This is a genomic window from Ruegeria arenilitoris, from assembly GCF_013030265.1.
Taxonomy (GTDB): domain Bacteria; phylum Pseudomonadota; class Alphaproteobacteria; order Rhodobacterales; family Rhodobacteraceae; genus Ruegeria; species Ruegeria arenilitoris_E.
In genome coordinates this window covers 230,687-288,357 of the sequence record NZ_WPZQ01000005.1, presented here as the reverse complement: position 1 = coordinate 288,357, position 57,671 = coordinate 230,687, and the positions used below count along the sequence as shown (strand labels likewise).

At 56.4% G+C, this 57,671-nt stretch carries 40 protein-coding genes and 1 riboswitch (2 of these 41 running past the window's edge); of the genes, 16 read left to right on the top strand and 24 right to left on the bottom strand.

Features of this window, described 5'->3' with window-relative positions; translation table 11 throughout:
* The 3 genes in view from GOX61_RS10920 to GOX61_RS10910 are tightly spaced (at most 16 nt apart) and all read right to left on the bottom strand, a layout consistent with a single transcriptional unit that may run on beyond the window.
* Positions 1-1,267: the 5' portion of a TRAP transporter large permease gene (locus GOX61_RS10920; protein WP_155145709.1), read on the bottom strand. 59 nt of this gene lie to the left of the window's left edge; 1,267 of the gene's 1,326 nt are visible here — the first part of the coding sequence; its start codon is at positions 1,265-1,267; its stop codon lies beyond the left edge, outside the window.
* Entirely contained in the window at positions 1,267-1,785 is a 519-nt protein-coding gene (locus GOX61_RS10915) for a TRAP transporter small permease subunit (protein WP_170333641.1), read from the bottom strand. The genes GOX61_RS10920 and GOX61_RS10915 overlap by 1 nt, the downstream gene beginning before the upstream one ends.
* Before the next feature lie 16 nt (positions 1,786-1,801).
* The gene (locus tag GOX61_RS10910; protein ID WP_367646959.1) at positions 1,802-2,587 is read right to left on the bottom strand and encodes an N-formylglutamate amidohydrolase; all 786 of its coding nucleotides are present in this window, start codon (positions 2,585-2,587) and stop codon (positions 1,802-1,804) included.
* Between the two features lie 100 nt (positions 2,588-2,687).
* Here GOX61_RS10910 and GOX61_RS10905 point away from each other — a divergent pair, with 100 nt between their 5' ends.
* The 3 genes from GOX61_RS10905 to GOX61_RS10895 all read left to right on the top strand — a co-directional run bounded on the left by GOX61_RS10905 (position 2,688) and on the right by GOX61_RS10895 (position 7,019).
* Positions 2,688-3,563, top strand: coding sequence for a MurR/RpiR family transcriptional regulator (locus GOX61_RS10905; protein ID WP_170333637.1), 876 nt, complete (start codon positions 2,688-2,690; stop codon positions 3,561-3,563).
* A 478-nt stretch (positions 3,564-4,041) separates the two neighbouring features.
* Complete coding sequence (locus GOX61_RS10900; RefSeq protein ID WP_170333831.1) at positions 4,042-5,712, top strand: type I secretion system permease/ATPase; 1,671 nt, start codon at positions 4,042-4,044, stop codon at positions 5,710-5,712.
* Positions 5,712-7,019 carry an HlyD family type I secretion periplasmic adaptor subunit gene (locus GOX61_RS10895; RefSeq protein ID WP_170333634.1) on the top strand — a complete coding sequence of 436 codons (1,308 nt, stop codon included), beginning with the start codon at positions 5,712-5,714 and terminating at the stop codon, positions 7,017-7,019. Before GOX61_RS10900 ends, GOX61_RS10895 begins: the two co-directional genes overlap by 1 nt.
* 48 nt (positions 7,020-7,067) lie before the next feature.
* On the opposite strand, the gene GOX61_RS10890 is transcribed toward GOX61_RS10895, so the two are convergent.
* Positions 7,068-9,119 (bottom strand): dockerin type I domain-containing protein, encoded by a 2,052-nt coding sequence (locus GOX61_RS10890; RefSeq protein ID WP_170333633.1) that lies wholly within the window; start codon positions 9,117-9,119, stop codon positions 7,068-7,070.
* 226 nt (positions 9,120-9,345) lie between these two features.
* On the opposite strand from GOX61_RS10890, the gene GOX61_RS10885 reads away from it, so the two are divergent.
* From GOX61_RS10885 to GOX61_RS10865, 5 genes are read left to right on the top strand one after another with little or no spacing between them, the layout of a single operon-like run.
* Positions 9,346-13,203 carry an Ig-like domain-containing protein gene (locus GOX61_RS10885; RefSeq protein WP_254436828.1) on the top strand — a complete coding sequence of 1,286 codons (3,858 nt, stop codon included), beginning with the start codon at positions 9,346-9,348 and terminating at the stop codon, positions 13,201-13,203.
* Positions 13,204-13,228: 25 nt separating this feature from the next.
* Complete coding sequence (locus tag GOX61_RS10880) at positions 13,229-14,077, top strand: SapC family protein (protein ID WP_367646958.1); 849 nt, start codon at positions 13,229-13,231, stop codon at positions 14,075-14,077.
* Positions 14,064-15,407 (top strand): TolC family protein, encoded by a 1,344-nt coding sequence (locus GOX61_RS10875; protein WP_170333626.1) that lies wholly within the window; start codon positions 14,064-14,066, stop codon positions 15,405-15,407. Before GOX61_RS10880 ends, GOX61_RS10875 begins: the two co-directional genes overlap by 14 nt.
* Complete coding sequence (locus GOX61_RS10870) at positions 15,404-17,551, top strand: type I secretion system permease/ATPase (protein WP_170333624.1); 2,148 nt, start codon at positions 15,404-15,406, stop codon at positions 17,549-17,551. The genes GOX61_RS10875 and GOX61_RS10870 overlap by 4 nt, the downstream gene beginning before the upstream one ends.
* The gene (locus GOX61_RS10865; RefSeq protein WP_170333622.1) at positions 17,535-18,845 is read left to right on the top strand and encodes an HlyD family type I secretion periplasmic adaptor subunit; all 1,311 of its coding nucleotides are present in this window, start codon (positions 17,535-17,537) and stop codon (positions 18,843-18,845) included. Before GOX61_RS10870 ends, GOX61_RS10865 begins: the two co-directional genes overlap by 17 nt.
* 204 nt (positions 18,846-19,049) lie before the next feature.
* Here the strand turns inward: GOX61_RS10865 and GOX61_RS10860 are convergent, their stop codons facing one another.
* The gene (locus tag GOX61_RS10860) at positions 19,050-21,143 is read right to left on the bottom strand and encodes a tetratricopeptide repeat-containing sulfotransferase family protein (RefSeq protein WP_170333620.1); all 2,094 of its coding nucleotides are present in this window, start codon (positions 21,141-21,143) and stop codon (positions 19,050-19,052) included.
* Positions 21,144-21,415: 272 nt separating this feature from the next.
* Between GOX61_RS10860 and GOX61_RS10855 the strand changes: the two genes are divergently transcribed.
* The 3 genes from GOX61_RS10855 (at position 21,416) to GOX61_RS10845 (ending at position 29,413) form a co-directional block, all read left to right on the top strand.
* The gene (locus GOX61_RS10855; RefSeq protein ID WP_170333618.1) at positions 21,416-26,788 is read left to right on the top strand and encodes a hypothetical protein; all 5,373 of its coding nucleotides are present in this window, start codon (positions 21,416-21,418) and stop codon (positions 26,786-26,788) included.
* A 141-nt stretch (positions 26,789-26,929) separates the two neighbouring features.
* A riboswitch (TPP riboswitch) is annotated at positions 26,930-27,049 on the top strand.
* Positions 27,050-27,158: 109 nt separating this feature from the next.
* Complete coding sequence (gene thiC / locus GOX61_RS10850; protein WP_170333617.1) at positions 27,159-28,949, top strand: phosphomethylpyrimidine synthase ThiC; 1,791 nt, start codon at positions 27,159-27,161, stop codon at positions 28,947-28,949.
* A 113-nt stretch (positions 28,950-29,062) separates the two neighbouring features.
* On the top strand, positions 29,063-29,413 hold the full coding sequence (locus tag GOX61_RS10845) for a nucleotidyltransferase family protein (RefSeq protein ID WP_170333615.1): 351 nt from the start codon (positions 29,063-29,065) through the stop codon (positions 29,411-29,413).
* A gap of 86 nt (positions 29,414-29,499) precedes the next feature.
* Here the strand turns inward: GOX61_RS10845 and GOX61_RS10840 are convergent, their stop codons facing one another.
* From GOX61_RS10840 to GOX61_RS10790, 11 genes are all read right to left on the bottom strand, one after another.
* Positions 29,500-30,543, bottom strand: a complete 1,044-nt coding sequence (locus GOX61_RS10840; protein WP_170333613.1) for a hypothetical protein — start codon at positions 30,541-30,543, stop codon at positions 29,500-29,502.
* 354 nt (positions 30,544-30,897) lie between these two features.
* Positions 30,898-32,616: an ArnT family glycosyltransferase gene (locus tag GOX61_RS10835; protein ID WP_170333611.1), complete on the bottom strand. Its 1,719-nt coding sequence runs from the start codon at positions 32,614-32,616 to the stop codon at positions 30,898-30,900.
* Entirely contained in the window at positions 32,613-34,190 is a 1,578-nt protein-coding gene (locus GOX61_RS10830) for a B12-binding domain-containing radical SAM protein (RefSeq protein WP_302478284.1), read from the bottom strand. Before GOX61_RS10830 ends, GOX61_RS10835 begins: the two co-directional genes overlap by 4 nt.
* On the bottom strand, positions 34,172-36,337 hold the full coding sequence (locus GOX61_RS10825; protein WP_170333607.1) for a glycosyltransferase: 2,166 nt from the start codon (positions 36,335-36,337) through the stop codon (positions 34,172-34,174). The genes GOX61_RS10830 and GOX61_RS10825 overlap by 19 nt, the downstream gene beginning before the upstream one ends.
* Complete coding sequence (locus GOX61_RS10820) at positions 36,334-37,284, bottom strand: lysylphosphatidylglycerol synthase transmembrane domain-containing protein (RefSeq protein ID WP_170333605.1); 951 nt, start codon at positions 37,282-37,284, stop codon at positions 36,334-36,336. The genes GOX61_RS10825 and GOX61_RS10820 overlap by 4 nt, the downstream gene beginning before the upstream one ends.
* A complete protein-coding gene (locus tag GOX61_RS10815; protein WP_170333603.1) occupies positions 37,281-38,528 on the bottom strand; it encodes a glycosyltransferase family 2 protein in 1,248 nt (415 codons plus the stop codon). The genes GOX61_RS10820 and GOX61_RS10815 overlap by 4 nt, the downstream gene beginning before the upstream one ends.
* 362 nt (positions 38,529-38,890) lie before the next feature.
* Positions 38,891-40,402, bottom strand: a complete 1,512-nt coding sequence (locus tag GOX61_RS10810; RefSeq protein ID WP_170333601.1) for an AMP-binding protein — start codon at positions 40,400-40,402, stop codon at positions 38,891-38,893.
* Positions 40,399-41,820 carry an acylating sulfoacetaldehyde dehydrogenase gene (gene sauS, locus GOX61_RS10805; RefSeq protein ID WP_170333600.1) on the bottom strand — a complete coding sequence of 474 codons (1,422 nt, stop codon included), beginning with the start codon at positions 41,818-41,820 and terminating at the stop codon, positions 40,399-40,401. The genes GOX61_RS10810 and sauS overlap by 4 nt, the downstream gene beginning before the upstream one ends.
* A 55-nt stretch (positions 41,821-41,875) precedes the next feature.
* Positions 41,876-42,835, bottom strand: a complete 960-nt coding sequence (locus GOX61_RS10800; RefSeq protein WP_155148595.1) for a tripartite tricarboxylate transporter substrate binding protein — start codon at positions 42,833-42,835, stop codon at positions 41,876-41,878.
* 42 nt (positions 42,836-42,877) lie between these two features.
* Complete coding sequence (locus tag GOX61_RS10795; RefSeq protein ID WP_170333598.1) at positions 42,878-43,333, bottom strand: tripartite tricarboxylate transporter TctB family protein; 456 nt, start codon at positions 43,331-43,333, stop codon at positions 42,878-42,880.
* Complete coding sequence (locus GOX61_RS10790) at positions 43,330-44,841, bottom strand: tripartite tricarboxylate transporter permease (protein WP_155148591.1); 1,512 nt, start codon at positions 44,839-44,841, stop codon at positions 43,330-43,332. Before GOX61_RS10790 ends, GOX61_RS10795 begins: the two co-directional genes overlap by 4 nt.
* Before the next feature lie 115 nt (positions 44,842-44,956).
* Here GOX61_RS10790 and GOX61_RS10785 point away from each other — a divergent pair, with 115 nt between their 5' ends.
* Both GOX61_RS10785 and GOX61_RS10780 read left to right on the top strand, forming a co-directional pair.
* On the top strand, positions 44,957-46,000 hold the full coding sequence (locus GOX61_RS10785) for a LacI family DNA-binding transcriptional regulator (RefSeq protein ID WP_170333596.1): 1,044 nt from the start codon (positions 44,957-44,959) through the stop codon (positions 45,998-46,000).
* Positions 46,001-46,381: 381 nt separating this feature from the next.
* On the top strand, positions 46,382-47,380 hold the full coding sequence (locus GOX61_RS10780) for a LacI family DNA-binding transcriptional regulator (RefSeq protein ID WP_155148587.1): 999 nt from the start codon (positions 46,382-46,384) through the stop codon (positions 47,378-47,380).
* Here GOX61_RS10780 and GOX61_RS10775 read toward each other — a convergent pair whose 3' ends face one another.
* On the bottom strand, positions 47,381-48,514 hold the full coding sequence (locus tag GOX61_RS10775; protein ID WP_170333594.1) for a Gfo/Idh/MocA family protein: 1,134 nt from the start codon (positions 48,512-48,514) through the stop codon (positions 47,381-47,383).
* 41 nt (positions 48,515-48,555) lie between these two features.
* A complete protein-coding gene (locus GOX61_RS10770) occupies positions 48,556-49,659 on the bottom strand; it encodes a Gfo/Idh/MocA family protein (protein WP_170333591.1) in 1,104 nt (367 codons plus the stop codon).
* Positions 49,660-49,771: 112 nt separating this feature from the next.
* Between GOX61_RS10770 and iolC the strand changes: the two genes are divergently transcribed.
* From iolC to GOX61_RS10755, 3 genes are read left to right on the top strand one after another with little or no spacing between them, the layout of a single operon-like run.
* On the top strand, positions 49,772-50,758 hold the full coding sequence (gene iolC / locus GOX61_RS10765) for a 5-dehydro-2-deoxygluconokinase (RefSeq protein WP_170333589.1): 987 nt from the start codon (positions 49,772-49,774) through the stop codon (positions 50,756-50,758).
* 9 nt (positions 50,759-50,767) lie between these two features.
* Positions 50,768-51,604: a 5-deoxy-glucuronate isomerase gene (locus GOX61_RS10760; protein ID WP_170333587.1), complete on the top strand. Its 837-nt coding sequence runs from the start codon at positions 50,768-50,770 to the stop codon at positions 51,602-51,604.
* On the top strand, positions 51,601-52,440 hold the full coding sequence (locus tag GOX61_RS10755) for a class II fructose-bisphosphate aldolase (protein WP_170333585.1): 840 nt from the start codon (positions 51,601-51,603) through the stop codon (positions 52,438-52,440). The genes GOX61_RS10760 and GOX61_RS10755 overlap by 4 nt, the downstream gene beginning before the upstream one ends.
* Before the next feature lie 13 nt (positions 52,441-52,453).
* On the opposite strand, the gene GOX61_RS10750 is transcribed toward GOX61_RS10755, so the two are convergent.
* The 6 genes in view from GOX61_RS10750 to iolD are tightly spaced (at most 50 nt apart) and all read right to left on the bottom strand, a layout consistent with a single transcriptional unit that may run on beyond the window.
* Positions 52,454-53,233: a TIM barrel protein gene (locus tag GOX61_RS10750; RefSeq protein ID WP_170333583.1), complete on the bottom strand. Its 780-nt coding sequence runs from the start codon at positions 53,231-53,233 to the stop codon at positions 52,454-52,456.
* Between the two features lie 32 nt (positions 53,234-53,265).
* Complete coding sequence (locus GOX61_RS10745; protein ID WP_170333581.1) at positions 53,266-54,024, bottom strand: SDR family NAD(P)-dependent oxidoreductase; 759 nt, start codon at positions 54,022-54,024, stop codon at positions 53,266-53,268.
* Positions 54,021-54,827, bottom strand: a complete 807-nt coding sequence (iolB, locus tag GOX61_RS10740) for a 5-deoxy-glucuronate isomerase (RefSeq protein WP_170333579.1) — start codon at positions 54,825-54,827, stop codon at positions 54,021-54,023. Before iolB ends, GOX61_RS10745 begins: the two co-directional genes overlap by 4 nt.
* Positions 54,828-54,877: 50 nt before the next feature.
* A complete protein-coding gene (locus tag GOX61_RS10735) occupies positions 54,878-56,059 on the bottom strand; it encodes a phytanoyl-CoA dioxygenase family protein (RefSeq protein WP_170333576.1) in 1,182 nt (393 codons plus the stop codon).
* A 49-nt stretch (positions 56,060-56,108) separates the two neighbouring features.
* Positions 56,109-57,008, bottom strand: a complete 900-nt coding sequence (gene iolE, locus GOX61_RS10730; RefSeq protein WP_170333574.1) for a myo-inosose-2 dehydratase — start codon at positions 57,006-57,008, stop codon at positions 56,109-56,111.
* Positions 57,005-57,671 carry the end of a 3D-(3,5/4)-trihydroxycyclohexane-1,2-dione acylhydrolase (decyclizing) gene (iolD, locus tag GOX61_RS10725; protein ID WP_170333572.1) on the bottom strand. 1,166 nt of this gene lie beyond the right edge of the window, so 667 of the gene's 1,833 nt are visible here — the last part of the coding sequence; the start codon falls outside the window, past its right edge — the gene reads right to left on this strand; its stop codon occupies positions 57,005-57,007. The genes iolE and iolD overlap by 4 nt, the downstream gene beginning before the upstream one ends.

Here is a 57,671-nt window from a genome sequence, read left to right as displayed (position 1 = left end):
TGGCCAATGCAAGTGTCATCACCAGAACGAATGGCAGGATCGATCCGTAGATGTCGCGCAGTGAAATCTCGGGCGGAGCCATGGCCCGCATCAGGAACAGGTTATAGCCGAACGGCGGTGTCATATAGGCGATCTGCGTGGTGATCGTATAAAGCACGCCGTACCAGATCAGGTCGAAACCTAACTCGCCCACAAGCGGGACGTATAGCGGGGCAACGATCACCAGCATCGCGGTATCGTCCAGAAAGGTGCCCATCAGGATAAAGCTGAGCTGCATCAGGATCAGGATCATCCACGGGTTCAGGCCCAGACGTTCCGTGAACAGATTTTCGATCGCACGCACCGCACCCAGACCATCGAACACCGCGCCAAACGCCAATGCGGCAAGAATAATCCACATGAACATGCAGGTGATGCCAAGGGTTGAGCGAACAGAGGTTTCAAAGACCTCACGGGTCATTCGCCCTTTCAAAACGGCTGCCGCAAAAGCGGTCAGCGCACCAATGGCCGAGCTTTCAACAAGCGAGGTCCAGCCGTTGACAAAGGGAACCATCATCGCAGCAAAGATCCCGATCGGCAGCAGACCCGCGCGCAAGAGGCGCAGTTTTTCCGCCATCGGCACATCACGCTCTTCCTTCGGCAGCGCAGGGCCCAATTCCGGATTAATCTTGCAGCGGATCACGATGTACAGAATGAACATCGCCGCCATCATCAGACCCGGCAGAATACCCGCCAGCCAAAGCTGACCAACCGGTTGCCTTGCAATCATTGCATAAAGCACAAGCACCACAGATGGCGGCACCAGAATGCCCAGGGATGACCCGGCCTGAATGACCCCGGTCACCATCTTCTTGTTATAGCCGCGTTTGAGCAATTCCGGCAGAGCGATGGTGGCACCGATGGCCATACCGGCAACGCTCAATCCGTTCATGGCCGATATCAGAACCATCAGCCCGATTGTACCGATGGCCAGACCACCGTTCAGCCCGCCCATCCAGACGTGGAACATCTTATAGAGATCGTCGGCGATTTTGGACTCTGCCAATACATAGCCCATGAAGATGAACATCGGCAGCGTCAGCAGCGGATACCATTTCATCAGCTTCATGGCGGCGGCAAAGCCGATATCGTACCCCCCGCGGTCGCCCCAAAGCAAAAGCGCGGCGACGACAGCAACAAACCCGATGGCACCAAATACACGCTGCCCGGTCAGCAGCATCAGCATCATGGTCGAGAACATCAGGATGGCGATCAATTCGTATGACATCAGATCACCTCACGCGGGATGTCGTCGCCCTTAAGGCGGAGAATATCTTTGAAAAGCTCGGATATGGCCTGCAGCAGCATCAGGAACAGGCCGAAGACCATGATCACCTTGATCGGCCAGAGATAGGGTCGCCAGGCGGTCGGGCTGCGCTCGCCATATTGCAACGAATAGCTCAGCGAGTCGTACCCGCCATAAATCATCACGCCGAGATAGACGATCAGGAAAAACACGGTAATCGCATCGGTCCAGGCCCGTCTGCGATGCGACCATTCACTATAGAGAAGGTCCATCCGTACATTCGATCCCATCTGAACCGAATAAGGCCCGCCAAGGATGTAGTAGGCAACCATCGCGAACTGCGCCATTTCCAAGGTCCAGAGCGATGGAAGAAAGAAAGTTTTTGAGACCGAAGACCAGAGCAGAATGCCCATCATCACAAAGATGCCGTACATGACCACACGGCCAATCCAGCGGTTCATACGGTCAATGACCGCCACATATCCCCGCATGAACTTCATGCCTGCTTTCCTGCTCTCATATCTTTGCCTCAACCTGAGAAAGCTCATCGACCACTGATCGCAGGATCGGCGCCAGCTGACCGGCGATGCGATTTATGCCTGTGGGTGTGTCGATCAGATCGTTGCGCACTTCGATCATCACATTTGGAATGCCACGTGAGATCGCATGCTCACGCAACGTGTGAGTGACACCATCGGTGGCGGAATAAGGTTCGTTCAATGCCACGCGCAGTCCACAGTCTTTGGCATGACGAAGCATGATCTGAGCCGCACGATCATCCGCATCGTGCAGAATGCCCAGTTCGACGGCCCGAACCTCACCCTTATATACCGGTGTAAAGCTGTGGATGGTAATCAGCACAGGCGGTGCGGGCCTTGCGTCCAATGTCGATGCCAGCAGCTGCCGAAACGGCTCATAAACTTCCCGTATCCGCCGGGTCCGTTGATCATCGGACAGATTTTGGTTGCCGGGAACCGGGAACACTTCGCTTAGCTGAGGCATCGCATCCGCACGTTCTGGCGGGCGGTTGCAGTCATAGACCAATCGGCTGACACGCGAGTGAACCAATGGCGCGTCCAGCGCCCCCATCAGTTCCACAGACAACTCAAACGCACCGATATCCCAGGCCGCGTGCGAACGCGCAGCAGCCTCATCCAGCCCCAGCCCGTTCAAAGACGCCGGGATAAAACGACTGGCATGCTCGCAGACCAGAACGGCAGACGCACCGCCCCGCGCATTCAGTGCGCGTGCCGCTGGTGCCTCGGTCGGCTGTAGCAATGATGACTCGGTATCAATTGGCATAGGTAACATTTGCTACAGCGGAAACTAACCTGTCAAGAAAATTACTGTAGACAAAATTACAAACACAAATATTCTGTAGAGAATTGAAAAAGAGGGGCCGATGGCAACCGTCGCCAAACTTGTCAAACAGCGAATACAGGATGAGCTTGATGGCCTGACCCGGTCAGAGCGCCAGCTTGCCTCGATCCTGCTGCAGGACTATCCCATGGCCGGGTTGCAATCGATCACCAAGCTCGCGGCAGCGGCTCAGGTTTCGACCCCGACTGTGATCCGCATGGCGCGCAAGTTGGGTTTTGACGGGTTCCCGGACTTGCAGGAAGCGCTCCGCGAAGAGGTCGCAGCGCAGATCAAGAAACCGATCTCCAAGCGCGACGCCTGGGTTGTGGATGACGAGGCCGAGCATCCTATCACCCGGTTTGCACAGGCCGTCTGGACCAACATGCGCCACACGCTGGAACGCCTCGACAAAGAGATGTTCGACGCGGTTGCTCAGCTATTGGCAGACACGGATCGGCATCTTTATGTGGTTGGCGGGCGCATCACCCGATCTAACGCCGATTACCTGTTCAACCATATGCAGATCATTCGCCCCAACGTGACCATGTTGGGCAATTCCGCCAATGTCTGGCCTCAATATCTGCTGGATATGGACGAAGCATCGGTCTTGGTGATCTTCGACATCCGCCGGTATGAGGCACATCTGGAAAAGCTGGCTCAGGTTGCGTCGAGCCGAGGAGTTACGGTGGTTCTGTTCACCGACCAATGGGGTTCTCCCATCGGCAGGACCGCTAACTACACGTTTCATGCATTGGTCGAGGCGCCATCCAGTTGGGATTCGACCATCGCCCTGCAACTGATCTCGGAAACTCTGATTGCCGAAGTGCAAGAAGCGCGCTGGGATGAAAGCAAGGAACGAATCGAAGAGCTGGAACGCTATTTCTCTTCGACCCGGATTTTTCGCAGCCACGAAACGTGACGGCTAAAATCATTACATTTCAATCGCATTGAAGTGCTTGATCTCATTTGACCTGCCACAGGCTCAAGACTAACTACTAATATAAGTTAGTATTATCAGAGGCTTGGATTTGCTACGGCAGTGGCACAACTACACCGCCTGTTCTGACAATCCTTTGCCGCCAGTAGATCAAAACAGGAAAATTATTGCCTACCAAATCCATCATATTTTCAGCATTCTCGCAAAACGTGAGAGAAAACCAGCCGGGCGAGCAAACTATCGCCAGCTTTCACCCTTACGTTGCCAGCGCCTCTACAGCTAGTTGTTCGCTACTGATACGCACAATGGGCATATTGATATCTGTTGGCCAAAACCTGTACCGCTTTGGCCTGTCAAAGATGCCTCGAATGAAAGACAAGGGCCACGCATCGTGAGTTTCAAAAACCAAGCATCTGCACCGCCGCGCCACGAGCTTCGTAAAGTGCGCAATCAGGGGACGATGTTCCTAGCCCTGGCCTTTTTGTTCAGCATCTTCGTAAACCTGCTGATGCTGACGGGTCCACTGTTCATGCTGCAGGTCTATGACCGGGTGTTGGGTTCACGTGCGGTTGAGACACTGACCGCGCTCTTCCTTCTGGTGGCTTTGCTCTATGGGCTGATGGCGATGCTTGATTTCGCCCGGGGCCGCATTGTGGCCCGGTTCGGGGCTAGGTTTCAATCCACACTGGATCAACGCGTTTTCGATGCCACTCTGCGCCGCGCCCTGCTTCCGCAGGCGCGTTCAGCCCCGGCAACGGCGCTGCGCAATTTGGAATCGATTCAGAACCTCTGCTCATCGCCTATTTTGCTGGCAGTCATGGACATTCCATGGACCCCGGTTTTTCTGGCGGCCATATTCCTGTTTCATCCCCTGCTGGGGTGGCTCGCCGTAGGTGGTGGTGCATTGTTGATCGTGATTGCAATACTCAATCAGGCACTGACCCATCGCAAAGTGGCCGCAGCGCAATCTGCCTCGGCGCGCGCAAACTCATTCTCGGAACACGCACGTCAGGCAGCCGAAGTCGTGCGCTCGCAGGGCATGCAGGAAGACGTCACAAAGCGCTGGTTGCAGCAACGCTCTGACGCGCTGTCGCAAACGATCGCTGCCAGTGACTGGACCGGCAGCTTTACCTCACTGACAAAATCCCTGCGCCTGTTCCTGCAATCCGCGATGCTGGCCTTGGGGGCGTGGCTGGTGCTGCAAAACGAAATGACGGCTGGCGCAATGATCGCAGGGTCCATCCTGTTGGGCCGCGCGTTGGCGCCCGTGGAACAGGCCGTAGGGCAATGGGGCACGATCGAGAGAGCACGATCAGCGTGGTCCTCATTGAATCAGTTCCTCGATAGTACGCCACCCGAAGCGCCTCGAACCAAACTGCCGGTTCCCGAAGCGCGGCTGACGGCAAAGGGTCTGACGGTGATCCCCCCCGGTGCAACTGGACCGACCTTGCGCAACGCTTCGCTGCAGCTCGAACCCGGGAAGGCCCTTGGCGTTATCGGCAAAAGCGGCTCAGGCAAAACCACCCTTGCCAAGGCCTTGCTGGGCCTTTGGCCGCCTGCGGTCGGCGAGATCAGACTGGGTGGTGCCACACTGGATCAATACGATCCGAATGATCTGGGTCGCCACGTGGGTTACCTGCCGCAACAGGTCACGTTGTTCAATGGAACGGTGGCGGAAAACATCGCCCGAATGTCACAACAGCCAGATCCTGACGCGGTCGTCGCCGCTGCCAGAAAGGCAAACGCGCATGAACTGATCCTGAGCCTGGAAAAGGGATACGATACGTTCCTGGAAGGAAATGACAGTCAGCTTTCCGGTGGTCAAAAACAAAGGATCGCATTGGCAAGAGCGTTATATGGCGACCCGGTTCTGCTGATCTTGGACGAACCGAACTCGGCCCTTGATGCCGATGGGACCGAGGCATTGAACGCAGCGATCCGCGGCCTGAAAGCAGAAGGCAAAGCAGCAATTGTCATGACACACCGACCACAGGCGATCTCGGAATGTGATGATCTGGTTGTCATCGAAAAGGGGCAAGTCGTCAAATCCGGCAGCCGAGACGAGGTACTGGGTTCGATGGTGCAGAACGCCAATGTCATCAAGCGGCAACTCAACAAGGTGGGTGAATAATGGCGGGTAACCAAACACGGCCAGCCTGGCGCATTACCGGTCCGGCCATTGTCGGCTTTGTCGCACTGGCCATCCTTGTCGGCGGCATCGGTGTATGGAGTGTTCGGACCCGTCTGGCCGGCGCAATTGTCTCTCAGGGCGTGATCGAGGTTCAAAGCAACCGGCAGGTGATCGAGCACCCTGACGGGGGTGTTGTTGGGGAAATCTTCGTCCGCGACGGTGATGAGGTTGCTTCCGGTGCCATGTTGCTGAGGTTGGATGATACCTTTCTGGCATCTGAAAAGTTCATCGTTGAATCTCAACTGTTCGAGCTGCTGGCCCGCAAAACCCGACTGGAAGCTGAGCGTGATGGTGTGGACAAGGCCATGCTGGACGCAAAATTGCAGGAATTGAAAGATCAGGAACCAATCGATCCGGGGCTTTTGGCAGGTCAGGCCCGCCTGTTTGCGGCACGTCTGGAAACTCTTGCCCAGAAGACCGACCAGCTTGGTAAGCAAAGAATTCAGATCGAAAGTGAAATCGATGGAACCGAAGCCCAGTTGGTTTCGTTGCGCCGACAAGTTGAACTAATCGGCGAAGAGCTGGAAGATCAGCAGAGCCTGCTGACGCGCGGCCTGACCCAGGCCAGTCGCGTCTCGGCCCTGCAACGAGAAGAAGCCAGCCTGACTGGCCAGATCGGCAATCTGGAAGCAGCAGTCGCGCGGCTCAAAGGGCAGATTGCAGCAACCGAAATTCAGATTGTCGAACTTTCTGCCACCCGGCGGGAAGAGGCAATTACCCAATTGCGGGATGTTCAGTCACAGGTCGTGGAATTGTCGGAACAAAGGTTGTCGCTGACCGAGCGTCTGTCACGCCTCGACATTCGTTCGCCTGTGTCGGGGACAGTCTACGGCAGTCAGGTCTTTGCTGTGCAGTCGGTGATCCAACCCGCTGAACCGATGATGTATGTTGTGCCACAGGACACGCCATTGCTGGTAGCCGCCCGGGTGGATGCCATCCATGTGGATCAATTGCATCTGGGTCAGCCTGTTGCCTTACGATTTCCAGCCTTTAATCAAAAGGACACACCAGAAATCGAAGGTCATGTGATCAACGTATCCGCTGATACCTTCACCGATGAAAACTCGGGGCTGACCTTCTATCGCGCCGAGGTTGTTCCGGATGAGGGGCAGGTCGAACGCCTGAATGGGCAAAACCTGCTGCCGGGCATGCCGGTCGAGACACTGATCAAGACAGATGAACGGACACCGCTGTCATATCTTGTCAAACCGCTGGCGGATTACTTCAATCGGGCCTTCCGCGAATAACCGGGTAGAAAGCGCGCCGCCCAAGATCGGGTTTCAGGCAGCGCGCATTCAAACGGCTTCGAGATTACCCAGCAGGATCGAGGTCATCTCGGTTGTCACCACCCCGTCGACCGCTGTGACTGACACACCTGTTTCGTAGTCGACATTGGTTCGGGTCATACCGGACAGATCGGCATCAGCATCCAGAAAGACCCACTTCGCTTCATGCGGAGTGGGTTGACCAACGGCAACTTGAAGAATGGCCAGCGCATCAAGTGCGTTGATCGTCCCATCCTGATTAATATCCGCCGCAATCAAGTTCTCTGGGGCGGCGGGCCCCCATGTCGGATCCAGTCCAACGGACATGCGTAGTACCTGCAGCGCATCAAGCGCAGTAATCTCAGCGCTGGCCGTGGAGTAACTTTTGACGACGTCAAACTCGCCCTGAAATGTTCCGTCAGGCAGACCCAAGTCAAACCGCCCTGCGGAATCTGCAGTGGCTACGACGGTCCCTCCACCCTGTGGTGTAAACCGGATTTCCGCATCAGCGAGCGCCGGGTTGGCTGTTTCCGTACTGATTTTGACGTCCCCCACAACACCGGGCGAACCGGGCGGGGTCAGGCCACCGAAATCCCCAAAATAAACCGGTACGTGGTCAGGTCCGTCAAAACCGCTCCCAAACACATCCGCACTTGTCAGTGGTCCACCTGCTGCTGAAATGACCTCGATCGTTTCGTCACGGTATTCGATCCGGGCACCCTGCGCCGTTGAGTTGAAACTTAGCTGGGCCGGGCTGCGCAAAAGTAGATAGTCGAACAAATCCAACCTGTCGGTGCCGGCTTCGAAATCGATAATCGTGGTCAGTTCGCTGCCAGAACGCATAACAAAAATGTCCGCTCCGCTTCCACCACTCATCGTCGTGGCACCCGTGCCCGCGATGAGAATGTCATCTCCATCTCCGGCGGACAGAGTTGAGCTGAGGATACCACCGGTCAACATATCATCCTGTGCCGAGCCTGAAACCACACCAGACCCCTCACGAACAACACCCAGATCCCCAACCGAAACCGTCAGCTGAGTCAGACCTGCATCCTCTTGCGAAGCCGCAAATATCTGCAGTTCGTCCCCCACATGGGCAACAGACAGCGTCTGAACATTCTGCAACCCGCTGGCCAGCGTATCTGCGAAACTGTCCAGATGGATGAGCTGGCCTTCGGGCGTCATGGTGAACAGAGTGATCCCGTCATCCCCCCCACCTGCCACAACAAACACTCTGCCATCGACCTCAATAACTGACAGGTCCTGAACCGATTCAAATCGGGTATGGAGCGTGTCCAGTACGTGATCTGTAGGCGTCAGTTTTCCGTCCGCACCCATATGCATGACACTGATTGAGTTGCTGCCCGCGCCAGCCACGACAACCCAGGAATTTCCGTAAGCCTGCACCACTTCAACTGCAGTTGGGGCGTTGATTCCAAGCGTCGCAATCGCATCCCCGTTGTCGATGGTGTTCAGCACGCCCGAATTCGGATTGATCCCATAAGTGTTGATCGAATTGCTGGCCGCATCCGCCGCGACGATGAACTGCCCCGTACCCACCTGCAGTGTCTGAAGCGAATCGGCCACCCCCGAGATTGCTCCGGTCAGGCTCAGCGATCCGTCTGCGTTTACACTATACGTGTTGATCTGGTCGGTATCTTCATGCGCAATGGTCAGCAGGCTCGTCGCACCCAAAGACACCTGAACCACTGCAGAGATATCGCCTCCACCGATCAGCGTTCCGGTTTCCTGCAGCGCGCCGATGGTTCCGTCGGCGTTGAGTGCGTATCCAACAAGGCCCGTAGCCGTATCAACATCCAATATCAGTTGATCATTTCCCGCCAGCGACACGGGCACACCACTGCGTCCGACCTGCATGCTGATAGAACCAGTAAAGTACTGTTCATCGATTACTTGCGGAGCACCACCCTCCACAATCCGCCAGGCCACGACTCCGCCGCCAGGACCGGTCGTGCTGTACAGATACGTGACACCGTTAAACGTTTTTAAAGCCGTATCGCCGATACCTGAATCGAGCGCCGGCTTCCCCGTTGCCACCACTCTTTCGAACTGAAGCGTCATTGCAAATCACCCCCATGCCACCGCTGGCATTGAAATCAGGATGATCAAGCGCCCGGACCGAAACCAGAGCAGGAATGTGGTGAAAACGAGAAGTTCGGCTCCAGTTTAACTCAATTTTTCTGGTCCGACCGCATGGATAACCGGGTGACAAGAACAATGAACAGAATTCGGCAAATGCCGAACTGTCGCCGGATTGCTTGCGGCCATCAAAGGTGAGGGCACGATGATGAAAGAACCCGTTTCGAATAAACAAGCGAACTCGGAAAATCTGCCTGAAGACGGGCGCAAAAGGCATGTGAGGCAATGGCTGGATCGCAAGATGCGGCAATGGGCTGGTCGCGGAATCGCGGGAGGGTTGGGTTCAAGTTTGATGGCATTGCCCGCGCTGGGTCAGGCCAGCATCGAAGACCTGTATGCATTTCAATTTGCCGAAACCATCCCCGGTGTACGGTCCGCCAAATTGCTGAAGAATGGCGATGTTCTGTTGAAGATGGCTGATGGCCGTTCGCTGATAGTGGCCGCTGAGAACGTACAAGTTCTCGACGGCGGCGCGATCATGATTGCTGAGGGAGTCGTGGCCGAGATCGCTCAATTCAGCCTCGCGGCCGAAGCAGGCGGAGCAGCGACCGGCGGCCTAGGTGGCGCAGGCGCCGTACTTGGCGGAGTTGGCCTCGCAGGAGCTGCGGCCGCCGGAGGCGGCGGTGGTGATGACGCCCCTTCCACAGGTGCGGCACCGACACCCCCTGCTCCAGCTCCCACCGCGCCACCACCTGCGCCTCCGGCACCTAAAATACCTAGCCTGAACCTTTCAGAGTTGCAGACGACTGGACTCAGCAGCGACAACCTGAAACTGGCCCTCCCCCAAGGCACGGAAACGGTGGAGGTTACGATTGGTTCAGTAACAAAGACGGTCACGCCGGAGCCTGACGGAAGCTGGATGATTTCCCTGACCCCAGCCGAAGCCGCCGGTCTGTCGCAGGGCCTGACAACCATCACTGTCAGAAATCTGGATAGCGATGGAGAGGAACTCTCCGCTGAAACCTTGGAATTCGTGGTTGATACCCAACCGCCAACACTGGCGATCACCGGATTCTCGGATGGCGCTGTGATGAACGCTCTGGAACAGGGCACCGACCTGACGATCTCGGGCACAACTGACGCCGAAAACGGTCAGTCGGTAATGGTCACGCTCAACGGAGAAACCTACACCGCAACGGTTTCAGACGGACAATGGAGTGTGACGGTCCCCGCCAGCGATCTGGCAGCCCTGCCGGACGGGGTCACCGTCACAGCCACGGCAGTTGTTTCCGATGCAGCAGGCAATCCGGCAGTTCAGGCAAGCAGCAGTTTCGACACAGATTTTGGCGCCCCCAACATCTCGCTCGACACCGTTGCAGGTGGTTCAATTGACCTCGCCGATGTGGCGAATGACCTAGTTCTGACTGGTTCGACAAGTGCCGAAGACGGGCAAACAGTGACGGCGACATTCGAAGGGCAGACCTATACCGGAACCGCATCGGGCGGAAGCTGGAGCGTTACCGTCCCGCGCGCTGATCTGGCGGGGCTTTCGACTGGCACTCCGGCGGCGATCAGCGTTGCGGTCAGCGATGCGGCCGGGAACCCTGCAGTTCCGACATCGGTATCTGTTCCCGTTGATTTGACAGGACCTTCGATTGCGATTTCGCCTTTATCGGTCGGCGCAGTCCTTAATCTGTCGGAATCCGGGTCGGATCTTGTCATCAACGGGGCCACGGGCAATGTCCCTGACGGTCAGCAAGTTACCGTCTCGCTCAATGGGCAGAGCTATACCGGCACGGTGTCTGGAGGGACCTGGTCTGTAACCGTTCCAACCGCTGATCTCGGCGCGTTGGCTGACGGCAGTTCTTTCACCGTCACAGCGGATGTCACGGACACAGACGGGATTGCCGCGCCGCAAGCTAGTGTCGGCGTATCCACAGATACATCACCACCAACATTGAGCATCGACACCTATTCCGGTGGCGCAGTCCTGAATGCCGCGGAGCAGGGCACCAATCTCACGATCTCTGGCTCCACTTCGGCCGAGGATGGGCAAACCGTAAGCGTTTCAGTGAATGGCCAGACCTACACAGGAACCGCTGCCGGTGGCGCGTGGAACGTGAACATACCTGCAGCCGATCTTGGTACCTTGTCGGATGGGTCGACAATTGCAGTCACGGCGGATGTTTCCGACGCCGCCGGCAACCCGGCGACACAGGCAACCGGCAGTTTTGACACCGATTTCACCGCACCTGCGGTGGCCATCACCAACCTGTCGGACGGGGCTGTTATGAATGCGGCCGAACAGGGAACAAATCTGACGATCACAGGCACCTCTGACGCCGCAGATGGAACCATCATCACCGTTGAAATCATACGTGAAGACGGGACTGTCGATATCACTGGCACCGCAACGGTGAAAAGCGGCACCTGGACCTACACCGCTACCGCCCTTGGCGGGCTACAGGACAACGAAACCTATGACGTGACCGCTACGGTCAGCGATGCAGCTGGCAACAGCAATAGCGCCTCAACCAGTTTTGAAACCGATTTTACGGCCCCAACCATCTCGGTGAACCCGTTATCGGTGGGATCAGTTCTTGATGTTGTGGAAAAGGACACCGATTTGGATATTTCCGGCACGACGACCGCCGAAGATGGCCAGACCGTTACAGTAAGCCTTGGGGGGCAAAACTACACCGCAACTGCCTCTGGCGGCAATTGGCAGGTGACGGTCCCGGCTTCCGATCTGGATGCATTGGCGGATGGCGGAAACTTCACTGTCACGGCATCTGTAGAAGATGTTGCGGGAAATCCGATTTCCGACGCAACAACGACACTTGCTACCGATTTCCGGCCGATCCTCGGAATGAACGCGGTTGGTCCAAACAACGCGGTTTCGCTTGCCGATGCAAAATCTTCAGGCATGACCGTCTCGGGCACCTCAAGCGGGCTTAGTGCGGGACAGACCGTGGATGTCACGCTCAACAGTGTATCCGTGGGTACCGCAACCGTCGCAGCCGACGGTACCTGGAACCTGACAGTACCGTCATCTGCTTTCACTGCGATTGACGCCGGTGACAGCCTTGATTTTTCAGCTGCTGCGAACGTTTCAGGTGGAACCGATCCGCTGCCCGTCAATGATCAGGCTGTGGCACATGTCCCCGCCGCCTATGTGATTACCGAAGCGGGACGCAGCGGCAACACTGTTACGTTTGAAATTCACGCGGATCCCGACGTCGACATCTCAAGCGGTTTCGCAATCACAGCCGAGCTGGGTTTTGATCCATCAGTCGTCACTTACGATACCGGATCAGAGGTAGAAAACGGCGACTTCAATCTGTTCCTCGCAAACCCGAATGGTGGGTCTGCCATCAGTTTTGCAGGTGCCGCAACAAGCTACAACGACCTGTCTCAACCCGTTGTAACGTTTACCATGACGGTACAAGATCCGACAAAGCCGATTGAACTGACCATCACGACACCAGATGGCGGACCAACAAAGTGGCAGATCGGAACCGACGGCGCCGACAACTTGACCTCATCAAACATCGACGACGTGATCCGCGGCGGAGATGGCGATGACACGATCGACCTGACCGGCGCGGGCAGGGACATTGTTGTCTTCGAGGCCGATCCCGCGGCCAATGGCACAGACACGATTACCGGGTTCACAATTGGTCCTGCTACAGATGTGACGGATGCGCTGATGTTCAGCGGTCTGGATGTCTCAACGCTGCGGGGCGATGGAACTGATGTGGAGACCTTAGCAGTCGGTGGAGCAATTGGCACCGATACCGGTTTCATCGGGTTGACCACCACGCTGGCGGACCTTGATGCGTATACACTCACCACTGCCATTGAGAGCCTTTCAGGTGCACTGGCAGGCGACGAAATCTATGTCCTCGCAACAGATGGGACCAACAGCGTTCTGGTCAGGGCAGACTATTCGGCCCCCGACACCGCCAGCGTACAAACAATTGCCCAATTCGACGGCTTGGCGGATCTGACCGGATTGAGTTCCGACAACATCCTTCACACCGACCCGACCGGCGCTACGGCCTGAACCGCGGGAAATACAGTGAACCGCGATGCCCGATGTCCGGGCATCGCACAATCAACCTCCCGGGGGGCGCATGACTCAGAATGGTCTTTTTCCTGTAAGCCGCGACCGACACCAGGCTCGCTATTGGCAACGTTTCACCTCGTACGGTTTCGCGCGTGAGCTCTCAGAATGTCCTGTCATTCACACAGAGCTTTGTCAGATCGCCGCGGCGTTCCCGATCATGTTTCGCAAGACCAGATCCGGCATCCGACCCTTTGCGGTATTCTCGCTGACTGCCGGACCGGTGCCATTCGTTTCCACGCAAGGACGCTGGCTGGCAAGCTATGTCCCGTCGATATTGCGCTGCTATCCTTTCAGCGCAGAGCCATTGACCGACACCCCACCAAATACCAACCAGCCGTTCCGCCTGCTGGTGGACGAGGCGTCAGGACTGGTGACCGATGATATTCGGGACGAACCATTCTTTACGACTGATGGAACCCTGACACCTGACCTCTGCGCGGTCTGCGCCTTTTTCCAAAGCCACACAACCGCCAACGCCGCGACACGTCGAATGTGCGACATCATTGATAAAATGGACCTCTTTAAGCCGTTGCTACATCACGATGGGATCGATCTTGAGCCGGAGTGGCTTGGGATCGACTTTGCGCGGATGGAAGCACTTTCGCAGCCGCACAAACTGCTTCTCATGAACAACAACGCCCTGGGACTGATCCACGCACATCAGGTCTCCCTCTCGCATTGTGCATGGGTGTTCAAAGCACAGCAAAAACAACTGCATCGATCACCAGATGCCGAAAGTCCGGAACTGAACGGGTTCCTGTGCGCCATGGCAAGCGCCCAGCAGTTGGAGGGCATCCATGCAGATTACTAAAAAACTCTGGAAGGTTCTGACCATTCTGATCCCTGCCACTCTGATATCGGCCTGTGAGCCGATTCCGGATCTGGTCCCGGTCGAGATGTCCTTCTCCGCAGGCTCAGCAGGGGCTGGGGCAACCCAACCTTCGGCTGCTCTTACCCAAAGTACATTTGGCAAACGCGTGCGGGACGCGGTTCAGACCAGTCCAACACTGGCGCAGAGCAATACAAGGCTTGAGGCGGCAAAGGCCGGGCGTGACGCTGCAAAAGGGGCATTCCTGCCAGAAGTTTCTCTGGGTCTCAACGCACGCTCACAACGCGTGGACTCGGATATTGCCGATACAACGCCTTATCTGCGCGTGTCACAGCTTGTTTATGATGGGGGTGCGGCCGCAGGCAACCTGACTGCAGCGCGGGCACGTGTTCTGGAAAGCCGGGGCGATCAACTACAGACCGCTTCCGCCACTGCACTGGCGGCGATCGAGACATACGTTCTGGTACTAAACCGACGAGAAATCGTAGAAATCTCGCGCCGCAATGTCGAAGTGCATGAAACAATCGAACAACAGATTGCCGATCGGACAGCCAGTGGCGCAGGATCAAACGCAGATGTTTTAACCGCACGCTCACGTGTCGCGGATGCCCGCACCCGCTTTGCTGATGCCAGAGCCCGCTCGGATCGCGCAAACGCACGGTTTCTCGAAGTTTTTGGCGCTCCGCCAGGCAGTCTCACAGCGCCCGTCCCCGCTCCGAATCTGTCCCGCAGCGATCTGCAGATCGTGCTCGACAGTCCTCAGATCAGGCGGGCCGACGCCACGCTGGCGGCCGCGAAAGCTGAGAGAGCAGCTGCACTGGCCCGTCGCCAACCAGATATCCGTGTTTCAGCCTTTGCTGATCAGGACGTTAATCGGGATGCCAATTTTGGCGTGGACCTCTCGGTCAACTACGAACTGGATAGCACGGGCAAACGCCGTGCCGCTATCGCTGCAGCTGAGGCGCAGGTTAAAGAGGCTGAGTTCGCACGCGAGACTCTGATCCGTGAAATCACAAGAGAACTCGACTTCATTCGCTCTGACCAACAAGCCGGAGCGCAGCGCCTGCGCGAGGCCCGGATTGCTGTTCGAGCCAACGCCGACAGTGTCGCCGCTACGCAAGAACAATTTACGATCGGCCGCAGCAGTCTGATCGAAATACTGGATGCTCAGCGCGACTATGTGAATGCACAGGAACGTTTGATTTTAGCCGAACAGAATTTTTTTCTCACCAACTACGCCGCACTTGGTCTGACCGGTGACATCGTGGATCTGCTGGGGATCAAGCTTACAAATTGGGATGGCTTGCAATGACCGAAAACGGTACCCCGTCCGGCCTCGACACCCTCTCCTCGCTGGAAGCGTGTGTGTTGCACGTTGCCACCACGCTGCAACGCCCATTGACGAAGGCTGCTCTGTACGCTGCGCATTCCAACCCGTCGGGTGCACTGACCCACCGGGACGTGATTACCGTTGCGCAGCAGGCCGGAATGCAGGCGGGTTTTGGGACCCGCAAACTCAAGGAATTCGATGGTAGCCTGGCTCCTGCAATCCTGCTGATGGAAGGAAACAAAGCAGTTGTCTATCGCGGGCGTGCAGAAAACAACGATCTTCTGATCTACGATCCAACCCTTGGCGAAGGCGTTGGCGCAGTCTCAGAGAGCAGCTTTGGTGAAATTTACACAGGCTATGCCATCCTGTTTCGCCGGGAACATCGCGAAGAGATTGCCGAGGGAAAGGTCAAACCAACGGGGCATTGGTTCTGGTCAGCCCTTGCGGCAAATCGCTGGTCTTACACTCAGGTTGCGTTGGCAGCAGCTTTAACGAACATACTGGGCTTGTCGACTTCGGTCTTTATCATGATCGTATACGACCGGGTCTTGCCAAACGAGGCAACGGAGTCGCTGATTGCCCTGACAATGGGTGTTTGCCTGGCGCTGCTATTCGACTTTATTCTGAAGATATTGCGGGCAGGATTTATTGATCGCGCCGGGCAAAACGCGGACAAATTCATGGGCCGCCGCATATTCGACCAGTTACTGAACATCAAAATGAAATCACGCACCGGATCAACCGGAGCAATGACAAGTACCGTGCGCGAGTTCGAAACGCTGAGAGAATTCTTCACCTCGGCGACACTGGTTGCGGTTGTTGATCTGCCATTCATCGGATTGTTTGTCTTCACCATCTACATGATCGGCGGATCGCTTGCACTGATACCCGCCTTGGCGGTGCCAATCGTGCTGTTGACGGGGTTGGCGGTTCAACCGCTACTCTCTCGCCTTGCAGAACAAAGCTTCTCGGACGGTCAGTCCAAACAGTCTGTCTTGGTCGAAGCCGTGACAGGTCTGGAAACCATCAAGACGACGGCCGCAGGACGACAGATGCGCTCGCGTTGGGAGGAGGCCGTCGCCCGCCAGTCAGAGCATGGAATGCGCAGCCGTGCGGTTACGCAGCTGGCTCTCAATCTGACAGGTTTTACACAACAGGCGGCACAAGTGCTGATCGTATTCTACGGCGTTTTCCTGATCTCGGATGGCCAGGCCAGCATGGGGGCCCTGGTCGCGTCGGTTATGCTCACCGGACGCGCATTGGCACCACTCGGCCAGCTGGCGCAGACGTTGACCCGCGTCAATCAGGCCCGGAGCGCGTTTCGAAATCTGAATGCGTTGATGCAAGCTGAAAGCGAACGCCCAGAGGGACGCAGTTGGATTAGTCGCCCCCGATTTGACGGGCGCGTCACATTCAACAATGTCCACTTTGCCTATCCCAATCAGGATGAGGATGCGCTGAAAGGTGTGAGTTTCTCCATCAATCCTGGCGAAAAGGTTGCGATCCTTGGTCAGATCGGATCGGGAAAAAGCACTGTCGCACGCTTGCTGCTGGGTCTTTACCAGCCCCGTGTCGGATCGGTGATGCTGGACGGGTTGGACCTCCGTCAGATTGATCCGGGAGATCTACGCCGTAACGTCGGATCTGTATTACAGGATATCTGGCTGTTCTCGGGCACTGTTCGCGAAAACATCACCAGCGGCGCCATTCGACCACGGGACGAGGATCTGATCTGTGCCGGGCGGATTTCCGGAGTAGAAGATTTCATTGCCAGACACCCGAATGGATACGACCTCAGGTTGGCCGAACGTGGCGAAGGCCTGTCGGGCGGTCAGCGTCAGGCCATCGCACTGGCACGGGCGCTGATCGGGCGACCGCCTGTTTTGCTGTTTGATGAACCCACCAGCGCAATGGACGTCAAAAACGAAGCCGAAATCATCCGAAGACTAAAAGAGGCAACACAGGATTCAACTATGGTGGTGGTCACGCATCGCACCAGCCTGTTGGAACTGGTTGATCGGGTCATAGTGATCGAAGACGGCAAGGTCGGAGCAGACGGGCCAAAGAGCCTGTTGACTCAGCATGCCCCCAAAAAGCGGAGGCATCTGAATGTCGCGGCATCCTGATCTCGACACCCTCGCGCGGGAGATGCGCGGGCGCTCTTCTTTACGTGGATCGCTGCTATTGTTGGTTATCTTGTCATGCCTCATCGCAGCCGGGCTGTGGGCCTATCACACCGAACTGGATGATGTGGTCAGGGCAGACGGGCGCGTTGTTCCCTCGGCTGACATACAACTGATCGAGGCAACAGAACCGGGCGTGCTGCAACAGGTGCACGTCCGCGAAGGGCAGATGGTCGACAAGGGCACGCTGTTGATGGAGTTCGATACCACCCAGATCGACGGTGAGTTGGGGCGGGAACAGCAGCGCGCTTTTGGCCTGATGGCTCGAGCACAACGGCTTTCGGCCGAGATAAACGGGACCGAGCTGCAATTTGACAACATCCTGATCAACGAGGCCCCAGAGGTGGTTCGTTCGGAAACTGCATTATTTCAGGGTCGACAAGCCGAATTGCTGGCTGAGATAGCCATTCTGGAACGACAGCGTCAGCAACGGCAGCGCGAGTACGAAGAGGGGTTGGTGGATCAGGTTACAGCAGATGAGACCCTAAAGGTTCTTGCCGAGGAGCGCGCGATGATGGCCCCGCTTGTGCAACGCCGTATGGAACCGGCCACAACTTTACTGGCGTTACGCCGAAGCGAGGCGGAATGGCAGGGACGCAAAATCAGGGCCAAGGCCGTGGTCAGCCGACTGGAAACTGGCCTGGTTGAAGTTGATGACAAGATTGCAGCAGCGCGCAGCAGGTTTCGCAGCGCGGCTTTAACCGATCTGGCTCTGGTCACCGCTGAATTGGCGGCTTTGAAACCCACCCTGCCCGCGCTTCGCAATCGTGCTTCCCGGGCTCAGGTTCGTGCTCCGGTCAAAGGTGTTGTCAATCGAATACACCGCACGACACTTGGCGGCTTGGCGCGCGGCGGCGAAGAGCTGATCGAGATCGTACCACTGGACGACACCTTGCTGGTCGAAGCCTATGTCAGACCTAGCGACATCGCGTTTTTGCACGCAGGACAACGGGTCAAGGTCAAGATCACGGCCTATGATTATGCGAGATATGGTGGCCTGAATGGAGAAATCGTCCGCATCGGCGCAGATACGATCACCCGATCCGAACGGAATGATGAAGAGGTTTTTGTCGTCGAAATACGGACCAGAAACGCAATTCTGGATGCAGGAGGTGTAGCAGTCGAAATCATTCCGGGAATGATCGCCGAGGTCGACATCCTGTCGGGGCGCAAATCCGTGATGGATTACCTGATTCAACCCGTATTGAAGATCAAGGACCAGGCCCTGCGTGAATAAAAACCAGCGCGGATTGGGGTTCTGACCGAGCAGTTGTACTTCGCTAGTAGCGGGTTCAAAACACAGGTGCGGGTCGGATGATTAGTCCTTGTGCACCTAAGGTAGCCCGGGCTGGTGCTGTTAGTTCTTTTGACCCCATGACAAAAGATCACCACGGTCAAACTATTTGCTTCTGAACCGCCGGAGATGGTTTGAGCATGCGGGTCAAGATACAATCCGACGGTCACCTATCGTATCGATCAGGGGCTGCAAATGGCGTTCATACCGACGCCACTTGGCCTTGGACGAAGAGTAGAGCGGCTGGCGCACCTGTTGCACACTGGCGGTTCTTACACGTCGCTTGCCCGAGTAGAACTCAAGGCAGGCATCGGTCCACTCCAGCCCGCAATAGTCGATGATCCCGCGTGCCACGCTGTCGATATCGTCCACCAGCTCCTCATAGCGGATGCTGTGAAAAGCGCCTTTGGGCAATGTCGCGTGCCAGTGGTTCATAAGACGCACGTAGTTGTTGTAATACCGTCCAAGCTCTTCCTGATCGTAGCTGTGCAACTGGCTGCGCTCGAAAAGGCGGGTATAGCAGGACAGACATATGTCCAACGGATCGCGATCGATATGGATGATCTTTGCGTTGGGCATGATCCCATGGATCAGACCGATCAACTGAAAATTCGCAGGCATTTTATCAACGACGTGACCAGCACCCGGCGCATGAAGAGACAAAGCATCCACATAGTCTTCAGCGCGGCGGATCAGGGTCTCATCAGTGACTGAGCGTACAGATCGCGGCACGTTCGATGCCCCATCATCCAGACGCCCAAAAAGGTTCTGCAGGTCGTTCAGTTCCCCGGCGCCGACCACCTCGGGATGTGCATCCAGAATTGACTCGGTCAACGTTGTGCCCGAACGCGGCATGCCAACCACAAAGATCGGCTTTTCACTTGAAATGGAGTTGCCGCGCAAACGTTCAATCATGGACTGGTCAAACGTGGCGATCAGGTCATCCGTCAGTTCATCGGTTTCTGATGGGTCGTAGGCAACAAGCGAGCGCTTGATCCGCGCCCCTTTCTCGTAATTCTCAAAAGCTTCATCATAACGCCCCAGCTTTTCATAGCAGTCACCCATTGCATAACGATAGGCGACCGCCTTTTGCGGCAGCATATCCGCAGCGTCCGGCAGGACGGCTTCCAGCTGCTGGAATACGGGACTTTCTTCGGTGACTTTTTCCAGCCGCGCCAAAGCGATCAGAGCGCTAAGCTTATCATCAGCCGATTCTGCCGCGGTCTCGAAATGCTGACGCGCAATCTCAAAATCGCCCTGTTCGATAGCCAGATGGCCCAATGCAAGCCGGCTTGCAGTCAGATCCGGCTTCAGCTCCATGGCGCGTTCATACAAAGCTGTCGCGCCCGCGACATCGCCCAAATGAGCCTTGGCCATCGCTGCCTGATGACACGCCGTTGCACTGTTTTCATCCAAGCGCAGTGCCTGCTCGGCTTCGATAAGGGCAAGCTTTGGATGGTTCTTCTCAAACAGAACCTGCGACAGACCAACAAAGCTGTCGGCTTTGTTCCCATCCAGTGAAATGGCGTTTCGAAACGCATTCTCTGCCTTGTCCAGATCGTTTTCGAGCATGAACAACCGTCCGAAATTCCGGTGCAGCTCGGCGTCACGCGGTGTCTGCTCCAACCGGTTTTCCGCAACGCTGCGGGCCTCGGACAGTTTTTCCACCTCAATCAGCACCGAGATGAGATTGTTGGCCGTCTCGGCAGATGACGGATTGATCCTCAGCGCCTTTTGATACAGCAGTGCCGCCTTATCCCGATCACCGTTGTCGCGCGCGATGCTTCCCAGATTGTTGATCGCGCGGTCGAATTCAGGGGCCAAAGCCAGCGCACGTTCCTGAGACGCTTCTGCCTGATCAAGATGGCCCTGATCATAGTAGACCAAACCGAGATTCGAATGTGCCGCGGCGCTGCCGGGTACGATTCGCGCCGCGCGCTCTCCAATCTCTCGTGCCTGATCCAATTGACCGGCACCGCGCAGTACTTCGGTGAAGTTCGTCAGGAAGTTTCCATTCTCAGGCTGCAAACGCACGGCCTCACCAAGCGCTTTGACGGCGGGATCAAGCTGGCCGGTTTGAAATGCGATCAATCCCAGCATGTGATGCGCCGGTGCAAATTGTGGTGCCGCGCGAACGATCTCGGAGAACAGACCCACAGCAGGTTTGAGATGTCCCTTTTCATAGTGAGACATGCCCTGTGAGAACGCATCCTGCACCGAAAGCTGTTGCTGCCTTGCCATTAGTGTTACCTCATTCCTGCAGCGTTTTTGACCTGCAAAAGCGCATGTTTTTTGGATCGACCAGCTACTCGTAGAGCATTCTTATAGCCCAGTCTATTGGCCAGATTTTCCGGATAACACCAAGTATCAAAACGATATGTAGTGTGTGGTATGTGCAATACCGCAAAATATTTGAAAGGTTTATACAAAAGTCACATTTGTGCCCAGCTTCGCAGCTAGCTAGCTAATTTACCTATAGTAAACAAATAAAATTCCGAGGGGGTTTTCGGAAAATGAAGAGTAGCGCAATAAAGCGCCCACACACTCGTGTGGCGCGCGGGGGTCGTATTGTGAAATGGAAAGGGCAAGTGGCGAGTGTTGCGCCGTCGCTGTTCCTTGTTTCGGCTTCTGTTGTGGCATTGTCGGTTGGAACTGCGCAATCGCAGGTCATTTCGACGACACAAAACACCCGAGCAGTTGTTTCCACCGATGTGGATACCACAATTACGGCAACCGGAGCGGTCAACCTGACCACCAGCGGCGGTCCGGCCGTTCTCATTGATACGGACTATTCCAGCACAGCGATCAACAACGGCACAATTTCGGGCCCCTCTTCGGCCAGCGCCACCGGATTCGGTGTACTTCTGGACGGGGATCTCAGCGCGACCGGTGAGATCATCAACAATGGCACGATAGCTATCAACGCCGGCAGCAGCACCTATGGGGCGGCATTTGGTTTCCTGATGGGCGGAGACTATAACGGTGCATTTGTGAACACCGGCACCGTCACTGCGAATGCACAGGCCACGAGCAGTGGAAGCGCAAGCGCACTTGGCGCGTTGTTCACAAACGGTGTTGAGTCGACAGGTTCAGTTTTCAACTCGGGCACAATTTCAGCCACCGCAAGCGCAGCTGGAACCAGCGATGTTTCTGCACTTGGGCTTGTGTTCGTCGGCGATGTCGGCACGAATATCGACAACAGCGGCACGATCAGCGCCACTGCTGAAAACGGCTCGACCCTCGAAGCCCGCACGATCCTGATTACCGGGGCGCTGAATGGCGATGTCAACAACTCGGGCACGCTGCAGGCCACCGCGACCAACAACGGCACCAATGCCGAGGCTATTGCCGTTGAAATTCAGGGCAACGCCAACGGCAACTTGATCAACAATGGCAACGTGCAGGCAGTTGCAACCGGGCAGACGACGGCCACGGCCTGGGCCTACCACCTGGAAAGCGATCTGAACGGAAGCTTCAACAATACCGGAACGATTACGGCAACGGCGACTGCGACGTCTGGCGAAGCTGATGCCGCAGGACTGTATGTAGAAGGCGATACGACCGGAAACGTGGTGAACAGCGGTTCAATCAACGTTCGCGCCAACGCAAGCTCATCGGCCACCGCCGCCGCCGTCTATCTGTCCGGCGATTTCGATGGCAGCTTTTCCAACACCGGCTCTATCTCGGTTGTCTCGAACTCAACCGACGACGAAGGCGTTGCCAATGGTCTCTACGTGAGCGGAGCCATGACCGGTAACATCGTCAACGGGGGCAGCATCGATATTCGGGCCGAGGGCGTTTCTTCGGCGACAGCAGCAGCCTTTGATATCCGTGGTGGCCTGACCGGTAACTTCGTCAACACCGGGACTGTAACCGTTAACGCCACAGACACCACTGATGACGAAGCCGAGGCCTATGCCCTGACCGTGCGTGGTGGCATGGATGGCGATATCTTTAACAGCGGCACCATTGCTGTCCGGGGCGACGGCTACTCATCGGCGACAGTCGCAGGATTCGAGATTCGCGGTGGACTGGAAGGCAACTTTCACAACACCGGATCGATCACTGCCATTGCGACTGATGAAACCGAAGAAGCTGAAGCCTATGGCCTGTATGTCAGCGGCGGCATGACTGGCAATATCGTCAACTCCGGATCGGTTCAGGCGATCGGACATGCGTACTCTTCTGCGACCATTGCCGGCTTTTACATCACAAGCGGCCTGACCGGTGATTTCAATAATTCCGGTTCAGTGACCGCTATTGCCACAGATCAGACCGATTCCGCCGAGGCGTATGGCCTGTATGTCTCAAGCGGCGTGGACGGTAACGTCACCAACAGCGGGACGATCTCGGCTACGGCATTTGCCGAAGAGGATGGAGCTTATGCGTATGGCATATACTCATCCTCCGATGTGAATGGCGATTTCGTCAACACCGGCGCACTGATTTCACAGGCGACGGAAACCGCTGACTTTGCATCTGCTGCCGGATTCTACAGTGGCGGCGATGTGACAGGGAATGTCGGCAACAGCGGTTCGGTGGTTGTGCGCGCGTTGGGACAGACCTCTGCCTCTGCCCGCGGTTTCCATTTCGGCGAGGGGCTGGACGGAGCTTTCTTTAATTCGGGCACCATCGACGTAAGATCGGTTAGCGCCGCTGCTCGGTCACGACCTGTTCCCCCTCCACCACCATTTGCAGTTGTCCCACCGGATGCGAGCGGCGTCTTCGTAGACGGCGGCGTCTCGAGCGATGTCATCAACACTGGTTCCGTCGCAGTGCGTCACGATGCAGTGACCGAGGCAAATGCCGCAGGCTTCTACATTGGTGAAGATCTTGATGGCAACTTCGTAAACCAGGGCTCCATCTCTGTCTCGGCCAACTCGAGCGATGACGAGGGCGTCGCCACCGGGTTGTATGTTGGCGGCGCAATGACCGGAAGCATCTTCAACTCCGGCAACGTCAACATTCGTGCGGATGGGGTATCGTCAGCTACGGCGATCGCATTCGATATACGCGATGGGCTGACAGGCGATTTCGTCAACACCGGAACGATTACGGTGCATGCACGCGATGTCGTGGATGATGAAGTCGAGGCTTTTGGACTTCAAGTTCGCAATGGCATGACCGGAAACATCATCAACACTGGCACTGTCGACATTCGTGGCGAGGGTTATTCCTCGGTCACTGCGACAGCCTTTGAAATCAGCGGCGATTTCAACGGAACCTTCCGCAACAGCGGAACGATCAGTGCCGTCGCCATCGACCAGACGGATGAGGCTTATGCCTATGGTCTGTATGTCAGCGGCGAAATGGATGGTGATATCATCAACACCGGCACCATCTCGGTCCGAGGTGAGGGGAATTCTTCAGCAACCGTCGCAGGTATATACATCCGCAATGGCCTTGAAGGTAACTTTGTGAATTCCGGTTCAATCAGCGCAGTCGCGACTGACGAAACGGAAGAAGCAGAAGCCTACGGCCTGTATGTCAGAGGCGGGATGACCGGCAATATCGTCAACACCGGCTCGGTGAGCGCCCGAGGAGAGGGTTACTCATCTGCGACCGTCTATGGATTCTATATCCGCAACGGACTTACCGGAGACTTCTTCAATTCCGGCTCCGTCAATGCCTTTGCACAGGACGAAACATCCTCGGCCGAAGCCTATGGCCTGTATGTCAGTGGTGGGTTCGAAGGCAATGCGATCAACAACGGCGTCATAACCGTGCAGGCGATCGCCGATGAATCCCAGGCCTATGCATATGGCATCTACTCATCCTCAACGCTGGATGGTGACTTTACCAATACCGGCACGATCTCGGCACAGGCAACTGCACCCGATTCTTTTGCTTCGGCAGCCGGTTTCTATGCCGGTGCGCTTGTAAGTGGGAACATCGCAAACAGCGGCACGATATCAGCGCAGGCGCAGGGTCTTGGCTCTGAAGCGCAAGCGTATGGCATCTACGCGAGCGGAGTAGACGGCAACGTTTCGAACAGCGGAGCAATCACGGTTAAGGCCGATGGTGAAACCTCTGCAACAGCAGGCGGTGTCTATATCAGCAACGCGTTAGCGGGCAGCTTCACCAATGCGGGTTCGATCAACGTGACCTCCACGGATGCCACGGACGAGGCCGAAGGATATGGTCTCTATGTCGGGGACGATGTCGCGGGCGACATCACCAACAGCGGCTCCATCACTGTTTCAGCCAAGGGTGAAACAAGTGCGTCAGCTTATGCAGGCGCCATCCAGATCAGGGACGGCTTTGACAGCACGCTCTCGAACTCTGGCACCATCAGAACCACCAGTGTTTCAGGTGCAGATGATGCTACCGCGCGTGGCGTCTATGTGCGTGGTAACACCGGGGGTCGCGTTGCGAACACCGGCAGCATCATGGTTCGGGCCGAAGGTGCCAAGAATGTCAGGGCGCAGTCGATCCTGCTCTATGATGAAGTCACCGCAGACATCTCCAACACAGGCACCATCAGCGCCGCTGCAGCAATAGCGAACGGCACTGACGATGCCGAAGCGCTGGCCGCAGGTATCTGGGTCGAGAATATGCAAGGCACGTTCTCAAACACCGGATCTATCACGGCAAGCGCAACGGGTGGTCCTGCTGCGAACGCATATGGTCTGTATTTCGAGAACTTTGACGGCGTGATTACGGATGTGGGAACCATCTCGGCCACTTCCGACGGCGGTGATGCTTATGCGATCTATCTGGGAACCGGCAAAGGTGTCCTGAACGTAGATACGAAAGACAACATCTCGGGCCGGATCCGTGTGGGTGATCACGATGTGAATCTGGACGCACAAGGGGGTAGCAAAGTTTTCAGCTTTGAGGACGCTGCACCAACTGTGGGAACATTCACCACCAAGATTTCGGATCAGGACTCTGCCTGGTTTGTCCAGAACGAAGGTGGGGCAGCTCCGGTATATGCTGTCGTTGACGGGACCGACGTTGCAACGCCGGGCGATGTCGTCGCCATGTTTGGCAGCGTAGTAGGCAGCAGCGGCAATGCGCTGCAGTTCCAGCAGGCCCCGCAGGTAACACAGGGTGTTTCGTTCAGAAATGCACCCGGTGCAACTTTCGGTGGGTTCCGCCCGTTTGCAATGATCGACGCAGAATACCGCGAGTTCGAGAATGATCCTGACGTCAAAACCGATGTGAAGCTGTTCAACGGCAGTGCCGGACTTTCTGGCCAGACAGAAAACGGCATTGCACTGGCTTTTGGTATGGGCGTGTTCACGGCCGATGGTGATAGCCGCACGACCGACTTTGACACCACCGGCTTCTATCTGGATGCAGCGGTGGGTCGCCAGTTTGGCGCGTTCACGGTTGAGGCCGGTCTTGGTTACGGCTGGCTTTCGACTGATCGAACACGTCAGATCACGGGCAGCGCCGATGCAAAGGCAGATTATGACAGCACACTGCTGACTGCACATATCGGTGTTGAGCGCGCGTTCGATGTCAGCGACAATTTCGGGCTGATCGGTTTTGCTGACGCCAGATATACGAATCAGAAGGATGATGGTTACACGGAAACCGGCTCGGTTGCGAATGCTACTGTCGGAGACATCACGACCGAGGTGATCGAAGCCCGGTTGGGTGCCGAAGTTGAAAAGCAATTCAACAATGGCGGAGTTCTGTCAGGCCAGCTAAGCGGTGTGCTGCGCCGTGGTCTGGGGGATTCGCAGGCTGATGTCTCCGTCTTCTCATCAACTCAGAATGTGATCTTTGCATCGACAGATTTTACCGGTGCAAGCGTCGCGGTGGGTTATGAGAAAGATCTGGTTCAGGACATGCTGTTAGAGCTGAAGGCCGAACAGGAGATCGGCGACAATGCTCAGGGCCCGTTCTTGCGCGCCGGTCTTAAGTGGTCGTTCTAAAACAAAAATCTCTGCGGCACCTGCCCGGTGCCGCAGGGGCAAATTCCTGATGACAGCGCCCTCCTACCTAACGCTGTGTTTATATAAATCGAAACATGGCTGAATAAGGGCTTGTCTCAGACGAGGTGCCTGAGCTAACCAAAGGTCACGCAGGGGAGTCCCACCGAGGGGACTGAGAGGCTGACGGGGCATTGCCCGGCGACGCGACCCTTTGAACCTGACCCAGTTGATACTGGCGTAGGAAGCTAGGGCGCGCAGGCCACGGATCCGGGCAGGCGTTCTCCGAACAGGGGGCCGTACACCCTCTCGTTTCCCCAAGCCAAAACTCATCTGGTGTCTTTTTGAGTTGAACTGCTTGAGGAGCACCATCATGAATGTCCCCAATCCCAAGATCACCACTGGTGAACTGCCTGCATCGCGTAAGATCTACGTGAATGGCACACTGCATCCGGATCTCCGCGTGCCGATGCGCGAGATTTCGGTCCATCCCACCGCTGGCGAGCCACCGCTGCCGGTCTATGACAGCTCTGGCCCTTACACGGACCCGAATATTATCACTGACATTCGACGAGGCCTGACCCCGTTGCGCCGCAAATGGATTGAGGCGCGCGGTGATGTCGAGGAGTATGAAGGGCGCGAGATCAAACCCGAGGATAACGGGTTTGTAGAAGGCGACCGCCTGACGCCCGAATTTCCGGTGCGCCCGCGGCCTCTGCGCGCAACAGATGGCAAGGCGGTGACGCAACTCGCCTACGCCCGCGCCGGTATCGTGACACCAGAGATGGAGTTCATTGCCATCCGCGAGAACCAACTGCGCGAGGCGGTGGCTGAGCAACGCGAAGGCAATGATTGGGGTGCCAACATTCCGGACTATGTGACCCCAGAGTTTGTTCGGGATGAGGTCGCTGCAGGTCGCGCGATCATCCCCGCCAATATCAACCACCCCGAAAGCGAACCGATGATCATCGGGCGCAACTTTCTGGTCAAAATCAACGCCAATATGGGCACTTCGGCTGTTACCTCTTCGATGGAAGAGGAAGTGGACAAGATGGTCTGGTCGATCCGCTGGGGCGCCGACACGGTCATGGACCTTTCCACCGGCCGCAACATCCACAACACCCGTGAATGGATTATCCGCAACAGCCCGGTTCCGATCGGCACCGTGCCGCTCTATCAGGCCTTAGAGAAGGTGAACGGTATCGCCGAGGACCTGACATGGGAGGTGTTCCGTGACACGCTGATCGAGCAGGCGGAACAGGGCGTGGATTACTTTACCATCCATGCGGGCGTGCGCTTGCACATGGTTCCAATGACGGTGAACCGGGTGACGGGCATCGTGTCGCGCGGCGGATCGATCATGGCCAAGTGGTGCCTGCATCATCACAAGGAAAGCTTCCTGTATGAGCATTTCGATGAGATTTGTGACATCTGTCGGGCCTATGATGTGTCTTTCAGCCTCGGTGATGGCCTGCGTCCGGGGTCGATTGCCGACGCCAATGATGAAGCACAGTTTGCCGAGCTTGAGACGCTGGGAGAGCTGACCAAGATCGCCTGGGCAAAGGACTGTCAGGTAATGATCGAAGGCCCGGGCCATGTGGCCATGCACAAGATCAAGGAAAACATGGACAAGCAACTGGAGTGCTGCCACGAAGCGCCTTTCTATACGCTTGGGCCCCTGACCACCGATATCGCACCCGGTTATGACCACATCACCAGTGGCATTGGTGCGGCGATGATTGGCTGGTTTGGCTGCGCGATGCTCTGCTATGTCACGCCCAAGGAACATCTGGGGCTACCGGATCGGGACGATGTGAAAACCGGCGTCATTACCTATAAGATCGCCGCTCATGCGGCGGATCTGGCAAAGGGACTTCCAGGCGCGCAACGCCGTGACGATGCCCTGTCGCGTGCCCGGTTTGAATTCCGTTGGGAAGATCAGTTCAACCTGTCGCTCGACCCCGACACCGCGCGCGAATTCCACGACCAGACCCTGCCGAAACAGGCGCACAAAGTCGCTCATTTCTGTTCGATGTGCGGGCCGAAATTTTGCTCGATGCGGATCAGCCACGACATTCGGTCCGAGGCGCAGAAAGAGGGGATGGAGGCGATGGCCGCCAAGTTCCGGGAAGGTGGAGATCTTTACCTGCCTGTTGAAGACTGACCGATATGGTGAGACCGGTCCAACCGGTCTCGCATCCGTCTGAAATCCGGACCTAGGAGATGTTACATTGAACACCTAAATAGACCGCATCAGGCAAAAAACAGGGTTTACCGGTGACTAACGGACTGAGCGAGCAACACAGCAACGCCATAAAATATTGGGCAAAGCAGCATTCAATTATTCGAAAAGTGATCCTCTTCGGCAGCCGGGCTCGTGGTACGCATTCCGCAAACAGCGACTTTGATCTGGCAATACAAGTGTTCCCGGCCAGCCCGCATCATTATGCTCAGATGGCCTATATGGACTGGCATGACCGCCGGGTGGAAGATCTGGAAGCTGCGCTGAATCACAGGGTTCAGCTTGAGTGGTTTGCACCGGGGGCAGGACTGGCCATCGAAAGATCGATAAAATCCGAAGGCGTCACGGTTTTTTTTCGTCAGTACTTCGAAGACGAGGCCGGTTAGTTGTTGCGTATGCGGCTGACTTGACCCGCAAAGCTTCGAAAACTGGTGCAGCGACTGCCGAAACGGTTGGCGAAGCCCGAAGGGCTTCAGCCAGTCACTGTAAAGACGGTGCTGAGTATCCACAACGCAGCGGCCAGCAATGCAAAGGTCGCTACCGTGGATACTCCGAAACCCAGCACATTGGCATTGCGATACGGGCGCATCAGATTGTCAAACCCTGATTGGTTCAGGGGCCCTTCACTCACCTTAAGTTCTGCAATGAAGCGAGACATCATGGGGGTGTTTCTGGCAATCAGCGTACCCAGACCACGGCACATGATCCACAACGTTGGCAGGAGGGGCGGAATACAGGCAATGCTCAGCACAATGGCAGCCGGGACACCACCCCCACGGAACGGACCTACCAGGTTCACCCAGTCGTTACTTACGCTCTCAGGTGTCAAAACCATGATCGCATAGAGAACGAACACCATCAGAAACGGGATAATCAGCGCAAGTACAAGCCCGATCGCCGCAATGCAGACCAGCCCGGCGACGATGGCCACATCACCGGCATCATGCCATCGCAACGCGCTGAGAATTTCGACCATCGCGACAAACGCAAGCCACGCACTGACGGCGATAAATAAGATGAAGATCAACATCGCTCCGTGGGTCGCACCCAGATTACCCAGATACCCCAGCACAAATGCCGCACACAGAGCCAAACCAAGCACAAAGGCCATCTTGCGCTCGTTCGGCACCAAAGTGACCAGGAAACCGGACATCATAAACAGCCCAGTGTTTTCGAAGACTCGACTATGCACAATCAGAAACACACCGTAGCCGATCTGATACGCCAGATCATAATAAGTGTCCGATCCCCCAAAGAAACGGGCACTCAGCTTGTCCCGATCTACTGCCGCCGCAACAAACGCAAACATGGGCAGCACGCTGATGGCTGCCTGAAACCAACGCTTGTTCGCTGGTACGTCATCGTTGAAAAAGCTCCACGCTCCGTAGGTTGTGATATCAAAAAGCGCCCATCCCAAGTAGATTGCACTGACCACAAAGACTGAGGATAGCCCAAGTGCCCAAGCCATCGTTTTCAAAGTAAACGGACTTTCGCCGTAGCGGAGACTAAACAACATCGTTGGGTCCGCGCTGGGGTCAATGAATGTGTAAGGCCCACGCAACAAATACAGGCCAATGGTCCCCTGCCGGGTTTGTGGGTTCGCGATCAGGTCGATTTCTATCGGCCGCGGATTGCGAGACCGTAACCCCACTAATACTGCGAATAAGCCGGCGACCAAAACGATTGAATTCATTGTCATAAATAAGATCCGAACTGATGCTCTGGATTCTCTCTCATCCGAGAAGGTGGTGAAATTAAGGCTCGTGTCCGACTATGAGAATTCTAAGTTCAAATTGGACCTTTTCATCAATCCGCAGGTTGGGTGGTATCAATCAGGCATACAGCGCTGCATGAGCGACGTTTGCTCGTTTCAGTAATCATAGACCCTGACAAAAATCGGCTCGGGTGCAGGAATCGGATGGAGGCCCGAATATGGTTTGTGCGCAGGCAGCAGGAAAACAGGCCAATCGACAACGCCATCCAAACGCACGCGATTTGGCCCTGGTTTCAACAGCACCGGCAGCTGTACTGGTTCGTCCTCGACCAACAATGACACCGCCACAGGTTGCCCGCTTTTGTCGAACAGTCCGAACTCCTGCTCAAGAGGCGTTTCGAACGTCACTTCGCTGACATCCGAAAAGCGAACTCCCGGAACGCCAATGTTCGGCGCAACCCGAACATAGGAGTTTTTAAGAAACGGTTTCATCAGCTCGCGCAGTTTTTGGGTTCGGTAGGTGTCAATGATCAAATGCGGCGGTACGGCACGCAGTTTGCGCATGAAGTCCGAAGCTTCGCCTTCGGTATTCGCGATGTGAACCTGTCGCGTATCAAGCCACCGGCGCTGAGATTCCGCGTGGTTTGACAGCATACCGATACCATCAAAGTACTTTTCGTTGGGCCCAAGCAGAGTTTCGACCTGCCGGATGAGATCAATCTCAGCCCGGTTGTCGTGTTCAATATACGTGATGTTGCGGGCAAAGCTGAGAAGAACGGCAACGATCCATACCGCATGGATCAATCTGGCCTGAAACTTGCCGCGTGCCGCGTAGTCCAGTGTGGCCGGGGCCCAAAGGCACAGAAACGGGATCACCATGATAAACACATAGGGCCAGGGCTGATTATGGCGTGCAATCAGCACGATCATGACAAGGGTGAAAACCAGCGCAACCCTATGCCCGGACGTCAGCGTCCTCCATCTGTAGAGACTTGCCAGCAGTCCAAAAGCGGCGAGCAGATAAGGAAGCAGATTTCGCTCGATCGTCTGCCCATAAAACATGCCCAAAGTGGTGTAATAGACATGTCCGCTTGTGGCGACCCTGAGCGGACCTTGGAAAAGAGAGGTCAGTATCGTCAGACTGTCCCAGCCACCGAACGCGACGCTGTAGACAAGAATGGGAATGACCCACCCGGCGACCAGCATTAGGCCGCGCCTAAGTGCAGTTAGTGGATCCAGACGCAAAAGCACCTCAACCACCAGTCCAAGGCCAAGCGCGAGATTGAAGTAAACCGCCTTTTGCGTCGCGATGAAGGCAAGCCCGCTGAACAATCCGGCGATCAGAATAGTCTTTGCGCGCGATATGTCTCGGGACACGATCCAATACAGCGCAGCAGTTGCGAAAAACAGCGCCAGAGACTCGGATCGGGTACGAAATACCCGCTCGATAAAGGTTGAAAAGCTGAGGGCCAGCAGAATGACCAGCAACGCGCGGACCCGGTCCTGCCCCAGTTTCCGCGCGATGCCATACAGCAGGGCCAGCGTTCCGCAGGCCAGCAAAGCGGTCTGTAAGCGGCCGATCATGATGGCCGACACCGCATCCCAACCCAGCCAGTGCGCCGGTTTGTAAAACACCGCATAGCCGACCGCCTTGGACGGCCAGATCGTATTAAAGAACCCATTACGCAGATATTTGGACTGCCCGAACTGCCAGAATTCGTCCATCACGAACTGGGTGTTGAACGCGAAGAACACCAAGAAGCCGAGCTTGGCGCAGAGTGCAACGCGTATGGCCCACTGATAGCGCAGCATAGGGTCACTGGTTTCACCAGCACGGGCGTATTGCAGATCTGAGGCTTGCAACGTCTTACTCAACTGGCGCGTTTAAGCTGGCTTTTCTTTCCTTCGATCATTTCCATCCGTCCGCGCGGCACCCGCGTCCGAGCGTTCCAGGCTTCGTCAATTTCGGTTTGCTTTGGCGGCAATGCACTGGTCACCGCTTTGTCACCACGGATGATCGACAACAGGAAATTCTTGAATGCGTTTACCGAACGCAGGCCTTCCTTGGGATTTGTAACCGCCTGCAGCGCTTTGCGCACCATATAGGTCGGACGGAAGTGGAACTTGCGCACTGCGTATTCGCAAAAATCCTCAAGATCCTTGGGCGACAGGCCAGGCAGGTCCAGAACACATCGGTGCTGACCATCGGGATTCAGCCATTCGTCGAAATTGGTTGTGGCCAGATAACCGCCCTCCTGTGCCCATTCATAGGCACCGGTGCCCGGATAAGGCATCACCGGATAGAACTGGGCACTGTCGGGATTCAGTTCTTTGGCCAGCACAAGGGTCTTGGCCAGCGTCTCTTTTGTTTCACCGGGGAATCCAACCATAAAGCAGCCGTGGACGAGAATACCCAGCTTGCGGCAGTTCTCCATAAAGTCCTTTTGTTGCTGCAGTGTCTGACCCTTGCGCATGTTGATCAGCAGGGTCTGGTCACCGGATTCAAACCCGGTCGCACATTGCCGAAGCCCGGCTTCTTTCAGGGCTTTCAACGTTTCGTAATCGACATTGACGCGGATGTTGGCAAACCATGGCAGCGTGATACCGGCCTCTTTGACCAGCCGGGCAATTTCCTGTGCCCGGACCCGGTCTGAGGTAAAGGTGTCATCCTCGAAAACGATCTCTTGAACTTCAGGCATGTTGTCCTGAATCCACTTCATTTCGTTCACGACATCTTCGGGCGACCGACACCGATAGCTGTGGCCATGCATCACCTGCGGATAGACGCAGAAAAAGCACCGAGCCTTACAGCCCCTACCACCAATCAGCATGACCATTGGCTGGTTCGCGATCGTGAACAGATAGTTCTCAGGTGTCAGGAATTGCTTGTAAACCGGTGCCACCCAAGGCAACGCATCCATATCACTGATAAGGGTACGATCACCGCTCCGCTCCGAACTATCGCCCGATCGCCACGCCAAACCGTCGACCGACGAAACCGGCTGCCCCTGCTCAAGCGCCTCGGCAAGCTCGGAGATGGTAAAGTCGTATTCGCCAATCGCGACAAAATCCAAGGCCTGGCTTTGGGTCAGGGCCACTTGCCACTCAGCCGTTACATGGGTTCCAGTACAGCAGAACCTGGCCTGTGGCAGAGCAGCCTTGAACAGATCAACGGTTTCCAGATCATGGTTAACACTGGGGGTTGATGTTTCGATCACCACCAGCTCGGCGTCGAAGTCACGCAATCTGCCGATGGTGTCCTCGCGCGACAGCTCGTCAGCGGCGCAGTCCAGCAACAGACATTCATGGCCTCGCGACATTGCCAATGCAGTGGCATGCGCCAACCAATAGGGATAGTATAACGTCCCCGATTTGATCACCCCGGGACTGCGTTGAGACCTGGAAAAACGCCAGTCTCTGAGAGGCGGATTTACAAAGGCGATTCGCATTGCGTTGGTCCCTTTCCGTGTGCGGGTATTGATGTCTTTCCCACGCCAGACAACCATTGTTCAAGCAGTTGATAACCCGAGTTCAGGGCCGCAATCTGCGTTGACCGGATCGACGAGATCTGGACCGCATCTTTGGTTGGCTGGTCAAGCTTTTGCAGCACCGTATCGGCCCAGCAGGGGTCATTCAGTTCAACCACACGGTCCTCGTACCCAGCCTGCTTGCAAAAGGCGCGGACCTTGGCCGCGTAGTTCAGAGCAACAAACGGCGTGCTGCTGTTCGAGGCGAAAATCACCGGATGAAGCCGCATTGAAATAAGCGCTGACGATGCAGCGATATGGCCCTGCACCTGAGAAGGCAGCAGTTCCTCGGTTTCAATACATTCGATGTCGCAGCCCGTCTTTTGGACGATCTGTTCGGCAAAGGCGCGATCTTCAGGATTCATTGTCGGCAGCATGGCCAGTTCGCGCCCGGCTTCGGTCAATCGGGTGACCAGTTTGGTCCAGTTCTGAAAGCTCTCGTCGATCTTGGCCTGATCCAGTTCATACAGGTTCTCGAAATTGGCCCAGGCGCAGGGGGATATCAGTATGCGGTTCGCAGATGCCGTGACCGGTGAGGTTGGCAGCAAAAGCGCCGGATCGGCCGCCGTGCTTGCATGATTCAAACCACAATCCTGCAGCAACTTGGTCGAGGCATCATCGCGGGTAATGACAAGGGATCGGCGACCCAAAGCCAATCGCGTCAACCGGCGGGAAAAACCTCGCTGCAATGGCCCGACCCCGATACAGAACACACCGGTTCGCGTGCGAAACAACCGACCAAAGGCAAAAAGCGAACAGACGACCACGTGCTTGGGCAAGCTCAGGTCATGCAACCATTGCCCACCTGAGATAAAGATGCCCTGAAATCCCGAAAACACCACAAGGCTGCGCAACGCATCAGGTATAAGGGTAAGGGGCTGAACCGCTCGCGAGCTGCTGGCCGGGGCCAGCGCATCCAGAATGACACGTTCCCGCGCTTCTTTGCTGGCCGGCAGCGGACGGGTGTCAATTCCACTTGGTCCGAAGGCAATCAGATATGGGTCCACCGCATTTCCGGGCTGGGACAGGAATTTCTCCAGCCGTTCGGACACCGCGCAAAGAATTGCCTCATCCCCTTTGTTTCCCGCGTTCTTGAGCGCAATCATCCCAACGCGACGGCGTTTGCGGCGCGCATCGGGATTGTCGCCGCTGATGAACAGCCCGGCGATCTGACCCAAACCGTATGCAAGATGCGTCATGGCAAAAAGGGCGGTCAGTCGCAGCCAAAGCGCCGGTTTTCTGACCCCAATGCACAAGACCAGGGAAACAGCCGCAATGCAGATCAAGTAAATCGGCAGCACCAGCAGTACCAATGGCGGGACAAGAAACACCGGCGACCAGGCGTTCGGGTGACGTCTGATCAGCCAGGTACGGCCTTTTCCATAGGCGTACATGTTCTTTGCCCAGCTTCTCAGATCAGCACGCTGATGATGCACGACAACTGCATCCGGAATTGCCACCAGCGACTGCCCCATGTCACGCAACCGCCGGGAAAGGTCTTCGTCCTCTCCCATGCGCGCGAAACGCGGGTCGAAACCGCCCGCCCGTTCAAGCGCTTCTCTTTTGTACAGCACATTGAGCGTTGGAATATGCGGTACCGTTGCTTCAGACATGGGTATCTGTCCCTGCAAAGAACCGCGTGAACCTACATAGGATGAAAGCATGATAGCCAGCGCATCATAATGTGTGCTCTGGCCCGCTGGCGGTGCATTGCCTCCACCCACTGCGGCAACGTCGAGCCGGGTTGCCGCATTCAGCAGGTTCTCAAGCCAGTGCGCAGGGGCCTCACAATCCGCATCCAGAAAGGCAACAAACTCGGTACTGGCCGATCTCCAACCGACATTCCGGTTCTTGCTGATCGAACGCGTGGCACTGGTGATGACCCTAAGGCCGGGAAAGGCCTCAATGGCGAGCTTGACCGTCTCGTCGGTCGACCCGTCATCAACCAGTATCACCTCGGACGGTGCGCGGTTTTGTTGATGCAGTGACCTCATGCACATGCTGATTGTCTGTGCGGCATTCCGAGCGACAACGATAACGGTCGCCTGTGGCTGTGACGTTTCGGTCATGCCAGCACCCTCCGTTTCGTAAACGCTGGGGCCATCAGAAGCGGCGCGATGATAGTCATGCTGGCAAAACCCACGACCCGCAGTGCAAGCGCAAACTCTAATGCCTTTTCAAAGCCATAGCCCAGAAACGCCAATACCCCGGACCAGCCCCACTCCTGAAGGCCCAGATTTCCCGGCGTGAATGCGGCAAGCTGTGTGGTCTGAACGATGGTAAAGCCCTGGGCCGCGTCCAGCGACGAAATCGAGTACCCAAGGGCAATCACAACCAGTGGCGCTTTGACCAGTATGGATAGATAACGCAGGACCGAAAGGCCATAAAGCTGGGATACCGTCGACGCGGAACATATCCGCGCGATACCACGATCATCCTGCAGAGCCGGATGTTCTGCCAATCTAGGATGAAGCCTGCGCAATACGGGGATCAGATGATCCAGTTGCATGGACGCCAGCATGCCTAGACTGAGAACAATGATGGTGCAGGTAATCCAAGTTATTGCGCCACCGCCAATGGTCCATGTGATCAGGGTTCCCAGTGCCATACATATCAGGACAGCCACGTCAAAGAACTGCTCGAAAACCGAGCTGCCCGCCCCGCGAGTAAAGGGAATATCGTGGAACCTGCGACCGGCCCAACCCCGAACCACGATCGACGAAACATAGGTGGTCAACAATTGCGACAACAGCGCCGAAGCTGATGAACAGGCCAGAAAAAAGGAAAACTCCTGCGGCGCCTGATCAGGGGTTATCTTGCGGACGACTATGCGCCATTTCAGCGCCGATATAGATATTTGTAGACCGGTCAGCGCAAAAAAGCTGATCAGCAACCACTGCGGCGCGTCAGACAAACGACGCACCAGATCACGAAGGTTGAGGCCACTCCAAAGAACCGCGCAGGTCACGAGGACCAGCGACAATACCAGAAACACTAATGATCTTAGCCAGGTCATGCCGGTTGATTGAGCGCCGCAACGCTATGACCAGAGATGGCCGTCTCGCGTGCGGGCAGAACCGCATCATGGCGGGATCTGTTTCCGGCAACGATGGAAAGAAGAAAACCCGAAAAGAACAGCTGCACGCCGATAATGATCATCGTGAAGGCCGCGATCAGTGGCCGCATTTCGTTCAGAGACCCGAAGTTCGACGCAATCCAGCCGGTGGTGATTGTCGCAACCCAAAAAGCACCAATAAGTGCCAGTGATGCGCCACCGAGAATCCAGTATTGCAGGCGGGAAAAGCCCAGCCAGTACCGCGCCCTTTCTGTTGGAACGCGTAATCCGTCACGATAGCTGCCCATCAGCGCGGCCAGCCACAGCACAATGGTCTGGGATGCCAGAACCATCGATGCGCTGGCAACAACAGCCCAGTGGTCGCCGAACTTGAACCCGCCAATCAATACCATTTCCTGGTCACCACCCAACTGCAGCAACACAGTGATCGCAAAGCCGATGGCAAACAGGAAAAGGGCGGGCACCAAAAACAGCCATGTAGGGCTGAGCATCAGCATGTAGATCAGGTGCCTTAGTCCGTCACGCCACGGATTCAGGTGCGGCGCGCGTCCGCGCCCGTCCGGTGACAACGTAATCGGAACCTCGGCGATGGTGAATTTCCGCAACACGGATTTCAGCAACATCTCCGACGCGAACTCCATGCCCGTCGAAGACAGGTTAAGTCGGTTCAACGCCTCTTTTTTGATCGCACGCAGACCACAATGCGCGTCGCCGATCTCGGTACGGAACAGGAACCGAAGGATACCCGATAGGGCAGGATTGCCGATATAGCGGTTTTTCCAGGGCATCGCGCCTGGTTTGATCTCACCGCTGAACCGGTTACCCATGCACAGATCGGCACCATCCATCAGCCGCCGGATCATCGGAACGGCTTCGACAAAATCGTAAGAGCAATCGCTGTCACCCATGACCAGATAGGCCGCGTTGGTTGCAGCAAATCCACCGATCAACGCAGCGCCGTATCCACGCTGCGGGACATTGACTACGCGCGCACCGGCATCTTCTGCCAGTTTCTGACTCCCATCCGTGCTGCCGTTGTCAGCAACGATTACTTCCCCGGTCAGCTGGTACTCGTCTTTTAGCATCACCAACGCCTCGCGCGCGCGACTGACGCAGGCCGAGATAGTCTCGGCCTCATTCAGGCACGGCATGACGATGGCGACGGAGTTTTCGTGCGGTACCATTGCTCTGAGGGCTCCCGATGCCCGTATGATTCATTCAACAAAAGCTAAAAAACAGGGTAATTGCGTCCAAATCGTGACCGCAACCTGACGAATTCGAGCTTGCCGGGGACTTCAGCAAGCACATCCAGCGGCACACGACGCACGATTGTCACCGCAATAGCTTTGCAGATCATTTAACCCGCGCATCCGAAACATGGTCCTAGTGGACGTAATACACATTAATCACAATGCCTTACGCAGGCATCGGGCGGCCCGTATCTACTACCACGCCTGCCACCCTCGGCAGATGACAAGCCACGGAGATTCAGAAAAGCTGTGAAGCGTCCGAGACATCGATTTCACACCCTAATAAGATCCAGACCCTATGACGTCGTTGCATCAGCCTTTTTATGGATCGATGCGAGTATCCTGTTTCGCTGAATCTTCCCGGATGGCCCCTTTGGCAAATCGGCCAATATGTAAATCTCATCAGGCGATTTGAACTTACCCAGCCTGCTTTCACATATGCCCAATAAATCCAACGGCGTCAGGTCTGAACCGTCCCGAATCTTGACTGCTGCAGAAACTGTTTCGCCATAGCTTTTGCAGGGCCGGGCAAAGGCTGCAGCCTCTATGACATCGGGGTGGGAATACAGCGCTTCGTCAATCTCACGGGGGGCAATATTCTCGCCACCCTTGATGATCAGTTCTTTCAATCGCCCTGTCACATAGACGTAGCAGTCTTCATCCATGCGCGCCAGATCACCCGTTCGCAACCAACCATCCGGAGTGAAAGTACTCGCCGTCGCATCAGCATTCCTGAGATATTCCAACATCACGTTTGGCCCGCGAATGACCAACTCGCCCTCGGTACCTGCTGGCACCTGTTTGAGGTTTGCGTCAACTATCGCCGCTTCGTTCCCATAGGCGATACCGGGTGAGCCGATCTTGCGAACACCGGGCGGGAGCGGATTTGACAGAATTTGCGCTGCCGTCTCGGTCAGGCCCATGGTTTCAACGATCGGTATTCCAAAGCGATGTTCAAATGCCTGCTGGACATCGGGTGCCAATGCGGACGAAGCCGAACGTCCAAAGCGAACGCGCTGGCGGGTTTCGTCATCGGGGTCGATATCGGAATGCAACAGGTGCGATATGATTGTGGGCACAACCGAGAACCATGTTGCCTGCGACCGCCCAAGATTCCCCCAGAAACGGCTCGCTGAAAATTTTTCACACATGGCCAGCGAGCCTCCGGACACGAGTGTACCCATGACGGTCACGCAAAGCCCGTTGATATGATAGATCGGCAGAACGCAGAACCCGCGGTCTGCTGCGCTCAACTCGTGGGCGATGGTCGTCGTCCAGCCACCCGCTAACAAGCTTGCCTGGCTGTGCACGACCCCTTTCGGGCGCCCGGTGGTGCCCGAGGTGTACATCAACAGCGCATGATCGACCGCTGATACATCATGTAGAGCAGTCGCCGCTGGCTCGGTGGTTGGGATCTGCAATGCAGTGATTGTCGATGAATCTGCGGTCCGCTCGAACAGGTCAGCTTGACCCGGATGCACAAATCCATATCGCGCGCCGCTGTGTTCAAGCGCATACGAAACCGCGCTGTCGCCAGCGACCAGATTGATCATGGTCGCCCTGAACCCGCCGTAGAGAATACCAAAAAGAACCTCCAATGCCTCTCGGCTGTTTGGATACAGGATGGCGATGCTTTCCCCTTTTGCCACTCCCATTTCGGTCAGCATGGTCGCTATACGGCGAGCGGTGTCACGCAGCTCTGACCAACTCAGGTCTGGCGCCCCGTCAGGAAACACAAAGCCTATTCCGCCCTGCCCGGCCCGCAGGTCCAGCCAGTCACGGACGGTTCCCTTTGGTGGCTCGTTCATCGACCGGCCTCCGCCCAGTACTGGCCGAATATCTCATCCAGATCCGGTTCACGTGGCGCAATCTCGCGGACGATTTTGGTGGTTTGTACGAAATGTCTCCAATGCAGATTAGTATCGATGGAGTTTCCGCCCCAGCTGCCACATCCCATGGATAGGGAAAACGGCATCCCATTGGTGAAACTGCCACCTGTCGCAAAGGTGTGAGCTTGATTCACAATCACCCGGCAGGTGGGAAGATCGCGCCCCAATTCCACGGCGCGGTTGTCATCGGATGTGTGAATTCCAACCGAATGACCCGCCCCCTGATACTCCAATATCCGCGTGGCCAGTGCCTTGGCTGTTTCGAAATCCGGTGCCCTGTACAGTGCCAGAACCCGGCTGAGCTTCTCTCCGGACAGGGGGTGATCCGGTCCAATCCCATCGGTCTCTACCGCCAGAAATCTGGTGTCACCGGGAACTTTGTTAGCCATCCCCAGAGCTTCAAGCATCTTGTCTGCGTCCTGTGCGATGGCCGAACGGTTGAGATGTCCGTCCGGCCACAGCCGTGCCACGATACCATCGGCGCCCGATGCCGGAACTAACGCTCCACCCTCGTCGGCCATCGCGGCAACAAAGTCGTCATAGACCGCATCTACCACGACAACCGCATTCTCGGACGAACACGAGGTTGCGTTGTCAAAACACTTGGATGCCGTGATTTTGGCCGCCGCGCCCGCCAGATCGGCGGTTTCATCCACAATCACGGTCACATTGCCCGCGCCAACAGCGACGGCGGGTGTGCCGCAAGATTGCGCGCGGTGTACGTTGTTCTGGCTTCCGGTGCAGATCACTCGGTCGCATGCTTCCATCAATCTTTGGGTTTTTGCCTTTGAACCCGGCGCAGGGATCATCTGGACCAAATTCCGATCCAAACCCAACTTGTCGAATTCGGCATGGATGTAGCTCAGCAGCAGTTCACATGAGGCGACCCCCTTAGGTGACGGGGCAACGATGATTGCGTTGCCGCCCTTTAGCGCGTTGATGATGTTATTCGCCGGCGTCGCGGCAGGGTTGGTTGAGGGTACGACCGCTCCGATGACCCCGATGGGCCGGGCAATCTCGGTAATTCCCGTTTCAGGATCGTCACTGATGACGCCGTGTGTCTTTGCCTCAGCAATGTCGCGCAGCAGGCCCAGCGTCTTGCGGTGGTTCTTGGTGATCTTGTCTGGCACGTTGCCCAGCCCGGTCGTCTCCACCGCCAGTTCAGCAAGCATCTGGTTTCGAGCGGGCTCCATGATCGCCCAGCCTGCTGCAAGTGCCACCTTGTCATAGAGAGCCTGACTGCCCGAAGCCTCAAAAGCGATCTGGGCTTGGCGGGCCTCCGCCACGATCCGGTCAATTTCCGCAATCTCAGGGGCTATGTCGTTCGGAGCGTTCATCTTGATCCTCGATTGGTTGTCCGGGGCGGATTGATCCCGCCCCGATTTCGGTCTTTCAGAGACCTGCCAGCAATTCATTCAGGGTTTGCTGGCGCTGCGACCACATCTCGATCACTTCGTCACGTGTCATGATGTGCATGGGTGAACCGCCCGCCTCCATCTTCTTGGCGACTCGGGAATTGGCGAACATCTCGGGCACGGTCACCGAGAGTTTCTCGATTACCTCGGGAGGTGTTCCTTTGGGCACCATGACACCCCGGAAGTTGACCGACGAATTGTCCACGTCCAAACCCTGTTCCATCATGGTCGGCACATCCGGCAGGAACGCGTTGCGCTCCAGATCAGCAACGCCAAGGATTTTGACATTGCCCGCTTCTTGTGCGCGGAAGGCGTCAGACAGGTTGTTGATCCCGCCCATAACTTCACCAGCGATCACGGCTTTCATGGCCGCTGCACCGCCACCCTTGGTTGGGATGTAAGCCATCTTGGTTCCGGCGGCCTTGTCGATCTGCAACGCAGCGATGTGGTGGCCCACGAAAAGACCTGCGCCAGATACGGTCAGCTTGCCGGGATTTTCTTTGGCATAGGCAACAACATCTTCCATCGAATTGAATGGGCTGTCCGCGCCCACGACAAACACGGCCGGGTCTGCGCCCCAATTGGCGATGGGTTCAAAGCTGTCAGTCGAGTATTCGACACCGCCTTTGATCGACTGCGCTATGAAATGCGGTACATTATAAGCGGCCAGAGTGTACCCGTCCGGGTCAGCCTGCGTGGCGAACCAGTTCCATCCCACACGCCCGCCTGCGCCAGGCTTGTTGATGATGGCGATGGGCATTCCCAAAGCATCCTCGTTCCCGGCGGTCATGGTGACGATCCTTGCCTGAAAGTCTGTCGCCCCACCGGCACCATAGCTGACCATCATCATCAGTGGTCGTTCAGGATATTCCTCGGCCAAAGCGAAACCTGTCAGGCTCATAAGGGCTATTGCTGCCCCTGCAATCAGTCGTTTCATTTTACGTTTCCTCCCTTATTTGGTTCACCCGCGCAGGCGCGGTCAGAACAGAATTTCCCTCGGTGTGTAGACGTTCAGAAGCATGGCAAAGAGCCCGTACATCACCGCCACGAAGACCGCCGTGATGATCCCGCGTTTGATCCAGCTTTTAGCCTCGGAATGCGGGGCAGGATCGTAAATCGACAGCAGGATGAAAAAGGCGATGGTTGTTGCGGTGTAGAAACCCAGCGTCTTTGCGGCCCAAAACACGTAGATCAATGTGATGACCAGCCCCGGCAGCATATTGATGAACATTGTGCGTGTCACACCGCTACCGACTTTGGACAAACCCATGATCGCCTTGCCAAACGTCCACCCCGCCAAAACTACAAAGACAGTTGCGATCAGACGGGGGAACAGGAATGCTTCAGCTGGTTGCTGGGTATAGCTGACCCATGTGACCCATAGCCCTACGGCAAAGACCAGGCCCGAACCAAAGATATGTTGTGTTCGGTTCATGCCTGCGCCTCCTCTTTGGTGGTGTAACGGCGGCTGCGCAGTTCCATCCAAACCGAGTACATAATCGAGGCCAGAACCACCGCGATCAGGAACAGGTTCAAGCCCCCGGTCAGAAAATATGAGGCCTTGCCGACGGTCGCGTCAGCGATCATCCCACCTTGAATGAAGTTGGCTTCAGCAATCGGCCCAAGGATCAAGCCCAGCACCAGCGGTGCAGCAGAAAATCCGAACCGTTCCAGAAAGAACATACCGATGCCGAGGCAGGCCATGACATAGACGTCCCCCATCGAGCCCTGAACCGAGTAGGCCCCGAAAACTGACAGGGCCAGAACGATGGCCGCCATCACTGATTGCGGGACCTGCGCGACCCGCGCAGCCAGCCCGGCAACATAAAGGCCGAAGATACACATCAGCACCTGCCCGATCAGCATCGAGTTGATGAAGGTCCAGGCCACATCCGGGTGATTGTCGAACAGGTCCGAGCCCGGGAAGATCCCGTGGATCAGCAACCCGCCAAGCAAAACGGCGGCGGTCGGGCTGCCAGGAATCGACAGCGTAAGCAGCGGGACCAGCGACGGGCCGACCATGGCGTTATTGGCGGATTCCGCAGCAATCACACCCTCGGAATGGCCGGTGCCGAACTTGTCCTTCTCGGATGAAAACTTCTTAGTCTGGTCATAGGCAACAAGGCCCGCAATCTGCCCGCCGACGCCCGGGATAAGGCCGATGATTGATCCGGTCAGCGTGCCGATGCTCAGCGCGCGGGTGCGGCTGAATAATTCTCTGAACGCGGCCGTTATCGAGTGACGCTGTACTTCGATGACCTCGGCCCCGGTGTTGTGGCGGCCCTTTGCGAACATGGTCAGAACCTGAGGGATCGCAAACAGACCGATCAGCGCAGCGATGATGTTAATACCACCACCCAAAGCTGGGTGAAAAATGAACCGCTGCGCCCCCATAATGTCGTCGAAACCGATGGTGGCCAACCACAACCCGATACAGCCCGACAGCAGGCCCTTGACCACTGACGCAGAATCCAGCGTGCCGATCACCGTGACGCCCAGTATGGCCAGCCAGAACAGATGCGACGGACCAAAGGCCAGCGCCCATTGGGCCAGAACAGGTGTGAGGAAGATCAGCAACAGCACACCAAAGATGCCACCGACCGCCGAGGCCAGAAACGACAGTTGCAGTGCCCGGGCACCCTGACCCTGCTTGGCCATGGTGTGCCCGTCCAGCGTGGTGGCGATATTGGCCGGGGCGCCGGGGATCTTCAGTAGAATGGCACTAACGGCCCCACCAGCAACGGTTGAGGTATAGGCAGCACCCAACAAGATCAGGCCCTGAGCGGCCTCGAGCTGAAAGGTGAACGGGATCAGCAAGGCGACGGCCATTGTCGGTGACAGGCCCGGGGTCGCACCAAGGATCAGCCCACCGATCGTGCCACCCAGAAGCAGCAGGAACGACAGCGGCGTGAACACATCTCCGAAGTAGTAAATGAATTCCATCCAGGGCCTCCCAACCCGTCAGATCGTGCACTTTTCTGTTTGTTGACAAATCAGGTTAGGGAATGAAAATAGTATTGCAAATGTTTTCATAAATTCGACCGTGAAGGAGGGATTTATGCCTGATTATCAAAAAGGTAAGGTTGATATTGTTGCTGTGGCAAAGGCTGCAAAGGTATCCCCATCCACAGTATCCCGCACCTTCAATCACCCTGATCTGGTGAGTCCGGCGACTCGGAAAAAGATCAACAGGGCAGTGCAAAGACTGGGCTATATCCGCAACCGCGCGGCCCAAACGATGCATGGCAAACGGTCCGGGACAATTGGCCTTGTCGTACCCACGATCAATCATGCCATTTTCGCCGAAGTCATTCAGGCATTCTCGGACTCAATCGACCGGGCCGGATTCAGCCTTTTGCTGGCATCACATGGCTATGACCTCGATCGGGAATACGCGATGGTCCGCAAGTTTCTGGAACATCGTGTGGATGGCGTGGCGTTGGTCGGGCTGGAGCATTCCGAAGCAACGCGACGCCTGATCGATCAGCAGAAAATCCCTGCGCTGGCGATCTGGAATTATGCTGAAGATTCAGAACTACCTTGCGTTGGGGCTGACAATCATCTTGCGGGGCGTCAGGCAGCAGAGCACCTGATTTCGCTTGGTCATCGGGATGTTGGTTTGATTTTCCCAGACACGCAGGGAAATGACCGCGCGCGTCATCGTCTCACTGCAGTTGTTGACTATCTCGGCAGTCACGGGATCACGATCCCGGACAACCGTAAATCCGAAGCGCCCTACAGCGTGTCGCAGGCAAAGCAGGCAGCACTGGAGTTGCTGGCTGACCCTCCGCTTCCAACTGCGCTGCTCTGTGGCAATGACGTCATCGCTCAGGGCGCGCTTTATGCAGCACATAAGCTTGGCCTGAACATCCCTCAGGACATTTCGATCATCGGTATCGGGGATTTCAAAGGGTCGGCGGATATTGAACCCGGTCTGACGACAATCCGGATACCTGCGGAGACGATTGGGACGTTGGCAGGTGAAAAATTCACCAGCTACATCACTTCAGATACACCGGAGCCGTTCAGAATTTGTTGCGATCTGGAATGCATCGTCAGAGACACAACCAGTTCGGCTTCACTGGAACGCTTCGAGAGTTGATGATGCCCTTGGTCTAATTCTAGAGAGTTGCCAGATTGAGTTTGGGTCAGGATAAGCGCCGCTGCCTTTCATATTGTTCTTTGTCATCATGTTAATCCCCAGTGGGCTCCCATGATAACCTTGAACTAGTGCTGCCTGTCGTGTGTCTGGTGATCTTCAGCGAAACCAAAATTCACGTCAGTCTATTGGGCGTCGGCAAAGTTGGCAGGACAGTTGCGACCAGACTGCTAAACGATATGCATTGCAGCACAGACACTGAAACAGCAGGATTATCAGCGCGGTCTTTGCAACCGATTGCAAGTTTCTTGCAATAGTGCATAGTGGAGCCGCTATGAATATCCCGGTGAATACCCCAGTAATCCGTGGCCGGAACCGCCAGCGATGAGTGTAACCCTGAAAGAGGTCGCAGCGCTTGCAGGCGTGTCCCGATCAGCCGTCTCACGCACCTTTACCGAAGGCGCATCCGTTTCCGCTAAAACCCGCAGCAAGGTTGAAAAAGCAGCGCAGGCACTTGGCTACAGTCCGAATGCGCTGGCTTCGTCCCTGACAACCGGTCGAACCAAGTTGATAGGGCTGATTTCGAACAACTTTCACAACCCGATTTTCCTTGAGGTCTTTGATCAATTTACCCGTGCACTGCAGGAACGCGGCCTGCGCCCATTGATCGTGAACCTGACTGATGAGACTGAGCCAGCAAATTCCGTCAGAATGCTGAGGCAGTATTCAGTTGATGCGGCGATTGTCGCGTCCTCAACCCTGCCCCCCAGCTTTGCCAAAGCCTTTCATGATGCAGGCGTGCCCGTGGTTCATACTTTCGGCCGCTCCGCCACCTCGCCTGAGGTCCATGTCGTCGGGATCGATAACGTCGAATGCGGTCGCATGGCCGCACGAGAGCTTTTGGCAAGGGGATACCAGCGCGTTGGATATTTAGGTGGTCCCAAAGATGCGACCTCGGCGCTGGACCGGCATCGTGGGTTCATGGAAGAACTCAGCAACCACCCGGATATTGACGTAACGTATTGTTTTGCAGGGGCGTATTCGTTTGAAGCGGGACGAGCCGAGATGCTGCGATTGCTGGAGGGCTCACCTGCCGAGGCGTATTTCTGCGGCGACGATATCCTGTCGATCGGAGCGCTGTCGGCATTGTCAGATCACGGGTTGAATCCCGGCAAGGACATCGGGATCATCGGCCTGAATGACATGGAAATGTCGCGCTGGGAAAGCGTCGATCTGACCACAATCCACCAACCGATCAAACAGATCATCACGTCGTCTGTCGATCTGGTTGAGGAAATGCTGAAAGAGCCCCAGCGCTATCCCGAGGCTCGAATTTTCCCGTGCCGGGTGATTGAGCGGGGTACATTACGGCCCCGCCCCTGATCAGCGAAACATCGGTGGGCGCGCATCTTTCCAGGCGCCGTCCTCCCGGCCAGAGGCCACTGCTGCATGGACCGCTGCGATAGACCGAACACCGTCTGATGCATTTGGCAATCCGTCGCGCTGCTCTCCCTGAATCGCATCGGCCAGATCGCAATAGATGTTCGCAACGGCCAGCGGAAAGCCTTCGGGATGCGCGATCGCGACGCGTGAGAGGCGCTGAACCTCGTCATGCAAACCGCCTTCGCCTTTTTCGATGATCTGGGTCCGGCCTCCAACAGGTGTGTAAATCAACTGGTTGGGTTGTTCCGATGCCCAACGCAACCCACCTGTTTCGCCAAACACCTGAATGTCGAACCCATGCTGTCGCCCGATGGCAACGGATGAGGTCCAAAGGCGCCCGACAGTTCCGCCCTCCATCCGGAAATTGATCATCGCGTCATCTTCAAGCTCGCGACTCGAGATGGTGGAAGCCAGGTCGGCGGACAGGTTTTTCACCTCGTCATCGCAAATGAAACTAGCCATGTGCAGTGCATGAATACCGCAATCGGCGAACTGACCCGATACACCCGCCATCGCAGGATCATAGCGCCAACGAACACGCGGATTATCCGCGTCAGTAGCATCCCCATGATGCCCGTGGCTGAAGTTGGTCACGACCAGACGCACCTTGCCGATGTCGCCCGCCCGGACCATTGCACGGGCCTGCCGCACCATGGGATAGGCGGAATAGCAATAGTTCACCGCGCAGATCATGCCGGATGCTTCGGCCACGCGGACGATCTCTTCCCCCTCTTCCACTGTCATGGTCATCGGCTTTTCGCACAACACGTTGAACCCGGCTTCGAGGAAGGCTTTCGCGATCTCGAAATGGGTGGAATTCGGCGTCGCGATGGTCACCAGATCAATCCGATCTGCGCGATCCTTTTCCCCTGCCAACATCTCGCGCCAGTCACCATAGGCGCGATCGGCGGCAACACCCAATCGTTGGGCATATTCGCGACCAACCTCAGGGCGGTGATCCAATGCGCCAGCGGTGAATTCGAACATCCCGTCAGCCAATGCGCCCAGACGGTGTGCGGGCCCGATCTGGCTACCTTCGCCACCACCTATCATGCCCCATTTCAGCTTTGCCATGGTTCTTGTCTCTCTTCAGAAGTCTCGTTGTGTGTCAGCGTTCAAAAATCGCCGATTTCCTGCCATCGACGCTGCTCGGACGAGGCCAGAGCTGCCGCCAGAACCCGATTAACTTCGTGCCCATCCCGGAAGGTTGGCCAGATTGCCTTTCCAGTGTGAATGGCCTCAAGGAAGTCCTTCGCCTCAATGATGATCTGGTCCTGGTACCCAGTGCCGTGCCCGGGTCCCTGACAGAAAGGTTCGTAATCCGGGTGTGCCGGTCCGGTCAGGATCTTGGTGAAACCTCGTGTCGCCTCTGGCCCGTCGTGGCGATAGTACCAGAGGGCATTCTGGTCTTCCTGATCAAACCGAATGGCGCCTTTTGTACCCGAAATCTCATAGGCATAACCCATCTTTCGGCCAGTCGAGATACGACTGACATAGATGTTGCCCATCGCGCTGTTTTCGAAGCGGCACATGATCTGAGCGTGGTCGTCATTGGTCACATCCCCGCCGGGGCGCGTATGATGAACGGTTTCAACTTCGGCCATGACCGCAGCAATGGGCCCGATCAGTGCAAGCGCTCCATTGACCATATGCGGGGCAAGGTCGCCCATCGTTCCGTTCGCCATTCCTGTGGTTCGCCACGTGGCCGGGGCCTGCGGATCAGCATAGAAATCTTCGGTGTGCTCGCCCCGAAACCAGGTGATGTCACCAAGTTCACCATCCGTAATGAGCTGACGTGCATATTGGGTCGCGGGCGTCCGAACGTAGTTGAAACCAACCATATTGGTCACGCCAGCCGCTTCGGCGGCCAACACCATGGCCCGGCCATCATCAAGGGACGCGCCAAGGGGTTTTTCGCACAAAACCGGCTTACCAAGCGCAACGGCGGCTTCGGCAATTTGACGATGGGTCGATTGAGGTGAGGCAATTACGATGGCCTCTACCGCGGGATCGTTGACCAGCCCTCGCCAATCCTCGGTCGCGCGATGAAATCCGTAAGCCTGACGGTATCGTTCCGCGCTTTCCATGCTTGAAGCACATATCATCTCAAGCCGCGGTCGCAGCACAGTGTTGAACACGGCCCCTACAGCCGACATGGCAACCGAATGGGCCTTGCCCATATAGCCGCCACCTACGATTCCAATTCCGATTTCAGGCATCTGTCACGGCTCCGAACATATTATTTGCAACCGGTTGCAAAATCAGTATCGTGTGAATCGATTCAACGCAAGGTCCAAACTTTGCTGACCCCTTTTTGCCGGAGGACATGACTTGAGCGCTTTGATAGATGGTATCAAAGGAAACCGGTTCGCTGTTTTGGGACGCGCAGGCATGGACCTGTTTGCTGACCCCATTGGCGTTAAAAGCGAAGACGCTGATACCTTTCGGGCCGATCTCGGGGGTTCGTCCGCGAATATCTGTGCAGGGCTGGTCAAGCTTGGCAGTCAGTCATCGCTGATCACGTCGGTTGCAGATGACGCCATCGGTCGGTTCTGCATGAATCGCCTGAACCACTACGGTGTGGATACGTCATATATCCGCGTTGTTGGCGGCGAATACCGTATGTCGCTTGCGGTCTATGAAAGCACGCTGGAGGACTTTCAGAATGTAATCTACCGCAATGGCGCGGTTGATTTTCAGGTCACCGAAGATGACATGGATCAGGTCGACTACAACAAGTTTACCGCGCTGATCTCGGCCGGAACGGTCTTTGCGGCCGAACCGTCGCGCAGCGCTACGTTTCGGGCGATCGACAATGCACGCAACGCCGGACTGCCAGTTATCTTTGACATTGATTACCGACCCTACAGCTGGCCCTCGCCCGAGATTGCCGCAGACGTCCTGTCGCGCGCTGGTGAAGCAAGCGATCTGATCGTCGGAAATGATGAAGAGTTTGGGTTTATGGCCGGCGGCATTGAAAGAGGATTTGAAAAGGCCAGGGAACTGGCCCGGAAACCCGGGCGGATCGTCATCTACAAGATGGGTGAAAAAGGTGCCATCACACTGGTCGATGGTGAGGAAATCCACACTGGAATCTACCCCGTCACCGCCGTGAAACCCAACGGTGCAGGTGACAGTTTCATGGCAGGCCTGCTGGCCTCAATCGCCGCTGGGCATTCGTTGCGGGACGCGGTCATGCGTGGATCCGCTTGTGCCTCGATCGTTGTGTCACAACCCGGCTGCGCCCCGGCCATGCCAACAACGTCAGAACTGAACGAATTTCTTGCGTCCCACCCGGACCCGACAGCGGCCCCATAGGAGACAACCATGCATATCGCGCCATATGACAATCAGAACAAACCCATCGTCGATGCGGATGACCCAACGGTTCCGCTGAACTACTTCAACATCGTCAAACTGAAAAAAGGCGAGGCGTTCGAGTATCAAGTACCGGGCTATGAGACCTGCATCGTCCCTGCAACCGGCAGTGTAGATGTTGAAATCGAAGGCCTTCAGTACCCCAAGCTTGGCAATCGGGGAGAAGACGTCTGGGATGGTGAGCCCGAGGGCGTTTACGTCCCTGTAGGTGCCAAGGTTCAACTGGTCTGCATGTCGGATGAAACCGAGGTTTTCATCGCGGGTGCAAAGTACGACAAGGTGTTGGAACCCTTTGATGTGCGCGAACATGACCTAGTTCAATATGGCAGCGATGACACCAAGACCCATCGCAAGATCAAGCATATTCTTGGTCAGAAACAGCACGACAAGGTCGGCCGGCTGCTGGTCAGTGAGTTGTTCACTGTTGGTCAGGGTGGCTGGTCCGGTTTTCCCAGCCATAAGCACGACACCAACCGACTGCCGGATGAAACCCGTCATGATGAGACGTACAACTTCCGCTTCAAACCCAACTGGGGGTCAGGCCTTCAGATGTTGCAACGCGAAGACAATGAGCCGGGGGATGCCTATCATATCGTCGACGGTTCAACGATCTGCATCGACAAAGGCTATCACCCCTGCTGCGTTCTGCCGGGATACGAGATGTACTATTTCACCATTCTCGGCGGCCTGAGCCAGCGTTCACTGGTCCAGTATTTCCAGCCCACCCATGCCTATCAGATCGAGACGATCCCCGGCATCAAAGACATGATTGCAAAGTTCAAATGACCCTTGTCACACTCTCAGACGTTCTGAAACCGGCTTATGAACAGGGTTACGCCGTTGGCGGTCTTGTGACTTTGGGTTGGGAAGACATGCGTGCCTATGTGGCCGCTGCCGAAGCCGAAAACGCACCCGTGATCCTGCAAGCGGGACCCAGCTGCCGCGAGCATACTCCGTTGCCGATTTTGGGCAAAATGTTCCGGCATCTGGCCGAAAACGCATCCGTCCCGGTCGTAGCGCATCTGGATCATGGCTACACGTTCGAAGACTGCAAAATCGCGCTCGACAGCGGGTTCACGTCGCTAATGTTTGACGGCTCCAGAAAACCTCTGCAACAGAACATCGATGAAACCGCAGCCATCGCGGAAATGGCACATGCAGCAGGTATATCCTGCGAGGGCGAGATTGGCTTTGTCGGATATTCCGGCGGAGAAGGATCCAACGGTACCGATCCTGACGAGGCGGCTAAGTTCGCGCGCGAAAGCGGTGTGGATGCGATGGCCATCTCGGTCGGCAATGTTCATCTGCAGGAAAACAAGGAAGGCGGGCTGGACGAGGCACGCATCACACAGATCGATGCTGTGACCGACGTACCCCTGGTCATTCATGGCGGATCTGGCGTGCCGGTGGAACAACGCAGCCGACTGGCACGCGAGACCTCGATCTGCAAGTTTAACATCGGGACTGAACTGCGCATGGCATTCGGTGCAGCATTGCGCGAAGCGGTGAACCGCGATCCCGATCGCTTTGATCGTGTGACGATCCTGAAAGAGACTATTGATCCGGTCGAGGCCGCCGCCCGCACTGTGATCCGTGCCTTCGGAGCGCCACCCCAGAGGTAGGCGCCCCTTCAGGTCAGACAGTGAATGCGGTCCGGAATGCCTCTAGGGCCGCTTCCGGATCGCCCGAAGCAAAGGCCTCCATACCCACCGGACCGCGATATTCGAGTTCATAAAGCGCCTTTGCGACCATCTTATAATTGATCTCGCCCGATCCGGGTTCACAGCGGCCCGGATTATCCGCCACCTGTATTTCACCGATCCATGGCAGGCACTTGTCGCACCACCGGATCAGATCCCCCTCGCCGATCTGCGTGTGATAGAGGTCGAGATTGATGCGCAATTGTGGACGGTCGACCGAAGACACCAATGCAAGCACATCAGCCGTGGACCCAAACGGACAACCGGGATGGTCCAGCAGATTGAGGTTTTCCAGCGTGAATACCACGCCTTCCTCCTCGGCCAGATCGCAGATGCGGTTCAGAGTATCACGCGCCTTGAGCCACATGTCTCCGCTCACAACATCATGCTGCCAGATCGGAATGCCACCATCGCCAAGCCCGGTGCCATGCAGGTTCAATCTATCTACATTCAGCCGCTTGCCGATCTGCGCTGTTTCCCGTGCTGAACGAAGCAGCATCTCTGCACCCTCATCATCCGCCAGACGCCCCTCGAGATAGCCGTTCATGATGGTGAAGTTGGCGCCGACAGCTTCGAGTTTTGCAAGATCCAGATCGAGCCAGTTCCAGAGCCCGACACCAAACCCCATCTCGGTCAGGCGGGCGGCACGCCAATCCATGGGTTTGTCCAGCCAAAGCATTTCGGCGCAGGCCGCCAGTTGGAAAGGTTGGGACATTCCCACTCTCCTATTTCGGTTGTTATGCGATTTCAGATGGAACCGGCTTCGACCATGAAGTTGCCGGCACTGCACATCGCTGCATCATCCGAGGATAAAAACAGCACCATGCGGGCGACATAAATCGGGTCAATCGGATCAGGCAGGCACTGGCGGTCAATCTGCTTGGCCAAGGCTTCGGGCGTGATCCACAACTCTTTCTGTCGCTCGGTCATGATCCAGCCAGGTACGACCGTATTCACGCGAATACGGTGATCACCCAGTTCGCGCGCCATAGTTCGGGTTAGCCCGTGAACAGCCGATTTAGCTGTAGCGTAGGCCGGGAATCCTGCCCCCGCCTCCCACCAGGAATTCGAGCCGATATTGACGATCGATCCACCGCCCTTTTCCATCATGCCCGGAGCGACGGACTGAATGGCGAAGAACATGTGGCGGATGTTGGTCGCCATACGCTCGTCCCAGTACTCGGGGCTGACCTCGCGCCAGTCATGGCGGTCATCATGGGCGGCGTTGTTAACCAGAACATCAGCATTGCTCAGTTCCTCAATCAACTGGCTAAAGGCATCCCGCAGGGCTTCGATATCGCGCAGGTCGCATTGGGCAAAGACATGCTCACCCTCCAGATCAACCAGCAACGCATGGCCAGCATCCGCGTTGATATCCAAAAAGCCGACCTTCGCGCCTTGCGCGGCAAAGCTGCGAACAATGTCTGCTCCGATCCCCGCCGCACCTCCGGTTACAAAAACGGTCTTGCCGTTCAGACTTGGGTAGTTCGCAAAGGCTTGGGTCAACTGTCACGCTCCATGATCCATTCCACCTCGGGGGCCGCAACGAAGCGCCATTTCCGAAGTGGTCCGGCCATGACGTTCAGGTAATACATCTCAAACCCATAAGGTGCACCGCAAGGGTGATGGCCACGCGGGACGGTCACAACATCGCCATCAGACACCGCCATGGTTTCGTCCAGTTGGCCGTCATCCGTATAAACCCGCTGAATGCCGAACCCATTGGCAGGATTCAGGCGATGATAATAGGTCTCTTCAAGATAAGTGATGCGCGGAAAGTCGTCTTCGTCATGACGGTGGCTGGGGTATGACGACCAGTGCCCGTTTGGCGTGAACACTTCGGTCACAAGCAGGCTGTCGGCGTAGTCCTCAGCTTCCATCGCAATGTTGTTGATGTAGCGGGTGTTCACACCCGTGCCGCGTTCAGTCAGCGTGATCCCGTCCGGGCCGATCCGCCGGGCCTCGTGACCACCTTTGCCGGGGGCCGAACACACGGCGATCACGCAATCGGTTTCGGCCACAGCCTGCCATTCGGTTCCGTTCGGCAGATAGAGGCAATGAGGTGGGGTCTTTTCAAAGACGTTCATCCGGTCGCCCAACACGCCCCAATCCTGATCCGCTCCGGTAATGCGCGCCTTGCCTTCAACCATCACAAGGATGACTTCGCGGTCTCCGGTTACCTCAGCTGCCCGGTCCCCCGCCTTCAAATGGTAGAGCCCGAAACCCACATATCGCCACCCGGCACTGGCCGGGGTGATGTCGTGCACCTTGCCACGGGTGCCAAAAGGTTTCTTGAGCAGGTCTGCCATATTTTTGTATCTCCTTAAAAGGCGGGCATTGGTTGCCCGCCAATAATGCTTCATGCAGCCTGCCGGGATTGCAGTGCAGCAAAAACCTCGGACAGTTGCGCCTCAGTCCAGCCTTCGGAAACCGCGCGTCGCAGGATATCCGCCTGACTTTCCGGTGCGTTACCTCCCACAGGTGGGTCCGTATCGAGATTGGTTGGGAAGGGGTATCCCTCTGCCGTGGCCGCTATGGCCGCGTCCAGTTCCGCTGCCGTCAGATCGCCCCGTTGTTTCAGTGCAATCAAAGATGGGAACACCGCCTCGGACATGGATCGTCTGTCGATGGCCTCCATCGCGCGGCCAAAAGCCGAGGAGATCTGCAGCAAGTTCGCCATTCGGTGAATATCAGCGCTGCTGTTTTCCCCTGCCGCATGGAACAGTGCCGGGTTGAAAAACACCGCATCACCCTTCTCCAACGGCAACTGGATGTAGCTTTCCTCGAAATAGGCTCGATGAGCCTCATCATGGAAGGCAACGTATCCCGGTGCATAAAGCTGTGAAAACGGCAACAGCTTGGTGGGGCCACTTTCAACCGGCATATCGCAATGAGCCACGGCCCCCTGCAATGTCAGCGTTGCCGTCACCAGATGGGCATGAATCGGGTAGCGCGCCGCGCTATCGGCGCTTTGGAACCCCAAGTGGTAATCACGATGCGCCTGCTGGGCCTTGCCTCCGGGGCGCACCTGATTGATTTGCGCTGTGACCTGATAGTTTGGTCCCAACCACGCTTCACACGCCGCCGCTATCGCCGTGTTCCCAAAATAGAGCGCAAAGCCTTCGGGGTCGCGCAGGCACTGTTTTTGCAGCGCATTCCAAATCCGGTCATTGGCCCCGGACGCAGCAAAGTGGTCGCCCTCACCGCCACTGCCTTGACGCTCTTCCTCTATGATCTGTCGAAAGACAGCCGTGGCCCGGTCGATCACTGAGGTATCGGCAAACGCCCCTTTCAGAACAATCACCCCGGCCGATTTATCCAGAACATGCCCCCACTCGGCCAACAGAGCCTTGCGCTTGATGGAATCCTCAAGCGTGGGTTGCAGCGCATGCATGTCATAGATTGGAACGTTTTTTTCAATCGAGGCGGCATGCGGCACCGCCTCGGCCAACAGGTTCTGCGAGGTCAACACCTTGAATTCATCCAGATCACAGGATTCCCGGTCGAAATAGCCGACGAAACCGAGTTCTTGATGCACCATGATTTTTCTCCTCTTTCATGGCTTCGGTGTTGCCCCGAAGGGCGGGTTGTTACGCTTTGATCTCCAATCCTGCCTGACCGCAGACTTCGACAATGTGGTCAAAGCCCTTCTTGGAGTATTCATATGGCGGTGCCTTGGCAGGGTCCTGTTCAGCCTCGACCACGATCCAGCCCTCGTAATCCATGGCTTTGAGCGCATTCGCGACCGCCTGGAAATCGATGCAGCCATCGCTTGGCACCGTGAATGCACCGGCAATCACAGCATCCAGGAAGCTACGATTATTCTCACGTGTGTCCTGCACCACTGCTGGGCGGATATCCTTGAAATGTACATGGTGCACACGATCGCCCCAGCGGTTCAGCGTGGCCATCACATCGCCGCCACCAAACAACAGGTGGCCGGTATCAAAGCACAGCTTCACTTCTGGCCCTGATCCTTCCATCAGCCAGTTCACGTCATCTTCGCTTTCGATGATCGTGCCCATGTGATGGTGATAGGCCATGGTCATGCCCTGATCCGCCATCCATTTGGCCAGCTCGGTGATTTTTGCGCCGTAGGCCATCACTTCGTCTTTGGTCAGCTTTGGCCGGTCATTGACCGGCGTCCCGATCTGCCCCTGAACTGTGTTCGAGCATTCGGCGTAGACGATACACGGGCTGTTCAGCGCCACGAACTGCTCGACCTGTTCCCGCACCGCCTCGCGTTCGGTTGTAAAGTCGTTGACCAGAGACGCGCCCGAACACCAGCCGCCACAGAGTGCGATGTTGTTCCCGTCGAGATAAGCACGCAGACCTTCGGTATCGCCAGGCATCCGCTGCCCGCGTTCGACGCCGATATATCCGATCTCGCGCGCCTCTCTCAGCGCCTGTTCCATGGTATAGGCGGCTGTCAGATCCGGCAGATCGTCATTTTGCCATGCGATCGGAGAAATCCCGATTTTCACGCTCATTTCGTGTTTCTTTCCTTGATGGCGGCTTCATAGGCCACGCGTTTTTCATTCACTTCGGGACGGATGCTGACTTCGGGCACTGCCACTTCCCACCACGTTCCGCCATATTCGGTGGATGGATAGGGATCTGTATCGATAACAACCACATAAGGTCCCTTGATATCGGCCCGCTTTGCCAGCGCCTCTTCGAGTTCGGCGATTGAGCTGACCTTGACCGATGTCGCACCCATCGAGGCCGCGTGGGCGGCAAAATCAATCGCTGAAGGCGACTCATGAACCGCGTGATCCAGCAGGTTGTTAAACTCTGCTCCGCCGGTGCCCATCTGCAAGCGGTTGATGCAACCAAAGCCACGGTTGTCAGTGATGACTACGGTAAAGGACACGCCCATCATGGCGGCCGTCGCCATTTCCGAATTGGCCATCATGTAGGTGCCATCACCCGTAAAGCAGATCACATCGCGATCCGGCTGGGCCATCTTGATGCCCATGGCGCCTGCAATCTCATAACCCATGCAGCTAAAGCCGTATTCCATGTGATAGGCACCGGGGCGCGGTGCCTTCCAAAGCTTATGCAGCTCTCCGGGCATCGTGCCGGCTGCGCACATCACAACTGTGTCGTCGTTCGAGGCTCGTTGAACCGCGCCCACAACCTGCATATCTGTC

Bases quoted from the DNA above. Each gene is read 5' to 3' on its own strand.
- GOX61_RS10915 (WP_170333641.1), bottom strand. From the start codon at position 1,785: ATGAAGTTCATGCGGGGATATGTGGCGGTCATTGACCGTATGAACCGC.
- GOX61_RS10910 (WP_367646959.1), bottom strand. From the start codon at position 2,587: ATGCCAATTGATACCGAGTCATCATTGCTACAGCCGACCGAGGCACCA.
- GOX61_RS10905 (WP_170333637.1), top strand. From the start codon at position 2,688: ATGGCAACCGTCGCCAAACTTGTCAAACAGCGAATACAGGATGAGCTT.
- GOX61_RS10900 (WP_170333831.1), top strand. From the start codon at position 4,042: ATGTTCCTAGCCCTGGCCTTTTTGTTCAGCATCTTCGTAAACCTGCTG.
- GOX61_RS10895 (WP_170333634.1), top strand. From the start codon at position 5,712: ATGGCGGGTAACCAAACACGGCCAGCCTGGCGCATTACCGGTCCGGCC.
- GOX61_RS10890 (WP_170333633.1), bottom strand. From the start codon at position 9,119: ATGACGCTTCAGTTCGAAAGAGTGGTGGCAACGGGGAAGCCGGCGCTC.
- GOX61_RS10885 (WP_254436828.1), top strand. From the start codon at position 9,346: ATGAAAGAACCCGTTTCGAATAAACAAGCGAACTCGGAAAATCTGCCT.
- GOX61_RS10880 (WP_367646958.1), top strand. From the start codon at position 13,229: ATGCCCGATGTCCGGGCATCGCACAATCAACCTCCCGGGGGGCGCATG.
- GOX61_RS10875 (WP_170333626.1), top strand. From the start codon at position 14,064: ATGCAGATTACTAAAAAACTCTGGAAGGTTCTGACCATTCTGATCCCT.
- GOX61_RS10870 (WP_170333624.1), top strand. From the start codon at position 15,404: ATGACCGAAAACGGTACCCCGTCCGGCCTCGACACCCTCTCCTCGCTG.
- GOX61_RS10865 (WP_170333622.1), top strand. From the start codon at position 17,535: ATGTCGCGGCATCCTGATCTCGACACCCTCGCGCGGGAGATGCGCGGG.
- GOX61_RS10860 (WP_170333620.1), bottom strand. From the start codon at position 21,143: ATGGCAAGGCAGCAACAGCTTTCGGTGCAGGATGCGTTCTCACAGGGC.
- GOX61_RS10855 (WP_170333618.1), top strand. From the start codon at position 21,416: ATGAAGAGTAGCGCAATAAAGCGCCCACACACTCGTGTGGCGCGCGGG.
- thiC (WP_170333617.1), top strand. From the start codon at position 27,159: ATGAATGTCCCCAATCCCAAGATCACCACTGGTGAACTGCCTGCATCG.
- GOX61_RS10840 (WP_170333613.1), bottom strand. From the start codon at position 30,543: ATGTTGTTTAGTCTCCGCTACGGCGAAAGTCCGTTTACTTTGAAAACG.
- GOX61_RS10830 (WP_302478284.1), bottom strand. From the start codon at position 34,190: ATGCGAATCGCCTTTGTAAATCCGCCTCTCAGAGACTGGCGTTTTTCC.
- GOX61_RS10825 (WP_170333607.1), bottom strand. From the start codon at position 36,337: ATGACCGAAACGTCACAGCCACAGGCGACCGTTATCGTTGTCGCTCGG.
- GOX61_RS10820 (WP_170333605.1), bottom strand. From the start codon at position 37,284: ATGACCTGGCTAAGATCATTAGTGTTTCTGGTATTGTCGCTGGTCCTC.
- GOX61_RS10815 (WP_170333603.1), bottom strand. From the start codon at position 38,528: ATGGTACCGCACGAAAACTCCGTCGCCATCGTCATGCCGTGCCTGAAT.
- GOX61_RS10810 (WP_170333601.1), bottom strand. From the start codon at position 40,402: ATGAACGAGCCACCAAAGGGAACCGTCCGTGACTGGCTGGACCTGCGG.
- sauS (WP_170333600.1), bottom strand. From the start codon at position 41,820: ATGAACGCTCCGAACGACATAGCCCCTGAGATTGCGGAAATTGACCGG.
- GOX61_RS10800 (WP_155148595.1), bottom strand. From the start codon at position 42,835: ATGAAACGACTGATTGCAGGGGCAGCAATAGCCCTTATGAGCCTGACA.
- GOX61_RS10795 (WP_170333598.1), bottom strand. From the start codon at position 43,333: ATGAACCGAACACAACATATCTTTGGTTCGGGCCTGGTCTTTGCCGTA.
- GOX61_RS10790 (WP_155148591.1), bottom strand. From the start codon at position 44,841: ATGGAATTCATTTACTACTTCGGAGATGTGTTCACGCCGCTGTCGTTC.
- GOX61_RS10785 (WP_170333596.1), top strand. From the start codon at position 44,957: ATGCCTGATTATCAAAAAGGTAAGGTTGATATTGTTGCTGTGGCAAAG.
- GOX61_RS10780 (WP_155148587.1), top strand. From the start codon at position 46,382: ATGAGTGTAACCCTGAAAGAGGTCGCAGCGCTTGCAGGCGTGTCCCGA.
- GOX61_RS10775 (WP_170333594.1), bottom strand. From the start codon at position 48,514: ATGGCAAAGCTGAAATGGGGCATGATAGGTGGTGGCGAAGGTAGCCAG.
- GOX61_RS10770 (WP_170333591.1), bottom strand. From the start codon at position 49,659: ATGCCTGAAATCGGAATTGGAATCGTAGGTGGCGGCTATATGGGCAAG.
- GOX61_RS10760 (WP_170333587.1), top strand. From the start codon at position 50,768: ATGCATATCGCGCCATATGACAATCAGAACAAACCCATCGTCGATGCG.
- GOX61_RS10755 (WP_170333585.1), top strand. From the start codon at position 51,601: ATGACCCTTGTCACACTCTCAGACGTTCTGAAACCGGCTTATGAACAG.
- GOX61_RS10750 (WP_170333583.1), bottom strand. From the start codon at position 53,233: ATGTCCCAACCTTTCCAACTGGCGGCCTGCGCCGAAATGCTTTGGCTG.
- iolB (WP_170333579.1), bottom strand. From the start codon at position 54,827: ATGGCAGACCTGCTCAAGAAACCTTTTGGCACCCGTGGCAAGGTGCAC.
- GOX61_RS10735 (WP_170333576.1), bottom strand. From the start codon at position 56,059: ATGGTGCATCAAGAACTCGGTTTCGTCGGCTATTTCGACCGGGAATCC.
- iolE (WP_170333574.1), bottom strand. From the start codon at position 57,008: ATGAGCGTGAAAATCGGGATTTCTCCGATCGCATGGCAAAATGACGAT.